This window comes from Methanofervidicoccus sp. A16 (assembly GCF_003351865.1).
Classification (GTDB): domain Archaea; phylum AGJL01; class Methanococci; order Methanococcales; family Methanococcaceae; genus Methanofervidicoccus.
The window spans coordinates 1,094,918-1,152,588 of the sequence record NZ_CP022242.1 but is presented as its reverse complement, the minus strand read 5'-3'; the positions used below and the strand labels follow the sequence as shown (position 1 = coordinate 1,152,588).

Here is a 57,671-nt window from a genome sequence, read left to right as displayed (position 1 = left end):
AGGTGAGGAGGTAGTAAATCATTAACTATACTTAAGATGATTTTATATTAAATTTAATATTATAATAATTTTTATTAAAATTAAAAAACTCTTATAAATACATATCTTTTCCAAAAGTATCTAAAGTATTTGTAATAAAAAGACGAAATTCTCTTTGACAAAGTTCCTATCATAAATTGAAATGAGATCAGTATTATCTCTAAGAGAGGTATATCAAAAGATATGTATACCTCTATCTATTCTGATTTTAATTATTATTAAAATTATTGTTATATTATAATTAACTTAGTTCCCATCAGTAGTGATTAAAAGAAGAATGAAAATAACCAATATAAAAATTATTAAATACCATTAGGATCTTTCCGAACCCTTAGATAAGATAAAAAATCATATTCTGATATCCACTAATATTGGAAGGTGTACAGAGAACCATTCCCTTCCAATCTTCTTTTTAAAATGTTATATCTGAGACTATAGAAGTTTTTATTTTAAAACCTTTTCTTTATTTTTATCTTCTTATTATTTTTATAATTATTTTTATTTTTATTACCTTAGTTCCCATCAAAGTAACGATTTAAATAATTAAAAATAAGAATAATAAAAAAAAAGACAAAGAAAATATTTAAAATACAATACTTTATAATAAAAATTAATAATAGCCAACCTGTTAGCAAGGATCTACTCCACTCCATAGAGTATCTTAGAGCACCCTAGGAGATTATCTTTTATTTATTCTGATTTTATATCATCCTTTTATACTTTTTATAATTATTGTTATCCTTATCAGAGTTTTTTGATGGGAATTGGGATTATTTTTATTATTCTCTAAATTATCCTTTTGATGGGAAGTGGGGTTATACATTATTAATTTTTGATAGTAGTTATATAAGATTTTATTTTTCTAAATAAGTAGAGTATAAGAACATATACAGGGATAAACTCCAGTCTCCCTACCCACATCATAAAGATACCCACCACCTTTCCTAGGGAACTCATGGAGTGATTTACAACATTTACAGATAGTCCCATATTGGCAACTAAGGAGACTCCTTCAAAGAGTGATTTAAAGGGAGAATAACCTAAGGATATCAAGATCCCGGTAGTTATCCCGTAGTGTATTAAGTACGCAAAACCTACAACAGAGGCATCAACAACGAGATCCTGGGATAACAGGTTTTTTCCTATCTTTTTACATATAAGTACATTGGGAGAAAGTAAAGCCCTCTGAAGGTGGTAGTAGAAACTTTTCAGCACAACTATAACCCTTATAAGTTTTATACCTCCTGTTGTGGTTCCAGTGGATCCTCCTACCATCATAAGGAGTACTATTACAAAAAGGGATAGATCGCTTAAATTGGGAATACTTACAGTGGAATAACCGGTACTGGTCATGGCAGAGACTACTGTAAAAAGGGCGTCTATAAAGTCAATACCTGAGGAGAGCATAACTACAAGGGAGGCAATTAGTACTATGGAGATACCTACCTTACTCTGGATATCGTCTATCCACCTACCAGTTAGTATCTTATGGTGTACAGCAAAGGAGATTATCCCTCCCACCATCATTATAGAGATCATCACAACCTTCGCCAAGGTATTGTATGGAAAACTGGAGTTCTTTATACTCATCCCCCCAGTTGAGATTCCACACATACATAGATTTATGGCGTCCCATACTGGTAGTCCTGTAAGGTATAGGAGACTTATTCCAATTAATGTATAGAGGATATAGATCTGCCATATCTTCCTGGCGGTGTTGATAGTACTTGGAAGGATCTTCTCCTCTCTTGCTTCAGCCCTGTAGTAGGCAGAGATACCAGTTTTTGAGAGTATGGAGATCACCATTACAAGGACTCCAATACCTCCGATCCACTGCTCCAAACTCCTCCAGAACTGTAATGTACGAGGGAGTGCCTCAACATCCTCTATAAGTGTGAAACCTGTAGTGGTCCAGGCAGACATACTTTCGAATACTCCGTCCAAGTAGGAGAAGTAAGGTATCCCCAAGTAAAAAGGTATAGCCCCAATTAACGATGCTAAAAGCCAGGCCAAGGCCGATATTACCATAGCATGTTTTAATTTAATATTTACAGGCTCTGTAAATTTGTATATAAGGATACCAGTTAAGGTGGTTAAAAGGGAGGGATATAGGAAGTACCATACAGGTTCTTTATAGCACCATCCTACAACAGTTGGAATAAACATTACAATGCCAATAAATGTAATGAGTACACCTAACTCGTGTACTATACCTATAACATCCCTCCCCTTGAAAATCTTCATATTTTCAACCAGATATGCTAGGTTTGTAGTAAAAAAATATGCTAACTATTGTATGTTATATGCAAAATTTAAGATTGTAAATAAACTTTTCTCCAAAATCTCCCTAAAATATGGATATTTAAAATAATATGAAAATTTTCTAAGGGTTACTTAAAACCTAAGAAAAAAGAGTGGAGGTTGAGTCATTATCTCCTCCTTATAAATATGTTATAATCTATTACTTTGAATTGTTAAAATAAATATAGATTCTGTAATAAAATCCTGATGATCGATACCTTTCTCTAGTGTTTCAAGTATAATAACTTTCTAACTGTTTTTCAATATTTTTTATTTTTAATACTACAATTAATAAAATATTAATAATTATTTTTTAATAATTATAAATTTAATTTTATTTAATTTATTTTTTACAGCAAATATTATGGAGAGTGGAGTCCATGGATCTCAAGAAGATAACTAACAAAATAATTGTAAAAGGTAAAAATTACGATATGCCATTTTCCAAGGGAGTTCTTGCCAGGTCCTTAACTGCAGCAGGAATGAAACCAAGTGAGGCATACAATATAGCAAAAGAAATTGAAAAGATGCTAAATGAGAGAGGTATAGATACTATCACTAAGGACGAAATAAGGAAAATAGTGTATGAATATCTAATATCTAAAAACTATGAAAGTATTGCGGAGAAGTATCTACTATGGAGGAGAATACTAAAGAAACATCCTATAATAATACTCATAGGAGGAGCCAGTGGTGTGGGTACGTCCACAATAGCCTTTGAGTTGGCATCGAGGTTGGGAATTCCCAGTGTTATAGGTACAGATTCCATCAGAGAGGTGATGAGAAGAAGTATATCTAAGGATCTAGTACCTATGTTGTATGAGTCTTCTTATACAGCATGGAAGGCCTTAAGGATCCCTTCAGAGGTTAACAACGAAGATATTCATATCTTAGGATTTGAGAGACATGTAGAGTTAGTTTTAGTTGGAGTAGAGAGTGTAATAGATAGAAGTCTAAAAGAGGGATTGAGTGTTATAATTGAAGGAACCCACATTATTCCAGGATTTATGGAGGAGAAGTATACAAAGATGCCAAATATAATAACCTTAATCTTAACCCTTAGTTCCGAGAAGATGCACAAGGAGAGATTTGCAGCAAGGGCAAAAATTACATCGAGGCCTATGGAGAGATATCTTAAACACTTCGAGATAATAAGGAAGATAAATGACTACATCGTAAAAAAGGCATATGAGTACAATGTTCCAGTTATAGAGAATATATCTATAAGTGAAAGTGTGGAGAAATGTCTAGAGGTTATAACTGAAAGATTTATATATTTAGATAAAAAAGAATGTGAAGTAAATAGGGAGGCAATAACAGGAAATAATAAAGTTCTTTAATACTTTAAATAAGGTTTTAGGGATTTTTAAGTATTTTTTCTACTCTATAATGATGTTATAGGGAGATTTTAATATTATTTTTGTAGATTCAGCACACAATATTAGGTTTCTGTCTTTTCTATTTTTTAGTGTACAATACATCAACAAACATAAAAAGTAATAAATCTGATGATCTCTCCTGAACTACCGAAGTACTGGAGAAATAGCGGATTTCCTTTAAAACTTTTTTCTTAAAAAATTTTTTATTTTTTTATTTTTTTTAAAGTATTTTAAATATTATTATAATAAAATAAAATTTAATAAAAATTTTTCAAAAGATAATTTAATATCTAAATAAATAAAACAAAAAGAGTAAAACCCGGTAATTATTCTCCTCAAAAAGTTTCTAAACATTAAGAGAAAAGGGGAGATCCTGATAATTTATTTTATTTTTACTGTCAAAAAGAAAAATAGTATTTAAAAATTTCACTGTCCCTTAAAGAAGTGATCTATCTGTATCTGTTTTTTTCTCTCATTTTTAAATAGGTTGTCTATACTTTCCCTAATCAACTCCAATCTCTGTTTTATATAGTTATTTGCGTTGTAATCTTGAGCCATCTTCTGAGAGACGTCCATATACTTTTCAACAGCACCCTTAGACACTGTAAGTATCAACTTACTACCACACTTAGGACACACTCCTTTTAGAGGTATCCTTCTATACTTTGCACCACATTTACACCTTACTCCCTGTCGTGAAAATGCCTTTAGGTTTCCAATGAGATCTGGGATAAAGTGGGATTGTATTACCTTCTCCGCTACATCCCTCTCATCGGCGGCTCTTATCTTCTTTGCAACTTTCAACTGGGCTTCAGTCTTTTCAAGCATGGTGTCTAAGGTCTTGTATGTACAAACCATAGGGCCGTTATCTATTCTACTTGTTTCATGAGTATAACCAAGTCCCTCGTACTGGGCTGGAGTGCCAAGTCTATCCTCCACAGTCTCTATGAGATCCTTAATCTCCTTTGGAGAGGGCATGTCAAGGGATCTCTCGTAGAACTCCAATGGGTACTCCCATACAACATCCATGTTATGGACTTCTCCATCTACCTCCTTTGGATCTAAGATTGTGGTTAATACTAAAGGTGCATCCATCTGTCCTCCTCTCTTCTCAGGAAGATAAACCTTGGAGAAGTTTAGGAAGGCATCTAAGAGTAGGAATATACTATCTTCGTCTCCATCGCACTGGTGGGTAAGTATGTTGGAGTTTACAATGATATTGTGATACTTCTTGGCTTTTAGGGAATAGACGTATCCATTATATTTTAGTATGTCTATACTCTCAACTTTTAGTATCCAGTTGAGGTTATTCTCTTCTTTACTGTTGTGTATCTTTTCGATATCCTCGTTTTTTAGAAGGAGTCCTTCACCATCCTCCAAGAAGGTACCTAGGATATTAAACTTTGAATTTAATAGGGTGTCTATATCCTCCAGGAGATCCCTATTACCCTTTAATATTACCCCTTCCTTACCTTTCCCCCCTGAAACTTTAAGGTAGGTTGTAATAAATGTCTTAATACTTTCTTTTGGTAATTCATATACAAAGGATGGTAATCTACCCTTTTCTACTTCCAATACTTTAAACAATTCTTTTATATTCTGATCAATGTAAGATATTGTATCCTCCTCTGATCCCAAGAAATACCCTAACAACTCCATCAAGTGATCTATATCTACATCCTTAAAAACCTCTGGTATCTCCTCTCCAAAGTTATCCAACTTTGGAACAAGTACAAGATCCCCCTCTTTTACCTCCATCCCCCTCTTCTCTACAAATCTATCATTCTCTTTATCGTATACAATTACAGGATGATCCGGCGTAGTTTTAAAGGATCTTCCACCTTCGAGGTTTATACTTACTAGGTGATTTGGAGAGTGTATCTTTAATACCTCCTCTATCTCTGTAAGTACTACTTTCCTATTTACTGTATCGAAGGAGTACACCTGGATCCTAATATTGTCCCTTGGAGATCTTCTAATATATGCCCCGTTCTCGTAGCACTCCCCACTTTCATCGTATAGGTTAAATAACTCCTCTATCTCTATCCTCTTCACCTTACCCTCTATATTAACCAACACCTTAGTATCCCCTGGGAAGCAGTTCCTCCTCTTGGAGGCGTGGAAGTAGGGATGTGCATAACCTACATTTGCATCACAGTATCCGATAATTCTTCCCACCATTCCTGCAGAGGTATGAGGTGCCATTCCAACTACCAAGTGCCCTATTAGATCCTCCTTACTCTTTACGTTGTAGAATCTCTCTACCTTGTATACCTTCTCAAGTAGATCGTCTATGAATTTGGCAGCACTTACAAAGTACTCTGCACAGGCTGTTGGGATAACTATATCCTGTACCTTCAACTCCACTATCTGATCCTCCCTCTCCAGTGGATTGCCGTAGATGTCCTTAGTATAACCTAACTCTCTCAACTTCTCCACAGAGACGTTTATCTCACAGGGTTTAAAGTGAGTTAATGGTACATCTGTACAGTCGAACCTTAAGGTACCGTCTTTAAACACATACACCTTATTTATGGCTCTCAGTATCCCCTTCTCAAGAGGTTCAACTATCTTCCTCTTAGAGGTCATCCCTTTAATACACTTAACATCTCCAGCCTTATTTAATCTAAGGTTCTCCAGTGCCTTTTTCCAGTACTCCTTCAGTGGAGCCTCTATCCTCTTAGGACCAGAGAGATCTACAGGAGTTCCACAGAAGGGACACTTTCTATATAGACTTATCCTTCCACAGTTTGGACACTCCCCATAGGACACCTCTACAATATCTGTCTTCCCCTCATCAACAGCCTTGTTGATCAGTCTAACGTTTCCCCCCGCATTACCTATTGGGAAGAGGCTATTTACTGGAGGTTTCATCTTCCTAGGTGCAGCCTTTTCAGGCCTTCCCATACGGGCTCCTATATAGACGTATGCCTTTCTTCTGATCTCGAAAGGTGCAAGGAGGTTTATAAGATGCATACTATTTTTAGATTTTTCCATTAACTCCTGGATATCCCCTATTAGATCCCTTCTATTCTCTACGTCGTACCCCAAGGAGTAGAGTAGTGGATAGTAATCCTCTATCTCGATGTATCTCTCCCCACCTTCTCTAACAACCCTATGACAACATCCAATTAACTCCAATACCCTCTTACCTCTATCTCTCTCTTTATAGGGCACAATCCAGAGATCTTTAGATCCCTTTATCTTTACATCCCCCTTAAGTAGGAAATCCCTAAGGAGTACTATATCCTCCTTGGATACCTCATGCCAGTAGTAGGTAAATCTTGGATGTAGAGGTGTCTTAGTCCTTATTGCAAACTTCACTGCATTCTTATGATCTGGGTTTTTTATGAAATCTTCACTGTACTCTATACCCTTGGATATAAGGATCTTCTCGTACCACTCCTCGCACCAACTACTTGGAAGTATAGGATGGTTGTTTTCAAGGAAGTCCCCATAATTTACAAGGATATCTCCTAAGAACAATATCTCCTCCACCTGATCCCTGTACTTTATAGCGTCCTCTACAGTGTTTATCTGTATCACATCTCCATTTTTAAGTTTTACAATAGGGCCCTCTATACTATCCACTGGAACTACACAGGTTGCCTTTCCAGGCCTTTCAGTCTTCAACTGGGTACCTATAGCCATAAACTCATCCACTAAGTACATAAGGGCAGGGTGGAAGCCATCAGTTGCAAACCCTGTATTTCTACTTCTCCCGTATCTTAATCTGAACCCTCCAGATCTAGATGGGTGGGCAAAGACTGGCCTACCAGCAATAACCTCCCCTATGTACTTTGTAATAGGCTCTATCTCCACATCTTCGTATAATCTCTCCTTAGGATCTTTAACTACCTTATTATCCTCCTTTTCTTCCTCTTTATTCTCCTCCTCCTTCTTCCCCTTCAACTCCTTTAACCACTCCCATCCCTCAATACCTAACTTATCTACATGTCTAAGGATCTTAGGAGCCTTTAAGAGAACCCCCTCTACAAGTACAAGGAGAGCCCCTCCTCTTAATTGATTCGTCTCCACCCTCTCTAAATCCCTATGCCCACTGACCTCCACATCATCTGTAGCCTCTCCAGTAATCTCAATAGGTATGTTCCTAACTGCAGTCCTTATCTCCTCGGCACTTGGAGAGTACTGGAACGATCCCACTTCAGACTGATAGAGATCCACCTCCTCTACATATCTCTCTATCTCATCCTCAGTTGGGATGTATCTACTTAATCCCAATGCCTTCCTAACGTAATCCCCAACAAGTACTGCCAACGCCTGTGCAGTCCCCCCTGCACTTCTAATAGGCCCTGCGAAGTATATAGCCAAGTACTCACTACCATCCTTATTCTTCTTTATCTTCACATGGGCGATACCCTCCAAGGGAGCGGCGACTATACCCTCTGTTAGTATAGCCAGGGCAGTTCTTATAGCCTGTTCTGCCAACTTCTCCTTAGATTCTTCCTTTCCAAATTTACCCTCTACTATCTCCTTTGCTATCTCCAGTGCAGCGGGCTCCTTACCGTACTCATTTACCAACTCCCTGATCCTACTGGCTACTCCCTTTGGACCTACCAGCCCCTCTACCCTATCAGCCATATCCTTTGCCAGTGGTATTTCTACATGATCTACAGGATCGTAACCTTTTCTTCTACACTCCTCTGCTATCTCGTATATCCTCTTTACCTCCCTTAAGATCCTCTCAAAATAGGATTCCATCTCCTTGGAGGCCTTTACATGAAACATAGTCTCACTTATTTTTTGTGTAAATTTTAGTTAAAAAGATAAAAGGATTGGGAGTTTTAATAGTTTTTTATATAAAAATTATTATCAATAAATAATAATAAACTCTACAACTTTTAATATTTATTCCTTTTTTATAAGAATATCAATAGGATTTTTAACCTTAAAATACAATCTGTATTTCTTTATTAAAATATAAACACATAATAAAAACCCAAAGATGTAATACAATATCACATCTAAATCCAAAATACCTGTTTCAATAGCCACTAATAGATAGGAAAGCATTACAGCGTAAACTCCCAAGTATATTCCTTTAAAACTTTCGGCAATTCTGTAGAGGAATCCCATAAATATGCCTAATATTCCGAAGTATGGGACGATACCTAATATTCCATAGTCTCCAATTACTCCTCCAAATATTGTTGGAGTTATGGTAACACCTTGGATACCTAAAGTATTGGCCACAACAGTTCTTGGACCTGGAGCCATTCCAAAGTAGGAGTATATGGCACAGTATATTAAATACCCGTTAAATACACCGTTGAAGTTATGGACTATTATATCCAATACGCTCATTGTTAGATCCATTCTCGACAGTAAGGGAATACCTCCACTACCTAATATCTTCAGTTTAATTATAGAAAGAAGTAGTAGTAGGATAAATATCCCAGAGGCAAATAGTAGCAACTCTCTATTTTTTATTCTGTTGGTATAGTATAGGACAAAAAGGGTAGACATTAAAAGTACTACTACACTGGTCCTATATCCTAGGAGCATTACAACACTTGAAAAGATTAGGGAGTATATTATTGCCCTTATTTTATCCAGGGACAAATTAGAGGCCACCACTATAGCCCATCCTAAGATTAAGAGACGGGACAACATAGTGTAGAAAGGACTTAAAAACTTTTTAGAGGTTAGATCAAATAGAGGCACACCTCCTGCCCAGAGGATATCTAAAACTAAAAAGAATAACCCTATAATCATTAGCGTTAAACCGAAGATATAGTGTTTTAAGTAGTTTATTTTATGTCTATTTTTACTTTTTGAGATTTGCAGATTAGTTTCATTCAATAGACTGTCTAATTCTAAGATGCTATAAAGTCTTTTACCAACTACAAAAGAGATATAAAACACTAGGGCACTGAAAAGTACTAAGATACCAGTATAGTAGGATACGCTGGTAAGTACTATAAATATAGAGGTTAGTATTAAAAATAGATGGTGTCCTTCTAATTTATTATTGATATATTCTCTTTTCCATATCATGATAATCCTTGTTGTAATTATCTAATTTAGATTTTTAATAGTGTAGTTATAATAATATTTATTACCTTAGTTCCCATCAGTAGTGATTAAAAGAACAATGAAAATGATAATTATTATAATCAAAAATCATCGATAATGAAATAATCAATAAATTCTGATAAGAATAATTATAATAAAAGTAATAAAAAGAAAATATTAAAATTAAATAAAAGATAATCTCTCCTGGGATACTCTAAGATACTAAATGGAAGTGGAGTAGATCCTCCCTAACAGTCTGCTATTATTAATGCCCTACTTCCCATCAAAGTGATAATTACTTGTTTATCCAGTATCCAATATTATTATTTTTTATTATTATTCTTCTTAATTATTTTTTATTATTCTTCTTACAATCTTGATGGGAACCAGGGTAATATTAAATATCCTTAGGATATTTCCGAACCCTTAGTTAAGATAGGAGATCTTATTCTGAATTCCTATATAGGAGATCTTCAGAGGATCATTCTTCTTCAATCTTCTTTTTAAATTTTTTGTATCTAGGATAATAGAAGTCTTCTGTTTTTTAAAACATTTTTTTATTTTTTTTATTTTTTATAATTATTTTTTACTATTTTTTAAACTATTCTTATGATGGGAACTAGGGTAATATTATTATAGGGAGTTTTTCCTCTTTCCAAACCAGAAGATATTGGGATTTTATGTATTATTCATTACATTACTTCAAAATTTTTTAACTTTAAAAATAATAATTAAAAATTAAAATTAAAATAAACATTATAATTATAATTAAAATATAGTTAAAAACTTTTTTATATTAGTCTTATTTTTCTCTGAAATACCTCTAAAACACTTTAAAAAGGAGTAAAACTTCTATCATAGATAAGGAGTCTGTCTATTATTTATAAATATTTTTTGCTGGGTCGATAAAACCTTAATAGAAATTACTCTTCTTTTCAAGTACCCAGATCTCCTATGAACACATTTTTTTAAATTATAATTAATTGATTTTTATTGATTATTAAAGTATTATAATAAACAGGAAAAATTGTTAAGATTTTATTTTAAAGTTATTACTTGATTATCTAAGGTTATATTTCTAGGTAATTCATTTAAGGTCTCATTTACTACTAAATACACTGTTATTTTAGACGTAAGTATTTTTTTAGGGTCTATTATACTGTCGTAGATCTCTAGGTTATCTATAATATATTTCCCCCCTATTGTTAATCCATTATCTAAAAAGTATAATTTTACATCATACATATTATTCATATCTTCTATCTTATTTCTAATATACTGTTGTTCAGTAGGAGTGTAGGTTTTTGAATCTACAGCAAAAATCCCCGAGACATAAGTCTCAAGTATAGTAATATTCAAATCCTTATAGGAGTCAATACTGTTTTCTATTTTGTCCTTTACATCCTTGAAGGAATACCCCTCAACAGGATCCATTTTATAGGATATAATTGTGTTCCCTAAAGGTTTTAAAACGATTTTCTCGGCAGCTATGTCCTCCTTATAAGCCATCCTTCCTCCAATACTTATAGATCGATTATTGTATATCCCATAAAGAGTTCCACCACAGGCTCTAACTATGAGTACTGTATCGTTAAATTCCTCTCCAGTACTAGTCCATTTACCGTAGATATCTGCATAAAGAGGAAAACCCTTAGATAGGATCTTTTCAGAGATCCATGCACATTTGTACATCTGATCTCCATCAAAGTGGTAGGTACTATCTGATGATGAAGACAGAAATTTATATACCAGAGCTCCAGAGGTTATTAGGATAGACAATATCACTAATATCTCGAGGATACCGATTTTCAACCTCATTAAAATCACTTTTATCTTCTAAGTTCTTCCACTATCCTTCTATATATACTCTCTCCATCTAACCCGTAGTACCTCAGTAGATCTGTAGCACTTCCAGATATACCGAATACATCCCTTATACCTATCCTTAAAAGTCTCTTATTTAAGCCATGATCTACAATTACTTCACCTATTGCACTTCCCAATCCCCCTATGATGTTGTGATCCTCTATAGATACTATGAAATCATTTGTAGAATTAACTATCATCTCCTCGTCTATAGGCTTAATCGTAGCCATAGATATCAGTTGGGCATCTATTCCATCCTCTTTTAGCAGTTCCAACGCCTTTATAGCCTCAGGTACCATCTCTCCCGTGGCTATAATCGTCAGATCTGAACCATCCTCTAATATTCTACCCTTTCCAAATTGGAATTTAGCATCTTCCTCACTGGAGAATACAGTTTCAGTATCTCTCCGCGGCATCCTTACATAGACTGGTCCCTCGTTCCTTGCACACCACTCTATTACACTCTTCGTTTCATAGTAATCTGTCGGAGATATAACTCTCATATTTGGGATACATCTCATTATAGCAATATCTTCAGTCATCTGATGGGTTGCTCCATCTTCCCCCACAGTTATACCACTGTGGGTTGCAACGATCTTTACATTTAGATTTGGATATGCTATAGAGTTCCTTATCTGCTCCCATGCCCTCCCAGTTGCAAACATGGCGAAGGTAGAGGCAAATACTACCTTCCCAGTTCTGGCAAGTCCAGCAGCCATGCCCATCATATTCTGCTCTGCAACACCTGCGTTGAAGAATCTATCTGGGAATGCCTTTGCAAACATGACAGTTTTTGTAGATCCAGAGAGATCTGCATCTAGAACTACAAGATTTGGAAGTTCTTTCCCTAACTTCACTAACGTCTCTCCATAGGCGGTTCTCATACCCTTTTTTTCACCTAGTTTGTACCTCATAACTTCACCCTTTACTGTTGTCTAAATTTCACTGCCTCCCTTAGTTTTCTAACAGCCTCTCCTACATCACCATAATTGAATATTGCTGAGGCGGAGATAAGTACATCTGCACCTGCCTCCACCACCTTTGGAGCGGTTTCTAAATTTATACCTCCATCTACAAAGATCTGAACGTTATGTCCTTCTTTATCTATAAGTTTTCTTAATTTCTCAATCTTCCTGAGCATCTGAGGTATAAACTTCTGTCCTGCGAACCCAGGTTCCACAGTCATTACAAGTACTCCATAAACCTCATCTAAGATGTACTCGATACTGTTTATAGGTGTTGAGGGATTGAGAGCCACTATAGGTTTGGAACCCTTCTCCTTTATTAGGTTTATAGTCCTGAAGGGAAATCTACAGGTCTCTATATGGAAAGAGATCATATCCACATCCTCTGCAAGAATAGGTATAAACATATTTGGATTTTCCACCATAAGATGGACCTCAGTAGGTAGGGAAGTTATATTTTTTACATACTTGGCTATCCCTATACCCATACTGATGTTAGGTACAAAATGTCCATCCATCATATCTATATGGATGAAATCTACACCAGCCTTCTCTACCTTTTTAACCTCTTCCTTTAGATATCCATAGTTTGCAGAGAGTATAGAGGCTCCTATCTTTACCATACTTTCTCCTTTTTATTTTACTAAAAAATTTTAATAATTTAATAATATTATTATTTAAAAATATTTAATAATATTATTATTTAAAAATAGATAACTTAAGAGAGTTCCTTAAGTGCCCTCTCCAACTGTTCCTCATTTGGAGCCTTACCGTGGAAGCCAACGTTATTCTCCATAAAGGAAACTCCTTTACCTTTGATAGTATTTGCTATAATCATCTTAGGTCTGCCGTTCTTTAAGGACTTCGCAGTATTGACAGTATCTATTATCTCTTTAAAGTTATGCCCATCTATCTCAAATACATCCCACCCAAAGGCTTTAAATTTCTCCTTTATATCTCCCAAGCACATAACATCCTCAGTACAGCCGTCTATCTGGAGTCTATTTCTATCTACAAACCCTATTAAGTTATCGAGTTTGTAGTGATAACCTGCCATCGCAGCCTCCCATACCTGCCCCTCCTGACACTCTCCATCTCCCAGGAGGACGTAGACGGTGTTATTTAGTTTATCTAATTTACATCCCAAAGCCATCCCTACAGCCACTGAGAAGCCCTGTCCTAAAGATCCTGTACTGGCCTCAACCCCTGGGATATTTATAGAGGGATGTCCCTGAAGTAGGGCGCCAACTTTCCTCAACTTCCACAGTTCCTCCTTATCGAAGTATCCCAACTCTGCAAGAACAGCATATAGTGCAGGACAGGCGTGCCCTTTACTTAATACAAATATGTCTCTGTCTTTTTTATCTGGGTTCTTTGGATCATGATTCATTATTCTGTAGTACAGCGCCACTATAATGTCAGTTGCAGATAAAGAACCACCAGGATGGCCAGATTTGGCCAGTCCTATCATCTTTACGATGTTATATCTTATCTTTTTGGCTATTCTTTCTAACTCCTCTAAATCCGTGTTTTTAATATAGGGGTTATCACTCATAGGGTTTTCACCTTTTGACAACTTTATTTCTAAAAAAGGTTTATTGTATTGTTTATATATTTTATTCTTTTAAGGATGTTGATACATGTGTTTAAACTTTATGTATTCATTTAAAAATGTTTCTCTTAATAATAATTTAAAATAGTTCTAATGATACCTTAGTTTCCATCAATAATCCTTTGAATGCAGAGAGTAGGACAGATTCTAATAGAATAGATGGTATAAACTCTAAATTATAAAGAATTATTTTTATAGTTTTTATCGTTTTATATTTTTGGTAAGATTGGATCTATAACCTTATATATTAGAAAAAGTAGTAATAAAAATTCTATAGAGATTACTAAAAAAAGAAAATATATAATAAAAAAGTAAAAATTATTGACAATATCTATCATTTTTAAAATGTTTCCTAAATATTATAAAATTAGAATGGAAAAATTTCCTCGTTATATTTTAAGGATATCCGCCAATTATAGTTTAGAATAGAAATCTCAATAGATCAATATAATTATCAAAATAGTTCATAAACCGATCCTGTTAAGGAGGGATCTACCTTCTTCCTCTAAAATATTCTCAGTAGTAAATGGAAGATTGCTGATCTTTTTAACAAGTTTTTACTTCCAAAATTATATTAAAAAAATTAAGAAGTCTCTATTTTTTGAACAATTTCTTCATATTATTTTTTCATTATTGTTGATAATGATTATTTCTTATTGGTTGATATTTATTAATTTTATGAGAATTTTGATAAGAATTTAGAATAATAATTATAATCAAAAAAATGATTAAAATCATAAACAAAATTTATTAAAATTATTAATACTCTAAAGATAAAGAAAGAACAAATACGAAAAATAAATATTTAGGGGAAAAGTTAAAATATTATCTATATTCTCTGAACTATATAGAGTACTGGAAAAATAGAACGGGATTTCTATTAATCTTTCTTCTTTAGAAGTTTTTTCCTCTTTTTTATTAATTCTTTTATATAAACCTTAATTATCATCAAAGTAACGATTTAAATAATTAAAATAAAAATAATAAAAAAGACTAGAAAAAAACCTTAGTTCCCACCAAGTAGTGATTAAAAGAACAGTGAAAATGATAATTGTTAAATAAAAACATGATTAAAATAATCAGTATAAAATCATATAAAAACTATTGAATATCCTAAGTTCTTTCTGAACACATAGGTATGATAGGAGATCTTATTCTGAATACCTGTATTAAAAGATATACAGAGGATCATTCTCCTTCAATATTATTTTTAAAATTTTTTGTATCTAGGATGATAGGAGTTTTCTGTTTTTTGAACTTTTTTATTTTTTATTTTTATTATTTTTATAATTATCTTTATTATTTTTAAACTATTCTTTGATGAGAACTAGGGTTTTTATATAAATATTATTCCTTTTTTAATTTTTATATTTTTAATTTATTTATTTTTTAATTATTATTTTATTTTTTTAAGAAATTAAGACAGTAAATCATCTGTTTTTCCAATATCCTCACTCTCTTTATCAATTCTTTTCTCTTCACCTTTTAATTGATCTCCTACAATTTCATCCACTTTCTGTAAGAAGGCATTAAGATATATCTTAGGTATTCTAGCTCCAGAGGCTATGTTATGGCCTCCACCACTACCTCCAAACTGGGAGGCGATACCCATAGCCTTTGAGAGATCCAACCCTCTCTCTACCAATAATCTATTACCCCTGGAGGATATCTTATAGTATCCTTCCTCCTCGTAGATACCTATAACTGGTTTATCTCTTACTAGTAAGGATGCCATATGTCCAATGGTGCCCTTCTTTCCAAAGAAGTACTCTATATTGTTTAATTTGTGGAGTTCTATACTCTTAAGTTGCTCTATTATCTCTCTCTTGTATCTAATATACATCTCCTTTCCTATCTTAATACATTCATCATCCTCTAAGGCAACACCTATACCCACTGAACCCATACCCTTCTTACCACAGGCGTTTAGGATCTCTGATAGATAGAAGGCGTCCTCTATCTTATGGTTTATAATATACCTGTCTACAACGATTTGAGACTCATCTACGTACCTCTTAAGTGCAGAAACTAATTTATCTCTCTCCTCTCCCTCTAAGTATGTTTTATTAGGATCTATACCTACTTCCTTAAGTAGGTTTATTGCACTTTCCTCATCACTTAACTCCTTAATATAAGGCCTTGTAGAGTACATTATAGACTGCCAGATAGGTAGGTCGTAGGCGTTGTAGATAATATCTTTTATTATACTCCTTAGATATCTGTACTCTCTAGCCTCATTTACTATAAATTTATTCATACCTATGAAAGGTTCATGCTGCATATCTCCAATAGCACCTATGATGGCGAATATACTTAGATCGTAAAATCCATATTCTCTAGCCACTAGATAACAGATACCACTTGCAGATATCTCTCTTGCCCCGTTGAGGTTGAATAGATGGGCATTAAGTTGATGTACTTCCTCCACCTTTGTATATCTCAACTTTGGAGGGTGATGATCTAAGATGATGGCATTCATATCTCTCTCTGCAATCGTGTCAATATGGGCACTACCCATATCACAGAAGATATAGAGAGGGTTGTTGTACTCATTGTGTATTCTATTGATGATCTTTTCATTTAGATGCTCTACTATGGAGAGGTGGAAGTTCTTGTTCAGCCTGTACAGCATCTTTATAAGTATGGCACCTGAGGCCAATCCATCTGCATCATAGTGAGTAATTACTCTTACTAATCCTTGATGATTTTTTATCTTCTCTGCGATTTCACTTACAGTTCTTTTATATTTCTCGTAGATTTTTTTATCTTTGAATACAGTCGTTACCATAATATCCCTCTATTATTTGCTAGTAATCATTATATATTATTTTTATAATAATTATTAAGGGAAAATTATGGATCATAATTTAGAGAAACTTAAGGAACATAAAATTATAGGTAGGTTGGTAGATTGGAAGAGGTTGGAGGATATATTAAATAACCATGATATAACACTCTTAGATATCCTTGGTAAGGGGCATAGGGGAGTAGTATTTAAAGGTGTATATAACAACAGAGAAGTTGCTATAAAGGTACCAAGGGTAGATGCTAAAAACACTATATATCAGGAGGGCTGTATCTTAAAAGAGGTAAATGCCTTGAACATTGGTCCTAAGTTATATACCTTCTCTAGAGATTTCCTTATAATGGAATATATCGAAGGAATCACCTTAAAGAATTATATATCCAGAGGAGATATAAATAAAGAAGAGTATCTTAACATTGTAAAGGAAGTTTTAAAACAGTGTGTCCGTCTTGATATACATGGAATAGATCATGGCGAGATACAGGGAGGAAAGCATATTGTAATAAGTGGGTCTCCTATTAAGGTGTATATTATAGATTTCGGTAGTGCTAAAATTGGAAGAACTCCCCGTAACTTCACCAGTGCAGTGTCTCTTTTCTTCGGTAAATCCTATATTGCAAATAGAACCTGTGAAATACTAGGTGTTACTGAAATTGAATTAGAGAGGATTAGAGAATTTGTGAGGAATTATAAAAGATACATAGTCAAAAAATAGAAAATTATTATATAGATATTAATATAAAAATATTATTTTTAATAGTTAGTGTAGTATTATCTTGAATATGCTACAAACTCACAGTAGTCGTGACCATTGGCATAACATTTTGATTCCACAACTTTAATTTTTTTATTTAATATCTCTTCTAAACATCCTTTTATGATTCCTCTTTCGAAGTAACATACACTTTTACCAACGTTTGGAAGGCCTGAACAGAAGGCGCACTCATATACACGAATTTTTATAGGATCTTCACTTACCAATTTTGGAATACCCATTCCTAAATATTCGAAACATTCCATCATTTCTTCTATAGATTTCACTCCCAAACTTTTTCCAAAATCTGCTCCTGCATTATATAGTTTAGACAGTGCGTTAAATCCTAAATACTTTACTATGGATAGATGTACAGCTCTATACGCTACAATATCTATACATCTGCCCAATGTTCGTCTATTAACCTCTCCGATATCTTCGAAATTTACTGGAAAATTTACAGGTAATTTGCTGGATAATTTATTTTTAGCATTTTGTAGTTTTCCTTTTTCTTTAGGAGCGTTAATTTTAAACAAATTTATTATTGAAAAATCAGGCATAAAAACCACGTGCGATAAAGATTTGTGTAGGTAGTTAGGTTAGTTATTAGGTATATTTATATATAGGGTATTATAAAGTATAAATATTTTTTTATTAATATTTGGATATTAAATAATAATTACAAATCATATGACAATATAATAAAGTAGGGAGAACTATGGAGATGCCTAAAGAGTATCCGTTAGAATTGGAGAAAACTGTACAGAAGAAATGGGAGGAGGAAGAGATCTTTAGGTTCAAAAATGACGAAAATAAGCCTCACTATATTATAGATACTCCACCACCATACCCTACAGGAAAAATGCACTTAGGACATGCCTTGAACTGGACGTACATGGACATAATAGCGAGATTTAAGAGGATGAATAACTACGATGTACTATTTCCCCAGGGATGGGACTGTCATGGCCTTCCAACAGAGGTAAAAGTTGAGGAGATCCACAATATAACGAAATCTGACATAGACAGGGAGGAATTTAGAAGACTCTGTATAGAACTTACAGAGGAGAACATTAAAAAGATGAGAGAACAGGTGAAATCCCTAGGTATATCCATAGACTGGAGTAGGGAATACATCACCATGAAACCTGATTATATCAAAAAGTCTCAAACTGCATTTGTAAGGATGTACAGGGATGGACTTATATACAGGGGAAAACACCCTGTCAACTGGTGTCCAAGGTGTCAAACTGCCATAGCCTTTGCAGAGGTAAATTACATAGAGAGGGAGACTTATCTAAATTATATCAAGTTCCCCTATGCAGAGGATGAAGATAGATATTTAATAATTGCAACTACGAGACCTGAACTACTCCCAGCCTGTGTAGGTATTGTGGTAAATCCAAAAGATGAGAGGTACAAGGATATAATTGGAAAAACTGTCAAGGTGCCCCTCTTCAACCAGGAGGTTAAGGTGTATGGAGACGAGGATGTAGAGATGGACTTCGGTACTGGAGTGGTAATGGTATGTACCTTTGGAGATAAGACAGACGTCCTATGGGTAAATAGACATGGACTTATGGTTAAAAAGGCCATAAACGAGAGGGGAGAACTTACAGAGATATGTGGTAAGTACGCAGGGATGAAGACGGAAGAGGCGAGAAAGAAGATAATAGAGGATCTTAAGAAGGAAGGTTATCTCCTGAAGCAGGAGGTTATAAAACAGAATGTAGGTGTATGTTGGAGGTGTAAAACACCTATAGAGATCATAGTTGGAGATCAGTGGTTTGTAAATATAAAGAAGTTGTTACCTGAGATCAGGAAGGTTATTGAGGAGATCAGGTGGACTCCTGAGTATATGAAGAAGAGACTACTACAGTGGATAGAGGACATGGACTGGGACTGGTGTATAAGTAGGCAGAGGATATTCGCCACACCTATCCCTGTATGGTACTGTCCAGAGTGTGGAGAGATAATAGTTGCCAAGGAGGAGGATCTCCCAATAGATCCTACTGTGGAGTGTCCCTACACCTGTAAATGTGGAAATAAAAACCTTATACCTGAGAGGGATGTATTAGATACCTGGATGGACTCCTCTATAACGCCGATGGTAATAACTGGATGGTTGGAAGATGAAGACTTCTTCAGGGAGCACTACCCAGTACAACTGAGGCCCCAGGGACATGATATTATAAGAACCTGGGCGTTCTACACCGTTGTAAAGTCTATAGCACTAACAGGTAAGAAGCCCTGGGAGGAGATCATAATAAACGGTATGGTATTTGGAGAGGATGGCCATAAGATGAGTAAGAGTAGAGGGAACATAGTAGAACCCTCCGAGATCACAGAGAGGTATGGAGCAGATGCCCTTAGGATATGGGCTGCCAACAGTTCCCTTGGAAACGACGTACCCTTTGCCTGGAAGGACGTTGATTACAACTATCGATTCCTCAGGAAGTTCTGGAATGCTGCAAGATTTGCAAGGATGCATTTAGAGGATAAAACCATAGAGGAGATAAAAGAGGTTATAGAGAAAGGGAATATTTCATTAGATAATCCAGTGGATCTCTGGATAATCAGTAAGTTGAATAGACTTATTAAGAGGGTTACTGAAGATCTGGAGAACTACAGGTTCAACACCATCGTCAATATCCAGAAGTTCCTATGGCATGAGTTCTGTGATAACTACATAGAGATGGTAAAGTACAGGTTGTATAAAGAGGATGAAGGATCTGAAAAAGATAGATTTAACTGTCTATATACACTCTACTACGTAATAACCAACGTATTAAAACTGTTAGCACCTTTTGCACCACACTTCGCCCAGATAGTTGGAGATATATACAAGGTAGATAATCTTCACACCACCTGGTGTAAAGTCCAGGAGGATATGATAGATGATGAGTGGGAGAGTGTTGGAGAGTTGGCTAAGAAGGTAGTAGTCTCTATAAGGAGATACAAGGCTAACAAAGGTATGCCCCTAAATGCCAAGTTGGAGAGGGTTGAGATATACCTGATGGATAAGAAAGATTATGAAAGGATATTAAAGGCTGTTAGAGATATAAAGGGTACTTTGAATATTGAGGAGTTAAAGGTTATAAATGGAAAACCTAAGTTGGAGCAGAAAATAGTAGAGGTAATACCTGATAAATCCAAGATAGGTCCACAGTTCAAGAGAGACTCTAAAAAGGTTATGGACTTTATAAGGAATGCAGATGAGGAAACTATTGAGAAGATCCTCCAGGAGGGCCTTGAGACTGAATTTGGTTTATTAACCAGGGAGCATATAAAGTCCATTAAGAGGGCACTCTTCAGTGAGGGTAAGATGGTAGACGCCGTAGATATAGAGGGAGTAGTAGATGGGATTGCTGTTATTGGAGTTGGAGAAGATAGATAAAACTTCAAGAAAGTTTTTTATCTCTAAATCTCTTATTTTTTAATAAATTATTTTAATCTCTTATAGTTTTTTTAAATTATAATAAAAATAACGATATTTATAAAAATTAATAAATAAAAAGGGAGACAGATAACTTCTTAAAAAGAGAGATCGGTGAAATCCAGCCCTACTTTCCCAGTGTTTAGTGTTGTCCAAGATATTAGGATCAATTTTTATTATTTCACCTATAGTTTGTCCTTTATTACGATTTTAAATGTTCTTTATTATTTTTTAATTTTAATTATTCTTCTTATAACTAATTTTATTTTATTTTAACCTTAATTCCCATTAAAGTAATGATTTAAATAATAAAAATAATAAAAAAGACTAGAAAAAACCTTAGTTTCCATCAGTAGTGATTAAAAGAACAGTGAAAATGATAATTGTTATAATAAAAATCATGATTAAAATAATCAGTATAAAATCTATATAAAAACTATTAAATACCCTAAGGATCCCTCTAGACACTTAGGTAAGATAAGGAATCATATTCTGGTATATCTACTGTATTAGAAGATATTCAGAGGGCTATTCCCCTCCAATCTTATTTTTAAAATGTTATATCTGGGATGATAGAAGTTTCTGTTTTTAAACATTTCCTTTATTTTTTATTTTTATTATTTTTATAATAATTTTTATTTTATTCTTTAAACTATCCTTTTGATGGGAATTAGGGTTGATAATAATATTGAAATATAATACTTTATAATAAAAATTAATAATAGCAACCTATTAGGAAGGATCTACTCCACTTCTATAGTATCCTAGAGCATCCAAGAGATTATCTTTTATTCTGATTTTAATACCTTTTTTATACTTTATTATAATTATTATTGTTCTTATCAGAATTTTTTGATGGGAATTAGGGCTTATTTAAGTTTAATTTTCTCATAGTACTCTCCATATCCACCGTGGTAATGGGGAAGTTCCCTAAATAACTCCTCCTCCAACTGAAGTATACTTTCATACTCACTCTGAGACACTGAACCTATGAGACACCTCTTCCAAGCCTCCTTACATTTTAAACTACAGGGTATAAAACCTGATGTTATCACTACAGCAACTTTTCCCTCCTCCTTTAAGTCCTCAACTTCCCTGAGATGCTCCTCATCTATGGCGAACCTTACAGATTTGAAGGATTCAATGCAACACCTTGGGTATCCCATCAACATCCCGTACTCCTCTGCAAAATCCAACCCAGAGTAAACTCCCAAGTAGGAGGATACTAAGGGATCTACGGCGGGCCTAACTGGAGGTTTGTACTTTTTAACGATTTCAATTTCTTTTTTAAGTCTAGATATTATAAGACTGTATATTTCATCATCCATATTCCTTATAAGATGGGATATATTTTTTAGATCCTCTTCTTCTTGGTTTTTTCTTATAGACACTATTTTTTTAAGTATATCTTCCATAACTCTAATGGTATCCATAGTTATCCCATTGAATGTTTTTTATTAACGGTTTTCTCTGATAATTTTCTGATAAAAGTTAAAATAAAAATAATGACAATAGATGTGATTTATAGTCATGAACAAAAATAATTATACTAAACAAACAACAACTATGGAGAATCTTATAAAAATAATAAGGATTATTATAATCAATAAAATAAAAATTCTTTAAATTATTTAAAAAAGAGTTAATACATTGAAATAGTAAAACCTCGCCATTATTTTCTCCACTTTACAGTGAACACTAAAGAGGGAGAATAGGATTTTGTCAACTCTATATTTCTTAGGGCTTTTACTCTTTTTATTTTAATTGTTATTTTTATTTTCCATTTAGTTTAAAAACATTAGTACATAATTATAAAAGAAGGATTAAAAATGAAGTTCGTATTTATAAAAGCCTTATTCATAAATATTTATAGTAGGGTCAAACGCCCTATCAGGTGTAATGATGGAAGTGTACTACAGTATTGTTAAGAACTACGATCTACTTGAAAATTACAACAACTTACTAGATCTTATTTTTGACAACTTAGAAGACTACAAAAGAATACTTATAAAACCTAATATACTGGGACCCTTCTCTCCAAGTAAGCATGTTACCACACACCCAGAATTTTTAGATTGGGTCCTTAGATATCTAATAGGGATAAGGAAAATAGATAAAGATAGGATTGTAGTAGGAGAGTCCTCTGGGTTCTCCACAGAGAGGGCCTACGAAGTATCTAAGATTAAGGAAGTCTGTGAAAAATATGATATATCTTTTATACCCTTTGAAAGGGATAGAAGTGTAAAGATAAAGTTGCTAAATACCACTATAACAATCCCAAAAACAGTTATAGACAGTGATCTAATTATAAATCTACCAAAGTTAAAAACTCATCTTCTTATGAGGTATACCGGGGCTGTTAAAAACCTATACGGCTGTATACCTGGTGGGCTGAAGCCAAAACTCCATGGGCGTTTTCCTCGAGAGTATGACTTTGCATATCTTTTGGTGGAACTATACAAATTTTTAGTAAAAGAGAGGGACATAATCTCAGTAATGGATGGTATCTGGGGTATGGAAGGTAACGGCCCAAGTAATGGAAGACCTGTAAACTCCAAGATAGTAATAGCCTCGAAGGATGCCCTCCCTTTAGACATCTTTGCAACCTACTACATAGGATATAACCCCATGGATGTTCTCACTAACAGGATTTTAATTGGTGAGAAATGCAACTGGGAGGAGAGGCTAGATATTTTAGAGGTTGGTAAGGCTGTTAAAAAGAAGAATTTAAAAGATATTCCAAGGATGAAATTTAGAAAACCAGACACCTTCTATCTAACATCTATACTACCACCTTTTATAGTGAGATTGATATTCTTCACTATGATACAGAAACCAAAAATAGATAAAAGAAGATGTAAGAGATGTGGTGTATGTGAAGAGGTATGTCCTGTAGGAGCCATATCTCTAGAGACCTTCAAAATAGATAGAAAGAAATGTATAAACTGCTACTGTTGTCATGAGATGTGTAGATTTAATGCTATTAAATTAGGAAGGTTTATATAATTATTATAATTAAAATAATAATTTAAAAATAAAAATCAATACTGATGGGATAGATTAAATATTACGGTGTGAAACATGTACGTTCCTATAAAGGAGATAGTACTTTTAATAGCCTCCATAGGGATACTACTGGCGTCTTACAGGTTATGGATTATGAAAGATGGAAAGAACATGGTTTATGCGCGTATCCATATTGCAGGTGTTATAGATCTCGCCTGTATACTTATAATGTTAGTTTTAAATCGGCCACTACTGGCACTTCTCTATCTAATTCTATCTCCCTTTGCTGCACATGCCATAGCCAATGCAGACTACTACGACAGGATGAGGGAGAGGGTAGTAAAAAGATTAAGGTGTTAAGACATGTCTCTAAGTGTAATAGACGGGGCAGTTTTAATACTTATTGTACTCTCCTACCTCGGTGCCTTAACTCAGAAGGATCTTATTAAGTGTGTAGTTTTAACTGGATTGGGAGGTTTAGGACTGGCATATGTATTTACATCCCTACTGGCTCCAGATGTTGCCCTAACTGAGGCTATACTTGGAGGTGCTGTACTTCCGGCATTCTTTGCATTTACAGTGATGAGGACCCAGAGGTTCGATGAAATAGAGGAGTAGACTGATAATCATGTATCTGATAGGGATAGACTACAATAGTAGTAATAGTAAGGAGGTACTGAAGGCGTATAAAAAACTTTTAAGTGAGGGGATAGATGTAAGACTTGTTGAAGATTCTAAGGAGTTGATAGATTCTGTGTTAAGGGGTGATGTGTTAGGAGGGATAAGGGGAAATTTATCCTCCTCAGAGGTGATCCCTTATCTGAGAAAACATATAGGGAGATTCTACAGGGCGTCGATTCTAAGGAATCCCTTCAGTGGTGAATACTTCCTTTTAACTCCTGTAGGAATAGATGAGATAGAGGAAGATAACAGTTTTAGGGATAAGATAACTATTATAGAGTATATATTGGAGTTTTTGAAAGATAGTAATCTATTTAAGGATGTAAAGATCGGAGTGCTCTCTGGAGGGAGACTCTCTGACTACGGTAGAAGTAAAAGGGTAGATAGGTTAATAGAGGAGGCGGTAGGTGTCGTTGATTATATAGGGAGAAAGTACAACGTCCATATAGAACATAAGGGTATAGTGTTAGAGGAGTACTTAAAGGAGGGCTTTAACGTCATACTGGCACCAGATGGTATATCAGGTAATTTAATTTTCAGATCTCTAGCCCTTGTATGTGGAGTTGAGGGGTGTGGAGCCTTAGTGCTAAGTAGAAGGAGAATAAGGTTTATAGATACAAGTAGAAGTGGTTCCTGGGACAGATACTACAACAGTGTAAAGTTTTTAAAAAACCTTGTTAATGATAAAAAATGATAATAATGGCTGATTTAAATTTCTTTATCATAATAACTTCTTAGAATAACATTCAAGTACAGTATTAAATGGGCGTGTATTCTTTTTAGTGTTTAGAGTCCTATAAAAAATTAATTTTAAATTTAAATTTTTTTATAATTATAATTTTTAAATGGATTTCAATATTAATTATAAAAAAATAAAATATTATATCCAAAAATTTATTAGTTCCTATAACATAACTATAAATCATACTATTTTTCAATTATTATCAAAATTTACAAAAAGAGATGAGTTTGGTGGTGGGGTTGTCCTTACTAATTAAAATTTACGACTTTTTTAACGAAGTAGGGTTATCGAAAATCTATGAGAAAATACTTGAAAAGAAAATAAATAGAAATAAAGTTCCTAAACATGTGGGAGTTATAATGGATGGGAACAGGAGGTTGGCGAAATTACTGGGGGAGAAACCTATAAAGGGGCATTATTTAGGTGCGAAGAAGGTTAGGGAGTTTATAAGGTGGTGTATCGATTTGGATATCGAGACAGTTACTCTCTACTCATTTTCCTTAGAGAACTTTCATAGGCCCAAGGAGGAGGTAGAGGCATTAATGGATCTATTTGAGAGAGAGTTTAGATCCATTGCTGAAGACCCAGATGTACATAAATATGAAATTAGTATAAAGGCTATAGGTAGACTACATCTGTTACCTAAGAGGGTGCAGGAGGCTATAAGGTATGCTGAAGAGAGAACTAAAAATTACAACAGGTATAGGGTCAATATCGCCATTGCATATGGAGGTAGGCAGGAGTTGGTAGATGCTGTCAAGAAGATCGCCGAAAAGGTGAAAAATAATGAATTAAATATTGAGGATATAACTGTAGAGACTATCTCTCAGCACCTGTACACTGCCTATCTTCCTCATCCAGATCCAGATCTGATAATAAGAACCTCAGGGGAGGAGAGAATAAGCAATTTTTTAATATGGCAGTCAAGTTATTCTGAACTTTACTTCTGCGATATCTACTGGCCTAAGTTTAGAAAGATTGATTTCCTCAGGGCGATAAGGGATTATCAGAGGAGGGTAAGGAGGTTTGGGAGGTAAGGATAGAACAAAATAAACATAAAACTAAGAATACTAGGGAGTATATTTTAGGTTTACCTATAATACCCAATTGGAAAAGTCCGTCTTTTAGTATTGTGTAGAAAACCAGGGAAAAAGGTTATTTATTTTTAATCACCCTAGTTCCCATCAAAAGAATAGTTTAAAAATAATAAAAATAATTATAAAAATAAAAATAAAAAATAAGAAAAGATTTTAAAATAAAAAATAAAGAATAATGTTTAAAAACAGAAACTTCTATTATCCCAGATATAGCATTTTTAAAAGAAGATTGGAGGGGAATGATCCTCTGTAAACCTTCTAGTGTAGTGGATATCAGAGTAAGATCCCCTATCTTACCTAAGTGATTAGAAAGATCCTAAGATATTTTTTATATTGATTATTTTCATTGTTCCTTTAATCACTACTTAGTGGGAACTAAGGTATTAAATATATATCAAAACCTTAAATCTTGATGGAGTTTCTACTTCCACTTTTCTTGTTAGGAAAATTTTTAATGTATTTTAATTATAAATATATTGATTTGTTAATTTATTATATAATTGATAATAATATTTGATTTTTATTAAGAAATTTTTAATGAAAACTCTTTTATAAAAATAATAACAATAATGATTAAAAAAATTAATTTTTAATAGGATATTCGATCGAGATTATACTACTCTACTCTATTTCATTATTTAGAATTCTATTAAAAAGAAACAGAGATAAGATTTAGTATAAATTTTTATATTTAATTATAATTATTATGTTGATAGTATGAATATATTAAAAATAGGAACAATTGTAAGTATATTTGTTGTAATTACCTCACTATATTGCTATGTACATAACAACAATAAAGGGACAGCCCCAGGTTTTAACGGTGAAAACTACACCATAGAGGAATTTGAAACATCTAATAACATAAGTGAAGTAAAGAATAAAACATACAGCATTACAAAAAGAGTTGAAACATCTAACAACATAAGTAATAGAAATATAATAAATAATTCAAAAAATAACTCCAAGAGTAAAATATATATAAGGTATCCTAAAATAATAAACTATACTATTTTAGAGTATGGAAAATACAGCGATAGAAAAAACCCAGATTATTACATCTACCTAGATGTATGGAAGAATAGAACTGTTATATTTATATATGGTGGGAAGAAACCTTTTGACTACGACCTATCTGTTGAGAAGGTTGTAAGATACAGTAGGGATAATTTAACTATATATGTTAAGAGAAAGTATCGAGAAGATCTTGTAATAACTAGTTCTTATATAGTCCTTGAAATCAATGACAGTGTTAAAAATATCAATGTAATATACCTAGACCAGGAGACATGAAAGATGTAAATTTTATTTATTAATCTTTTCCCTTTAAAGACCTCTAGGGTTGTAATATCCTCCATTTTATAAAACATGATCTATCTCATTCCTTAGAATTAAAACATATTACTCAAAAAATTCTAGAAAGAGATGTATTTTCAACCTTCAAATGTTGATCCTATTTCTTTTAAGTGTTTTTATTTTTATATCAATCAATAAAATAAAATAAGATTATTTATAAATATATCAAACTAAATCATTAATCCTGAGACAAAGTTTAAAACTAAAATAATTACAAAACTTACTAAAAACCTCTAAACCTTTTTCCCTAATACTAAAATTTATTATATTCACAGAATATCAATTTTCAATATTAAATGAGAGGGATGTGGTATCTTGGTAGATATAATATTCTTAGGTGCCGGAGGAGGTAGGTGGGAAACTATATATCAAAATAAGGGTACTGGAGGTTTTAGAATACATACTGAAAAAACACGACTACATGTAGATCCTGGTCCTGGGACGTTGGTGAGAATGAAAGATTTAAATATAAATCCTCTAGATACAAACATACTCTTCGTATCCCACGATCATCCAGATCACTACACAGATGCAGAGATAATAGTAGAGGCTATGACTAAGGGAATGACAAAGAAGAGAGGACATATTGTAAGTAATATCTCTGTTTTAGAGGGGTTTGGCAAGTATGAGAATGCAATATCTAAATATCATCAATCTATGTGTGAGGGAGTTCATGTACTAAATCCTGGAGAGTCTGTAAATCTTTATGATGTAAAATTAACTGCTACGAAGACAAAACATGGGGATCCCTTTGGAATCGGTTTAAGAGTTAGTACATACAACGGGGATATTGGATATACTGGAGATACTGAAAAGATAGATTCCCTCTCTCAGGACTTCGATGGAGTTAGGATACTTGTAGCCAACGTTATGAGGGAGAGGGGTAAGAGGATAAGGGGACATCTATGTTCCAATGATCTAGTGGACCTCCTGGAGAGTATGAATAAAAAACCTGAGTTAGTTATTTTTAATCATATGGGCCTAAAGATGACAAATGTAATAGGAGAATGTAGGTACATCTTGGAAAGTACAGATGTTAAAGCTATCGCAGCGAAGATTGGGTTGAAGGTTTCTTTATATAAAGATTTCTATAGTATAGTGTATCTCTAGGTGAGAGTATGAAAAAAATTATAAGTTTGAGAGCATCAAATAGGGAGATCTTAGATTTCTGTAATGAAATATCAAAGATGGATATTAACTGTTCCGTAGAATCTAAGACCATCTACAGTGAATGCGAAGATATAAATACCTTCAGAATTAAGATATACGGGTACGACAAAGATAAACTTACAGAGGACTATAGAACTGTAAAAGCCTTGGTAAACAAAATCCATAGAAGATACAATCCAGATCGAAAAGGATATTACGAGTTTTCACTATCTGAGTTGAAATTCCCTATAAACAAAAATCTAATTATGGAGACGTTAGAGTTGTTAAATATTGACTATATATATAACACAGATAGTGGTAGCATGAAGTGTAAACTATCCTACGACGAATTTAACAAGATCTTAGCGGAGTTGAACAGTATAAGCAGTGATCCAAGGTTGAGTACAATAAAGATAGGTTCAAAACCTGTGAAGAACATCCTTGTCCTTCTCTCCTACCTTACTAAAAAGGATATAGAGGATATCTTGGAGGAGTGTATTGAAAAGGAGTTTTTTAGAGTGGAAGAGGATGGTACAATACAGTTAAATAGGGATCCTAGACTTATAAAGGAGTACTACTTAAAGGGGAGAGATGATGAGTGAATACGTAAAGGTATTAAATAGAAGTGAGAACAGTATAGAGTTAGAGATAGTAAATGAGGATCATTCACTATGTAACTTAATTAAGGATATCTTATTAAAAATGGAGGATAAAGTTGTTATGGCCTCCTACTGTATAGAACACCCTGTCTTAGATCCTGAAACTGGTAGGTATATATCTAACCCTAAGATAACCCTTATAACCAAGGAGGGGGTGGATCCTCTAGAGGTGCTCAAGGAGGCTTTAAGGGAGATAGTGAATCTATGTGATAGATCCCTAGAAAATTTAAGGTAATTTTATATAATAATAAATATTAAAATAAAAAATATAACTACTATTTTTTAATACCTGTTAAAATTGTGAGGGGAGGATTAGATGATGATGTCCAACGACTTATATATGGAATATATGAAAGGGACTACCACTATCGGTCTTATATGCAAAGATGGTGTAGTGCTTGCCACCGACAGGAGAGCCACAATGGGCAACTTAGTTGCAGATAAAGAAGCGAAAAAGTTATATAAGATAGATGATTATATAGCCATGACTGTGGCAGGTAGTGTTGGAGATGCCCAGGCCCTCGTTAGATGGATCTCTGCAGAGGCCAGGCTGTATAGACTAAGGTCTGGAACCTATATACCACCACACTCCTGTGCAGTACTTCTAAGTAATATACTACATGGCAGTAGGTACTTTCCTTTTTTAACCCAGTTGTTAGTTGGGGGATACGACAACCTATACGGTCCAAAACTATTTTCTCTAGACCCTCTAGGTGGAATAAATGAGGAGTCATCTTTTACAGCCACAGGGTCTGGTTCTCCAACTGCCTTAGGTGTCTTGGAGAGTGAATACAGGAAAAACATGACTGTAAAGAAAGGTAGAGATCTAGCAGTTAGGGCTCTTATATCTGCAATGGAGAGGGATGCCTACTCAGGTAACGGTATCTCCCTTGGAGTGGTAGACAAGAATGGAGTTAAGATATACTCTGAAAATGAGGTGAATAGGTTAGTAAATAGGATTAAGAAGAAAAAATAAAGATTTATTAAAAAATAAATTGTTTTTTTCATTTAATTTTAGATATTAATTCTTTTTATTAGAGAGTACTATCTTTTACTTTTCTTTACTTAAAAAAGATTTATTTTTATTTTAATTATAAATTTAAAAAATTTTTGGAGGGTTCGTTTTGTCAGCTGAGGAGCTGTTAAAGGAGATAAAGGAATACGTAATAAAGAATTCACCGGGGAACGCTGTAATTACCGACGTCCAATTTGAGGGACCAGAGGTGGTGATATACTCCAAGAACCCTGAGATCTTTTCAAACACATTTATCAAGAATATTGCAAAGATATTTAAGAAGAGGATAACTGTAAGGCCAGATCCCTCTGTTTTAACAGATCCAGAAACTGCCAAGGATAAGATATTGGAGATAATACCAGAGGATGCAGAGATAACAAACTGTATATTCGATGCCAACACTGGAGAGGTAATTATAGAGTCCAAAAAACCTGGGCTGGTTATTGGAAAAGAGGGGCGCACCTTGGAGGAGATCAAGAAGGCTATAAAGTGGGCTCCTAAACCTGTTAGGACTCCTCCCATACCCTCTGAAACTATCAATGCAATAAGGGCTACACTTTACAGGGAGAGGGCAGAGGTTAAGGAAATACTTAGAAAGATAGGTAGGAGGATACATAGGGATGTAAAACTGAAGGGGGATGCCTGGGTTAGGGTATCCTTCTTAGGAGGTGCAAGGGAGGTGGGGAGGACCTGCAACTATCTACAAACACCGGAAAATAGAATCGTTATAGACTGTGGGATAAATGTTGCAGTAGATGGAGAGAGAGCCTTCCCTCACTTCGACACTCCAGAGTTCTCCATCGAGGAGATAGATGCTGTAGTTGTCACCCATGCTCACTTAGATCACTGTGGTTTCGTCCCAGGACTCTTCAGATACGGCTACGACGGGCCAGTATATTGCTCCAGACCTACAAGGGATCTGATGACACTACTTCAGAAGGACTATCTAGAGATTGCAGAGAAGGAGGGGAAGGTTGTACCCTACACCACCAAGGATATCAAGAAGTGCGTTAAACACACCATACCTCTCGACTACGGAGTAACTACAGATATTGCACCTGCAGTAAAACTAACTCTACACAATGCAGGACATATCTTGGGCTCTTCTATAGCACATCTACATATTGGAGAGGGGTTGTTCAACATAGCATATACAGGGGATATAAAGTTTGAAGCCTCTCGACTATTGGAACCTGCAGTATGTCAGTTCCCAAGGTTGGAGGCGTTAATAATAGAATCCACCTACGGGGGACAGGAGGATACTCTTCCAGACAGGGAGAAAACAGAGAAGGAGTTTCTAAGGATCGTCTCAGAGACTGTAAAGAGAAGAGGTAAAGTACTTATACCAGTATTCGGTGTAGGTAGAGCCCAGGAGTTGATGCTCGTTTTAGAGGAGGGATACAACCAGGGAGTATTCAACGCACCAGTGTACTTAGACGGTATGATCTGGGAGGCTACTGCAATTCATACAGCCTATCCAGAGTATCTATCGAAGAGTATAAGGGATAGGATACTCCACGAAGGGGACAACCCATTCCTATCTGAGGTATTTAAGAAGGTTAAAAATACAAACAACAGGAGGAACATAATAGACAGTGATGAGCCCTGTATAATACTTACAACCTCAGGTATGCTAACTGGAGGTCCAAGTGTAGAGTATTTCAAAGCCTTAGCAGGGGATGAGAGAAATTCCCTTATATTTGTAGGTTATCAGGCTGAGGGCACCCTTGGAAGGAAGGTGCAGAAGGGCTGGCGTGAGATACCTATAACTGGTAAAAATGGGAAATCTAAGGTAATAAAGGTAAATCTAGAGGTTCATACCTTAGAGGGGTTCTCTGGACATAGTGACAGAAAACAGTTGTTAAAGTATTTAAGAAAACTTAAACCTATGCCTGAAAAGATACTTATGGTCCATGGTGAAGCCTCAAAATGTGTCGATCTTGCAAGTACCGCTTACAAACTCTTTAAGAAAGAAACAAGGGCGCCTATGAACTTAGATGCTGTTAGAGTAAGATAGGTTTGTAAAATTATAGGTAAGAGTTAATAGATAATAATTATAAAAAGTAAAATTAAAATTATATCAATAATCTCTCCTATCAAAAAATTAGGAGGTAAAAGATGTTCCTAACTATGGATGATTTCGATTTTAAGGGGAAGAGGATAGCCTTACGGGTAGATATAAACAGCCCTATGGATGTTAACAATTATACTATCTTAGACGATACGAGGATAAGGGCCTGTAAGGACACCATAGAGGAACTGTCTAATGAAGGGGCGAAGATAGCAATATTGGCACATCAAAGTAGACCGGGAAAGAAGGATTTTACACCTCTCTATCCACATGCCCAGAAGTTATCTGAGGTCTTAGGTAGGAATGTTGAATACGTAGATGATCTATTTGGATCTCATGCTTTAAACACTATAGAGAGAATGGAAGATGGAGATATTGTATTACTGGAGAACGTAAGGTTTTACTCTGAGGAGGTATTAAAGGATTGGAATACCTGGGATGACTCTATCCCAAAGAAACAGGGTAGTACATTAATGATAAAAAAGTTGTATCCCTATTTCGACTATTTTATAAACGATGCATTTGCAGCGGCACATAGAGCCCAGCCGTCCCTAGTAGGTTTAGCCTACTATATGCCTGCAGTTGCTGGAAGGATCATGGAGAGAGAGATAAAAGTACTTAGTAAGACCTTGAAGGACCCTGATAAACCTTCAATCTATATACTTGGAGGGGCTAAGGCTGACGACAGTATAGAGGTTATAAAGAACGTCTTAAAGAACGATTCTGCAGACAAGGTTTTAACAACTGGGATCGTTGCAAATATCTTCCTTATAGGAAAAGGCTACGATCTAGGACCTAACAAAGATACTATTGTAAATATGGGATACTTAGATCTCATAGATGTTGCAAGGGACCTTCTAGATACTTATGGAGATAGAATAGAGGTACCACTGGATGTTGCATTAAACGTAGATGGAGAGAGAAGAGAGGTAAAATTAAAGAGAGGGGAGAGGGTTACCTATCCTATATACGATATAGGTAGTGAAACTATAGAGTACTACGACGGGATAATAAGAGAGGCTAAAACAATTGTTGCAAATGGTCCAGCAGGTGTTTTTGAGAATAAAAACTTTTTAAAGGGTACTGCAGAGATACTGAAAAGCATAGTTAAATCTAAGGCGTTTACAGTGATAGGAGGAGGCCATCTATCGGCAGCTGCTACTATGGTTGGCGTTGCAGACCAGATAGACCACATAAGTACGGGAGGAGGAGCATGTATTCAATTTTTAGCAGGTAAAAAACTACCTGTGATAGAGGTGTTGAAGAAATCGTATAGAGAATACGTTGCGAGGTAGGGCTTTTAAGAAGGTAGGAAAGAGGAGCACATAGTAGGAATATAAACACATTTAACTGAAATAACAGTGAATAAAAATAAAAATATTTAAAAAAAGAAATAAGTCTATAAAAGAGGCTAAAAGATTTAGGGTTTTTAACATTTATTTTTAATTTTTGTTGTTATTATCTAAGATTCTTAATTTTTTACTATATTTTTATCATTTTATTAATAATTAATTATTATTTTTATGGTCCTGTCCACATAAAACAAACATCATATATAACAATGTACATAAGATACTATTATGCTAAGAGTAAAAGATATTATAAAGGAATTAAAAATCTTTAAGAGGAACAAAATACCTATAGAAATTAAAACACTCGCCATTGCAACCTACATTCAGACATCTTCAGTAAGAAGAACTGCCAGAATTCTTTCAGAGATTTATCCAGTCTCAAAAACATCAGTTTGGAACTGGATAAATAAGTTTAAAGAAGAATTATCCATTACAACAGAGGAAAGAGAAAGAGATCTAATAGCGGTGGATGAAACTGTTGTTAAAGGTGGCGGGAAGCACTATTACGTTTATTCAGCTGTAGATGTTGAGAGGAATGAATTAATTTTAATGAGAGTCTATACAATAAGGAATCATCTAATTACGAGGTCCTTTGTAAAGAAAGTACTGAAGTACTGTAGGGGTGAGCCTAAATTCCTTATAGATAAAGCCCCATGGCTAATTAGTGCTCTAAAAAGTCTTAATTTAAACTTTGAACATCAGACCTTTGGGCGGGGGAGTTTGATAGAATCGGTGTTTTCTTCTCTGAAGCAGAGGGTAAAGATCTTTTTCTGCTCTATTAATGCTAAAAATCCTGTTAGAAACTGGAACTTCTTTTGTAGGTTATTTGTTCTGTATTATAATAAACTGAGGTGGTGTTTATGTTAAGTGGACAGGTCCGTTCCCACCAAAGTAGTAATTAAAAATAATAAAAAAATAATTATAATTATAAAAATCATAATGAAATAATCAATAAATTCTGATAAAAATAATTATAAAGTAATAAAAAGAAGGTATTAAAAATCAAAATAAGAGATAAATAATTCCTCCTGGGACGCTCTAAGATACTAAATGGAAGTGGAGTAGATCCTTCCTAACAGTCTGCTATTATTAATGCCCTACTTCCCATAAAAGTGATAACTACTTGTTTATCCAGTATCCAATATTATTATATTTTATTATTATCCCTCTTAAGATTTTTATTATTTTTTATATTATTATTTTTTATTATTCTTCTTACAATCTTGATGGGAACCAGGTTAATGTTAAATATCCTTAGGATCTTTCTGAACACTTAGATAAGATAGGAGATCTTATTCTGGTATCCACTATATTAGAAGGTATTCAGAGGATCATCAATCTTCTTTTAAAATTTTCTGTATCTAGGATGATAGAAGTTTTTATTTTAAAATATTATTATTTTTATAATTATTTTTTTATTATTCTTTATATTATAACTTTGATGGGAACTAGGGTTTATTTTTTATCTTTTAATTTTTTTATAAAATTATTTTTATTATTATTCTCAAAAATTATTGCTCCTTATCCTCTTTCTCTTCCATCTCACTTAAAGCCTCAAATAACTCCTCCCACGCCTCTAAACTTAACTTTGCATCCTCTTCACTTAACACCTCTAAGGCATACCCAGTATGTATTAGTATGTAATCTCCAACCTTTACATCCTCGAGAAGTGTTAATTTAGCCTTCTGTCTCACTCCCTTATACTCTGCAATGGCGTATCTCTCTCCATTCTCCTCAAATATCTCTACAACCTTACATGGTATTGCTAAACACATACTACAACCTCCTTTTAACTTATAACATTTCTCAACAACTCCCAGATATCCGAGCCCCAGAGTGCAAAGGGAAGCACAAATACCCCGTACTTCATCACCCTACTCACCAAGATGGCAAGGATATACCTATCAAAGGGCATCTCAAAGGCTCCACATACCCAACACATTACCTCAAAAGGTATAGGTGTGAAACTTATAACGATGAAACCTAACACCCCATACTTTCTAAAGAACTCCTCCCCCTTCCTATAATCCTCCTCCTTAAATAACTTCAGTGCCAACCTCTCCCCGTACCTTGAGGAGAGGTAGTATGTAATAGTAGATCCAAGTAAAGATCCTGAGAGGGCAGAGAGAAGGACATACCTCCAATCTAAACCCATGGAGATAGCAAATATCATAAATATTTCCGTTGGAAAAGGTTGAAATATAGGTTCAGAGAAACCGATGATAAAGATACCTAACAACCCGTACTTCTCAACCAACCCTAAAAAGACATCTTTAAGGGATCCGATGTCCATCTTAACCCTTACTCATCCATCTTTCTCTTATCCCTTGGCATACAGATGATCTCCCTTAACTCTATATCGAAGAAGTTCCTTAGATTTGCAGGCTTTATCACAACTGCAGTATCTGCCCCTCTACTCCTACCACCAATTGCAATTACATCATTTTTAGTTTTAATAAGCCCCCCATCTACCGCCATCAGGGTAATCTCATAACATACCTTCAACCCATGTCCAAAGGTTCTCAATGTATGGGCAATTATCTCTACAGGATAGGCTCCACCAAACTTGTTAGATATTGCCCTCTCAACTCCACTTAGGGCATGAGGTCCCATGAATATCTTTGCACCCCTTCTCTTCAACTCCTCCATAGTCTCCTCACTCATGGTAATTACATCCTCCCCATGAAACCCCTGATGGTATGTAACCACTACTACATTTAGATTTAAACCTTTCTCCTCCAGTATATCCAAGAGTTTCCTTGCAGTGTCTCCATAGGAGGATGCCACCACTATATCCTTGATATTTAATTCTTGTGCCCTCTCAACTGCCAACTTTAAAGTCTCTTCTGTATTCTGCACCCCTGCCCTCTCGAAGTATACTATAGATTTCTTGATACTCATTTTTCCACCTGTATTCTATTAGAATATTAACATTTTAAGGAGAAAGGATTACATTTGAGTTTAATCTACCTTTTTATTTAATTTTTATGTTTTTATTATAATTAATATTATTTTTATTTTTTTAGATATTATAATAAAATTTTCCCACCTATACATCCAACTTATCCTGTTTTATCAGAGCCTCCCTTACACTCCTCTTAACAACCTTGGCCATCATCTCCCCTATCTTAGTATGTCCCCCTGTATATTGCACCCCTCTTCCATACCCCTTAACTACTATTACGTTATCAGTACCAGTACCTGTTGCCTGTAATTCAGGATGTTTTGTACTCCTTATATCCAACTCCTGGAATGCATTTGTCTTAGCCTCTGTAACTGTTATTATACTTCTAGCCATAGCCCCATCTGTCAAGTTGGCATTTGTTATAAGTATAATATTTACTGTACCTACTTTCTTACCCCCAGAGATCTTCCCATCTACTATCCTATATGTTTTAAAGTCCTTCTCTATATAATCACTCTCCTCATCCCCCAACCTTACAGCGTTGTACTTCGCCCCAGCAGTTGTAAAGGCCACTACATAAAATTCATCAAACTCCTCCTTCGCTATGGCAAGGTTGTCCATATCTGCACCTGTGGATAGTAGTGCTATATCCTCCTCCCTAACCCCTATCTTCCTTAGAACCATCTCTCTGTATCCTCTATAGTTATGTACCTTATCCCAGAATGGAACTGGTATAGAGGTATTTGCAACGTACTTCACAACTTTAAATCCCTCCCAGGTGGATAGTACCTTCCTACGTTTTTTAAACTCTATCAGTAGTGTTTTAGTCTCTTCAGATTCATCTCCTATCTCTACAGTATGTTTTACCTTTAAGGCTCTCCAGTCATCTAATTTGTATATCTTTTCCATAATTCCACTCACTACAATTTAGATAGGACTAATAAAAATAACTAATTTTAGAAGATATAAAAAATAAAAAATTAAAAATATATAAATTATGGTAATAAACAAAATTTTTTAAATTAAAAAATAATTATTAAATAAAGAAAATAACAGGAAGAATAAAAATAGCCTTTATTTTTTTCGACTACACCCTGTACTGGAACTGGGAAAAACGAGCAAGATTTCTATTAATTTCCAATTTTTATTTATTAAATTTTTATACTATACTTTTTACAGCTATTTTTAATTCATTATTATTTTATTTTTAATTTAAAGACAATAAAAGTTTTTTAAAGATTTTATTTTAATTTTTAGTATTTATTTTTTATAATCATTATTAAATATTTAGATGAGAAAAAATAATTAAAACCTTAGCTCCCACCAAATAGCGGTTAAAAGAACGATGAAAATGATAATTGTTATAATAATAAAAATCATGATTAAAAGAACAATGAAAATAATCAATATAAAAACTATTAAATGCCCTTAGGATCTTTCTAATCACTTAGGTAAGATAAAAAATTCTATTCTGAATTCCTGTATTAGAGAGCATTCAGAGGACCATTCTCCTTCAATATTATTTTTAAAATTTTTTGTATCTGGGGTGATAGAGGTTTTCTGTTTTTTAAATATTTTCTTTTTTTATTTTTTTATTATTTTTATAATTATTTTTATTATTCTTTAAACTATCCTCTTGGTGGGAACTAGGGTTTAAGATAATAATATTTTAAATACCTCCTCTATAGCCCTTAGAGTCTCCTCTATTACCTCCCCCTCATGCTTCACAGAGGTAAAACAACATTCAAACTGAGAAGGTGGAATAAACACCCCTCTCTCCAAGAGTCCGTAAAAGTATCTGTTGAACATCTCGATGTTACTTTTTTTGGCACTCTCGTAGTCTAAAACCTCCTCATCTGTAAAGTATATCTGGAACATGGATCCCATACCATTGACACAGTGAGGTATATTCCTCTCCTCTGCACACTCCCCTATAAACCTATATATCTTCTCTGCAGATCTAAATGTTTTCCTGTAAAAATCCTCGTCAAGTTGTTCCAACGTTGCAATACCTGCAGTTATAGAGATAGGATTACCGTTGAAGGTACCTGCCTGATATACAGGCCCAGAGGGTGAGAGGTGCTCCATCAGATCCCTCCTACCTACTAATGCACCTATTGGAAATCCACCTCCAAGGATCTTACCTAAGGTAGTTAGATCTGGAACAATCCCATAGTACTCCTGTGCCCCTCCAGGTGCCAACCTGAAACCTGTAATAACCTCGTCGAATATGAGAAGTATATCCCAATCCTCTGTAATCTCCCTTACAAACTCCAAGTACCCATCCTTTGGAGGTATGCATCCTACGTTACCCATAACTGGCTCCATAATAACACAACTGATCTCATCCCTATTCTCCCTTATTACTTTCCTAAGGGCGTCCTCGTCGTTGAAGGGAACAAGGATAGTATTCTTTGTAGTCTCCTCTGGGATACCTGGAGAGTTAGGCACTCCATGGGTTAGTGCTCCACTACCACTTTTAACAAGTACGTAGTCATGGGCTCCATGGTAGGCTCCGTCGAACTTAATAATCTTCTTCCTCCCAGTAATACCCCTTGCCAACCTGATGGCACTCATGGTAGCCTCAGTACCAGAATTTACAAACCTTACCATCTCTGCAGAGGGCACCCTCTTTACAACCTCCTTTGCAAGTACAACCTCTTTTTCAGTGGGACATCCGTAGAGTGTCCCCCTCTCCAACTGCTCCATCACCTTCTTTATTACGTAGGGATTCCAATGTCCAAGTACCATAGGGCCGTAGGCGAGACAGTAATCTATATACCTGTTTCCATCTACATCGAAGAGGTAGCAGTCTTTTGCATGATCTACGAAGAAGGGATAAGGTTTAAAGTATCTAACTGGACTATTTACACCCTTCACAAGATATTTTTTAGCCTCTTCAAATAGTTCCTTGGACTTAGATAGGTTTAATTTAACATCCATCCTTTCACCTCTTTATACTATCTCGGCACCACTGTTGTTCAACTCAGTGATAATCACCCTACCGTATCTCTCAAGTGTAGTTTTAACCTTCTCTATATCCTCCCAATGACAGAGGACTGTATAGGAAGGACCTGTCCCAGAGAGGCCTGCAGTTAAGGCACCCTTTTCAATAGCCTCGATAGGTATGTTAGTTGGAAAGCCTAAGGCAGAGGCATAAAGGAGCCCATTTAAAAATAGTGCCCTGTAGTAATTACCCTGAAGACACTCCCTAAATGCCACCTCTACATAATCTTTTATTAACTTCATCCTATTTACATCTACATTTTTATTCAACTTAGGTATAAATACTAACACTCCTACATCCTCTTTGAACCTATCCCTCTTTATTATCCTCCTCTCTAAGTTATTTGTGATAGTGATACCACCGTAGTAAGATGCAGTGGCGTCGTCGTAGGCACCTGTAACTGTTACCCCTGCCTCAAAGGATGATTTTATCGCTATTTCCAATACAAGTTTATCATCTATCTTCTCCCCCAGGGCATCGAAGGCAGCCATCACTACAGCGTTAGATGTGGCACTACTACTACTTAACCCAGATCTTATGGGGATTTCTGTCTCTGTAATTACTTTTCCTGAGTAGTCTAAATCTAAGTACTCCAAGACGTTCTTTAAACATAACTCTATAAGTGTTGTATCTATATTTGGATTATCCTTTACTATTCCCTTTATCTCTTTTTTACCGTCATCTATAAATTCAACTGTGGCCTTTACCTTTAAGTTGATGGCAAATGCAGATCCCTTACCAGTGGCAATTCCGTTAATAATAGTCCCAGATGCAGGGGATACTGCAGAGGATGTCATTTTTTTCATAGGTTTCACCTTGAGTAATATCAATAAAATGTAATAAATTTTATTATTATTAAAATTTTAAAAATAAAATTATTATAAAATAAAACTCAGTCTATTAAATAGAATACTTCACTTATTTTAAGATTAGGATTTCGGAAGGTCCGGGAAAAGAGTCCCGAGGCTGATTTTCCAGGAGGTACGTATTCCGTTAAAAATTTTGAAGTTATTTATATACTTCATGTAAAAAAGGTGTGGATTCCGTACCAGGGTATTAAGAATTATTATAGGGGATATTAAGTTGAGGGTGTGGATTTCGGAAAATTTTCAGGATTATTTATATATGGCTTTGTAAAAGAGGTACGGATTTCGAAAAAGTTTGTGGAAAAAACCAGTATAGAGAAAATTTTGAAAAGGTGCGGATTTCGTCTTGGAGGTATAGTTTTACATTATAAGAAAACAGATAGATGTTATTTTACATTATAAGGTAATAAAATTAGATGGTGCGAATTTCGGAAAGTTTTAACTATTTTCATATGAAGTAAAGCATAATAATATAAAATAATAAAGGAGATAATAATTCTCCAACAAGATGATAATCAAATATAAAACCTTCAAGCATTTCAAGATTTCGAATAAAAATAATAATTATTAAAAAAATAATTAAAATAAAATTAAAAATCTTGAAAACACTTAAATAAAGATAAAAAAGCAGATTATAATTTATTCTTGGACTACACCAGTACTGAAATAGTAGAATAGAGCTTAGTTAATCATTTTTCTCTTAAACCATACTACATACTGAAAAACATGTAGAGTTTTTTAATTTAAGATCTTCTGTTTTATCCTTTTTAGTTTTTTAATTTTTTATAATTATTTTTAACTATACCTTGATGGGAACAAGGTTTTTTATTTATATCTATAATCATTTATTTCTTTACATAATTATTTTTATTATCATTTTTATCATAAATTATAAAATCTAACCACCCTTAAAGGTGATCCTGTGATAGAGAAACTCGTCAGAGAAAGGGTTAAATCTCTTAAACCCTATGTACCAGGTAAATCTAAGGAAGAAATAATAAGAAAATACAATTTAAATCCAAAAAATATTATAAAGTTGGGATCCAATGAAAACCCCTGGGGATGCTCAAAAAGGATAAAAGAGGAGTTGCTAAAGGAGATTGAAAACCTCCATCACTATCCTGAACCTGTAAATCCTGTACTTATGGAGGAGTTAAGTAAATTCTTAGATATTCCAAAGGAGAATATCATAGTTGGAGGGGATGGAGCAGATGAAATAATAGATACCCTTATGAGAACCTTCGTAGATGTTGGAGACGAGGTGATCATCCCAATACCTACATTTACCCAGTACAGGGTTTTAGCCTATATACATGGAGCTAATATAAAGTATGGAAGATACGACAAAAAAAGGGACTTTAAATTGGATGTAGATAGTATATTAAATAATATAACAGAGAAAACCAAGATAATATTCCTCTGCACCCCAAACAACCCCACTGGAAACCCTATAGATAGAAAGGATATTAAAAAGATCTTAGAATCCACAGAGGCACTGGTTGTGGTGGATCACGCCTATATAGAGTACTCCAAGGATATTTACGATGTAACCAACTGGGCTTTAGAGTATGAAAACCTTCTAATTCTTAGGACATTCTCGAAGATCTTTGGACTGGCCGGTGCACGGGTAGGTTACGGTGTTGCCAATGAGAGGATAATAAACTATATGATGAGGGTGAAACCTGTCTTCAGTTTAACGAGGTTGAGTCAGATCTGTGCAATCACTGCACTGAGGGATAGGGATTTCTTTATCTATTCAAGGGAGAAGGGTATAAAGAGTAGGGAGATACTTTATAAAGGGTTGAAGAGGTTTAGGGAGTTGAAGGTGTATCCCTCCGAGGCTAACTATCTACTTGTTGAGATTAAAAACGGTATGACATCTGGAGAGTTCTGTGAGGAACTTTTAAAGAGGGGTGTTATAGTTAGAGATTGCAAATCCTTTGAGGGTTTAGATGGAGAGTATATAAGGGTATCCATTGGAACCTTTGAGGAGGATAGGAGGTTCTTGGAGATACTGAAGGATATAGTTAGTTAAAAGTGATGAATAATGATAATTATAAAAGAATAATTAATAAAAAATCTTAAAATTAAAGTAAAATACACCTTCCCTTGTTTTTAATTATTGTTATTTTTATTACCCTAGCTCCCATCAAAAGAATAGTTTAAAGGATAATAAAAATAATTATAAAAATAATAAAATTAAAGATTTAAAGTAAAATATTTAAAAAACAGAAAACTCCTATCATCCTAGATACAAAAAATTTTAAAATAAATATTGAAGGAAAGTGATCCCCTCTATACCTTCTAATATAGTGAATACCAGCCTAAATGTTCAGAAAGATCCCAAGGATATTCAACAGTTTTTATTTAGATACACCTTATAAGTTCCCTTATAGCACCCTCTACATCCTTGGACTTAACTACACCTGATGCCAACAGTACCCCCTCTGCCCCCAACTCCAACGCTGCTGCAACATCCTCCCCCTTGGATATACCTGCACCACATAGGATCTTTACATCCTTGTTTATCTTTCTAACCTCCCTTACAGTTCCCTCTACAACCTCTGGATTTGCCTTAGACACTGGGATACCTGTCCCTATCAACTCAGGAGGCTCTATAGCCAACATATCTGGTTCCATAACAGCCACAGCCTTTGATACATTTATGTTGTTAGTACAGACTATAGTCTCCAAGTTATGCTCCTTGGCAAGTTGAATTGCCCTCTCTAAATCTGCTAAGATCATCCTCTTTTCAGAGTGATTTAGGAGACTACCATTTAAACCACAATCTACAAGGGTATCCACTAAGATACTTCCAGTGTTACTTCCAGGAGATACAGGATCGAAATGTTGGGCATACACAGGTATATTTACACTCTCCCTTATTATTCTTAGATCTAAAAACTGTGGACAGACACCTATAGGTACTCCACTCTCCTCTGAGACTTTTTCAGCTATCTTTGCTATCTCTAGTCCTCTTTTACCTACACTCTCTTTGTAGGTTTTGTAGTTGATAACTATAAAGAACTTGATGTTATCACCTTTTTAGGTTGTTAATTTTAGAGTATGGAGGTTCATTATATTAATTTTTATCCTACTTTCTATTGAGTTAATAGTTAAAAAATAATTAACCATGGACAAAACTATTTGTGATCCCAGTTCCTATTAATAATGATTGGGATTAAAAAATAATAATAATTATTATAATAAAAATAATAAAAGTTTTAAGAGGAATAAAATTAATAAAATTCTGATAGAGGTAGAAAAATAAAATAACCTTTTCTTCCTATATTGGACACTGGAGAAACAAGTAGGATTACTACCTTAGTTCCCATCAGTAGTGATTAAAAGAACAGTGAAAATAAGAATCATTAAATATTCCAAGATCTTTCCGAACCATTAGATAAGATAGGAGATCTTACAGAGGATCATTCTCCTTCAATCTTCTTTTTAAAATTTTGTATCTGGGATGATAGAGGTTTTTATTTTAAAATATTATTATTTTTATAATTATTTTTATTATTCTTTATATTATCACTTTGATGGGAACTGGGAGTTATTTGTACTAAACACTGACGATGAAGAACTTTCAATAAAAAATATAATGATTATAAATAAGAATAATTAAAACCAGAATTAAAAATAAATAAAAAAAAATAAAAAACAGATAAAAAGTAAATATATGGTTTTATCATAGATTACATTGAGTACTCGGAAAGTGAAGCAAGATCTCCGATAACCTTTTTTAATAGTTTTTTACCTCTTTTTTATTTATTAATCTTTTTACTCTAATTATTCTAATTATTATTTTTTTATTTTTTATTAAAATTAACCCCTAATAACCTTCAGAGCCTCCTCAACATCTGCACCCTCATGGACAACCATGGATATTGCCCTTGTGATGCCTGAAATATCCCTGTGTTGGAATACGTTCCTTCCAGTGGCAACTCCAACTGCTCCAGCCTCTATGGCGTCCTTAACCATCTGTAGGAACTCCCTATCACTCTTTGTCTTTGGACCTCCCGCAATTACAATCGGTGCAGGGCATCCCTTTACAACCTCCCTGAAGGAGTCTATATCTCCAGTGTAGTTGGTTTTTATTATATCTGCTCCTAATTCAGCACCTAATCTTGCAGCATGGGCTACCAAGGCAGGATCCTTCTCGTTCTCTATCTTCCTACCCCTTGGGTACATCATGGCTATTAGAGGCATACCCCAGTACTCACATACCTCCGCTATCCTACCTAAGTCCCTGTACATCTCGTAGTCTGAATCTGCCCCAACATTTACATGTATGGAGACAGCATCTGCCCCCATCCTTATAGCCTCTTCAACTGAGGTTACTATAACCTTTTTATTTGGATCTGGAGATAGACTTGTCCCCGCAGAGAGGTGGATTATTAAACCTATATCCTTGCCGTAACCCCTATGACCATGTCTCACTATACCCTTATGTACCAACACTGCATTTGCCCCTCCTTCTGCCACTGCATTTATAGTCTCCTTCATGTTCTCCAATCCCTTAACAGGTCCTATGGTAACACCGTGATCCATCGGGATTATTACAGTCTTCTCTGAGTCCTTGTTAAATATCCTCTCCAACCTTATAACCTTACCTACATTTTTTATGTTCTCAAATATCTTCATTCATATCACCTTAAAAATGATTTTTATAAATATTTATTATTTTTTTATAATTATTTTTTATCTTTTACTGTATTATACCGTAACCTATCAGTCTCCATCTTGCATTTATCCTCCTACTTAGGGCTACCCTTGCACCCCTCTCTGCACATACTGGAAGTTTCAACTTTATATCTGCAACGTTATCTCTTGCAGAGAGGATAACTCCAACGGTTGTAGCAGTACCAACGTTTATCATAAGTACCTCGTTTGTCCTCAAGGGTTCTATCTTTATCTCCTCTTTAGTACCTACCACTCTATCTAAGAGATGGACATCTATTGTAATCATATCGAGGGTTTCAGGGAGGGTTCCAGGCTCTCCTGCAACACTACCACTGAGGGCATCTGCCTTTGTAAGGGCAGGGTCCAACTCTGTACCAACACCTACAAGTCCCCCTGGATATGCCTTTTTTACATTGAGATTTCCTGCTTTAAGGGATGTGATCTTAGTTATTATAGGTTCCCAGTAGGTTTTATTCCCCTCGGTAACTTTTAGCCCTGGCCTTATCTCTATCTCCTTTCCAACCTCTAACATACCTTGAATAATACTACCTCCAATAACTCCTCCCTTCAGTTCATCTATCTTGCAACCTGGTTTATTTACGTCAAAACTCCTTGCAACGTACATCCTTGCTGGAAGGCTTGGATCTCTCTCAGGAGTTGGGATAAGGTCCTGAATAGCGTTTAGAAGTACATCTACATTTGCACCATGGTGGGCAGATAGGGGTATAATAGGGGCATCCTCTGCAATAGTGCCCTCTATGAATCTCTTTATCTGTTCATAGTTCTCCCTAGCCTTCTCCTCACTAACGAGATCTATCTTGTTCTGTACTATTACTATGTTCTTTATTCCCAGTACATCCAACGCCATCAGGTGTTCCTTTGTCTGAGGTTGAGGACACTCCTCATTTGCTGCGATAACAAGTATTGCACCGTCCATAAGAGATGCACCAGATAACATCGTCGCCATCAGTGTCTCATGTCCTGGAGCATCTACGAAGGATACTTTCCTTAGAAGTTTAGTCTTTGTACCACATATAGGACAAACCTTTTCCACGGTGTATGCCTCAGGTTCAGGACACTTTGGACACTTCCTTATCTCACAGTCTGCATATCCCAACCTTATGGTAATACCTCTCTTTAACTCCTCACTGTGGGTGTCTGTCCATACTCCTGTTAGTAATTTAGTTAAACTGGTTTTACCGTGATCAACATGTCCAACCATCCCAATGTTTATCTCGGACTGTCTGGCTCTTGCCATAAAGATCCCTCCACAATAATTTTTAGAACGGAAATTATACCAAATATAAACTATATATAATATATAAACTTAATTGGATTTATTTAAATAACTAGATATCATCATAACGAGGGGTTAAAAATAATTAGAGTAATTTCAAAAATTAAAAATAATAGACAAAAATAGGAAAAAGTTTTTTAAAATAAAAGGCTTCTAGATCTCCTGAATATAGAAGTAAAAACAGTATACTTAATATAATTTTATTATTACCATATTATTGTTATTACATTCTCATTATTATTTTTAACTATTCACTTTGACGGAAACTAAGTTATAATAATCAAAAACTCCTAATACCTAATAAAAAATATATACAGATAAAAAAGTAAAATACAATCTTATCCTCTGGACTACGCTTAAATACTGGAGAAGTAGAACGGGATTTCTGTTAATTCTTCTTAGAAGAGTTTTTTACCTCTTTTTCTGTTATTTCTTTGTCTTATTCTTTATTTTCTGTATTTTTTATTTTTATTTATATTATCTATTATTATCTATAATATACTACTATTTTTATTATAGTTTAAAAAGTTATTATTGGCTATAAATTAAAAATTGATTGGGATAAGAAATTAACAAAAAAATAAAAAATAATTACTTTTCCCTGGAATTTTATTTATAAACCTTGTTTAATATCTTAAATAATTCCAATAAACCTAAGGGAGGATTATGATGCTCAACAGAAAGGAGATTTTAGAGAAGGCAAGGAAGGATTTTGAAGGGACCTGGAAACTTACAAAGGAGTTGCTACCTAAGAGGCATATAGATAGAAGGTATCCAAGGATAAAAATGGAGTACGGGAAGTCCCATCCAGTGATGGATACCATAGAGAGGTTAAGGGAGTGTTATTTAAGGATGGGGTTCGAGGAGTACATAAATCCCTTAATCGTAGATGAGAGGGAGATTTATAAACAGTTTGGTCCAGAGGCCCTCGCTGTATTGGACAGGTGTTTCTACTTAGCAGGACTTCCAAGGCCCGATGTAGGTTTAGGGAGGGATAGAATAGAGGAGATAGAGAAGTTAGGGGTAGAGATAACTCCAGAGAAGGTGGAGAACCTGAGAAAAACCCTCCACAAGTATAAGAAGGGCGTTATAGATGGAGACGATCTGGTGCTGGAGATAGGTAGAGCCCTTGAGGTGTCCAGTGAGATGGGGCTGAAGGTGTTGGAGATGGTATTTCCAGAGTTCAAGGAGTTGGTACCTGAACCTCTATCTCTAACACTACGTAGTCATATGACATCTGGCTGGTTTATCACTATATCCCATCTTATAGGTAAAAAGCCCCTTCCCTTTAAACTGTTTTCCATCGATAGATGTTTTAGAAGGGAACAGAGGGAGGATAGGAGTCATCTTATGACATATCACTCTGCCTCCTGTGTAGTAGTTGGGGAAGATGTCTCCATAGACGACGGTATGGCTGTTGCAGAGGGGCTACTATCTCAATTTGGATTCAGTAAGTTTAGATTTAAACCTGATGAGAAGAAGAGTAAGTACTACGTCCCAGATACCCAGACTGAAGTTTATGCATACCATCCAAAGTTGGGGGAGTGGTTGGAAGTTGCTACATTTGGTATATATTCACCTATTGCACTAAGTGAGTACGGTATAGATGTGCCAGTTATGAACTTGGGCCTTGGTGTTGAGAGGTTAGCGATGATCCTCTATAACTATGAAGATGTTAGGAAGATGGTATATCCACAACTTTATGATGTTGTTTTAAGTGATAGGGATATTGCATATATGCTACATATAGATAAGATGCCTGTAACTGATGAACTTTACAACTTAGGGTTGGATCTTATAGATATCTGTATAAAAAATAGAGATAAACCTGCTCCCTGTGAGGTGGTACTTGAAAGGGAGATAGAGTTCTACAATATAAAGAAAAATATAAGGATCACCATCTACGAGAGGGAAGAGGGTAAGAGGTTGTTAGGTCCTTCTGTATTAAACGAGATCTACGTATACGATGGAAATATTATAGGGGTACCAGAGTCAGAGGAGGATATTAAGGAGGAATACAGAAAACTTGTAGAGGATACTAGGAGATACGGTATTTCCACTGGAATAAGATATATAGATGCTCTCTCCTTTAAAGTTGCCTATAAGATAGAAGAAGCCCTCGTATCTAACGTAGATCACTTAAAAATAAGGGTGCCTATAGTTAGAAACCTTGGAGATGTGAATTTAAAGTTGGAGGATGTAGCATTGAAGTATATTATAGGGAAGGGTAAAGTTATAGATGTTAGGGGGCCGGTCTTTTTGAATATTGAGGGGGATATAGGTTAAATTATAATAAAAATTATTTTTTTATAAATTAATTTTTATAAAAATATCTTCTGATTTTTGATTTTATTATATTTGATTTTTAAAATTGAAAGTATTGAAAGTAGGGAATTCATTGAAAGTGGAACAAAGGATTTTATAAAGAGAGGAGGTATCCTAAATAAATCACTCATTCGTTATATATCCCTTAACAGCACTTTTCGCTGCAATCACTGGAGATGAGAGATATATCTCTGCATTAGTACTACCCATCCTACCTTTAAAGTTCCTGTTAGAGGTAGAGAGACATACTTCACCATCTCCTAAAACACCCTGATGGGCACCGAGACATGGGCCACAACCTGGAGGACATATAATAGCACCAGCCTCGAGGAATATCTTTATCAGACCCTCCCTTAAAGCATCCTCAAATACCCTCTTCGAGGCAGGGATAACAATTAACCTTACATCCCTGTGTACCCTCTTACCCTTTAGATACCTTGCAGCCATCCTAAGATCTCCCAACCTCCCGTTTGTACAGGAACCTATAAACACCTGATCTATAGGAGTGCCTACTACGTCAGATACAGGTTTAACGTTATCTGGATAGTGAGGACATGCAACCTGCTCCTCCATATCTGTAATGTCTATACTTACTGTTTTATAATAACTCTCTTCCCTTTCATCTACAGATATTCTATTTCTCATAAGATAGGCCAACTCCTCATTACTTATCCTCCCCCTTAGATACTCGTAGGTTCTCTCATCTGCTTCAACAATACCAACCTTCGCCCCCATCTCCACAGCCATATTACAGAGTACCGCCCTATCCTCTACACCCATCCTCTTAACAACCTCTCCCCCGTACTCTATAGCCATATATATAGCTCCCCTCCTTCCAATCTCCTTACAAACCCTAAGTACTATATCCTTAGAGGTTATCCTATCGTTACTCCCCTCAATATTAACCCTTATAGTCTTAGGTACCTTTATCCAGGTTTTACCAGTTGCAAATATATAGCCCATATCTGTAGCCCCAAATCCTGTTGCAAATGCACCGAGGGCGCCGTGGGTACAGGTATGGCTGTCCCCTCCAGCGATAACCATGTTAGGTTTTACATGTCCCCTCTCAATCAACACCTGATGGCATATACCCTCCCCCTCCCTATATACGTACTTTATCCCCTGCTCCCTTACAAACTCCCTTGTAATCTTATGCATATTTGCAGCCTTTACAGTATTTGCAGGGATGTTGTGATCAAAGACTATTACTATTTTCTCCCTATCCCAAACTCTATCAGTTATCTTCTTAAAAGCCTTTGTAGCCAGTGGTGTAGAACCGTCGTGGGTCATCGCCAGATCTATATCTACCTCTATTGTATCTCCCTCATAGGTATCTCTTCCCAATTTTTTAGATAATATCTCTTCTACCAAGGTCATAATATCCCTTTAAACTCTAGTATAGTATTCTATCAAAATACAAGAATAATAAATAATACAAGTTAAGTAGTAGGATTTAGTGTTCGGAGGGTATGGTTAAAATCAAATGTCCTTCTTTCTTTTCTTTGTTTACGCTTTATTTTCTTTTCTATTTTATTAAGGATAATTCTGGCATAGATACCTATACGGTACTCTATCCATTCATAATACACAAATTTAAATATAGAGTGTTCCAAATCTATGTTTTACGTTGCTGATTTTAAACTTCTTAATCAGTAAGTTTTTATGTAATTTTTTATAATGTCATAAATAGGGAGGTCGTGCATATTATACACCCCATACACCTCCGTGTACCTTTGTGGTATCCTTTCCGTTGTGGTTATGGGATCCCTGTAAGGGATCCCACTATTTTTTTATAACTACTTCGGTTCTTAAGAGAGGCTATTTTTTGCTGTCAATTTTACAATAATCTTCTATAAATAGTTTATAGTTTCAAAAATGAAACAGTTGTTTCAAAAATGAGACACATTAGCCAAAAATGAAACTATTTTGTCAAAAATGTCCAAAAATTTGGATATTCAAAAAACTGGACTATTTTAAAAAGTTAATTACTCAAAAAAGTGAATTAATTCAAGATTGCATTATTTTAAAATTGAATTAATTCAAAATTGAAGTACTCACAGATTTACATTAACCACAAAATCACAGTATTCAATAAAAAGAATTACTCAAAAAATCAAGATAGCAAGATATCTATTCCAGAATATAAAAAATAGAGAAACACGTTAGTAGTCAAAAAATCCCAACTACTGTAATATTCCCTATTTTTTTAAAATCCCTATATCGCTTAAGCAATTACCAATGATTTAATTTATAGTAGTAGATGGTAGTTGGTAGAAATATATGTTTTATAGGTATCCAGTATTCTCTATCCCAGTATTCTGGGAGTAGATATTCAGTATTCCATATCCCAGTACTGGGAGTAGGTGCTTATTCCAGATATCCAGTACTCCCTATCCCAGTACTCTGGAGTAGGTATTCAGTATTCCATATTCCAGTACTCTGGAGTAGGTATTCAGTATTCCATATTCCAGTACTCTGGAGTAGGTATTCAGTATTCCATATTCCAGTACTCTGGAGTAGGTATTCAGTATTCCATATTCCAGTACTCTGGAGTAGGTATTCAGTATTCCATATTCCAGTACTCTGGAGTAGGTATTCAGTATTCCATATTCCAGTACTCTGGAGTAGGTATTCAGTATTCCATATTCCAGTACTCTGGAGTAGGTATTCAGTATTCCATATTCCAGTACTCTGGAGTAGGTATTCAGTATTCCATATTCCAGTACTCTGGAGTAGGTATTCAGTATTCCATATTCCAGTACTCTGGAGTAGGTATTCAGTATTCTCTATCTAGTATTCTGGAGTAAGTATCCAGTACTCCATATTCCAGTACTCTGGAGTAGGTGCTTATTCCAGATATCCAGTACTCCATATTCCAGTATTCTGGGAGTAGATATCCAGTATTCTCTATCCCAGTACTGGGAGTAAGTATCCAGTACTCCATATCCCAGTACTCTGGAGTAGGTATTCAGTATTCTCTATCCCAGTATTCTGGGAGTAGATATACTAAAATAATAGTTTATTATAAACCTCCTTTAAAAACTCAATAAGTTTTTCGAAGTCCTCTTTTTTTATAAATATTCTTATCCCGTAGATCGTTTCGGTTGTCTCTCCAGTTTTAAATTTATGGTTGATAAACAATACTGCAGAAGTACCTAATATTATTACTCCTACAGAGTCATGAAATACACCATGGGGTCGATTGGGTACAGTTATATCCAAAAGTTTTGAATCTAATATTTCATCCATTTTACTATATGCCTCCTCAAACAGTTCAATAAGTTTTTTAAACTCCTCCTTAGTTAAAAATACACTCTCTTCGCATATCAATACCTCCTCTTTATCAACTTCACAGGTTATCATTATACCAAAAGCTATTGAGAAACCAGCACGTTTAAACACATCAAATTGGGCTATAAATACAGAGTTATATAATGCTCTACAGACAGTGTGTGGTATTTTTATTTTCCACTGTATATCATCCTCACCTATGGAACAATAGGTTTTACACTCCATAATTTCCCTCCCTATAGTATAGTAATATCAGTCAAAATCTCCCTATGTTCTAAGTGTTCTTATGTAGAATAAGACCACTATAAGCACTATAAAGGTGAAGAAATCAGCACTCCCTATATAATATATTCAAATAATACGGTGGTGGTGTCGATAGTGTCGTCGACGTCATGTTTTTGAACTAAAATGACAGTCCATAGTCCCACACATGTACCACAGTATTACTCCCTACTGGACAGAATGGAGTAAACTTAATCCTCCGACGGTATCGACGGATTTTATATACAAATAGTTCTATAAACTCCTCATCGGTGTATCTATCAAAAATATCAGTATCGAAAACTCCAATAAACTCCCATCTACTCAATTTTATTTTTGGTATTTCCTTTTCCTCTTTTTTAAGTAAAGATCTGCTATAAGTAAAAAATCTTTTATTAGTTAACCAGAATAAAGACAGTTCAGATTTATCATAAAACGCCTTTTTTAGGTATTTTGTTAGATAATCAGTTATACTGTTGGTTTTGGTGTTTTTTGGTTTATTTTTGTAGAATATAAAATCTCCTTCGTTATCACTAAACTTTAAACGGTAAATATGAACTATCTTTCCCATTCCGTATTTTTCCCAGATTTTAGATAACTCTTTCTGTGGAATTAACCAGTCAATACCAAATATAACGATATGGAAATGAACCATTCCATTACGTTGAAACTCTACAACGTTGATATAATCCAGTTTTTTTACCAGTTTCTTTAGTTTTTTAAGCCTACTTATGTATTTCTTTCTAACTTCCTTTTTCAGTTTTTCTTTTTTGCATTTAATCTTTAATTTTTCGTATTCGCTCTTTAATCTCTTTTTTATGAATGAAAAAAACCTATTTAGGGCTTTAGGAGATTCTTTAGACGCATCTACAATATTTCTAAAGTTTTTAGGGTCCAAAGTTAAGGTTAAAAAAACGGCATCTCCTTTTCCTCTCTTATCTACGTGCTTCTCTATAGCATTCTCAAATAAAGTATATAGTTGGTCTATTTTGCTGTAAAGATTACTCTCACTATTAAATCTAGTTAAATAGGGGAGCTTCAATAAGGTTTCCTGGGATCTATTATAGAGTACTATAGTTTTAGAGTCAATAACACCGAGATAGTAGCTAAAAAGAGCTTCTAATTTTAGCCTATCTTCGATACTCATTTGTTTAGTGTTTATAAACTCTAAAAGAGCCCTCTGTCTTATCATTCGTGGAGATGGGTCGAATTCGGCCATAAAACGCTGTAATCTCCTATGAAATTGGGAGTTTGAATTTTGCACTATACTTATTAAAAAAATTTACCGAATGTTAGAATATACTTAATCTCAAATATAAAAAATAATAATTAAAAAATTACTTTATATTATAAGCATTTATGTTATATTACTCTTTGTATCCATATTAAAACAAGTATACCAAAATAAAACTTTGTTATAAAAGTTTCTCTCAAAAAAATAGAAAATTGTGGTTATTTTTTACCACTTTTATAATAATTTATTGAATTATTGGAGTAAATTTAGATTTTTTTAAATACTATTTTACTATAATAATTATTTTTAATAAGAAAAAGTATATCGGTGAGGTCAATGATAAATTCAGAAATGGAGAGAATAAAAAAAGTTAGAGAAATAATACTAAATATTATAGAAACAAAAGGTAGAGAGTACTTATACGATCTTACAGGTATGAGTGGAGGATTTAAGTTGAAAAAAACTGACATGGATATACTAGATACTTACATAGGACCCGCTGTATTCTCAGAGAAGTTGAATAAGGTAGGACTTCAACACTTAGGAGGTGATCCTAACATTCATAAAGCAGTGGGATTTAATAGAACCTCTTCAGCAATACTCTCTACTATAATGGCACTATCTAAGGAGATAGATGAAGTAATACACTATCTGCCGAAGAGACCATCCCATCCTTCTATTCCAAGGAGTTGCAAGATATTTGATATTCCATATTTTGAAAGTGATAATGTAGGGGAGATTTTAAATAGAATAGATAAAAATACCCTAACTATTATAACTGGGGCCACTATGGACCATAAAGTAGTAGATATAAAACACCTTAAGGATATACTTTCTCAATGTAGTAAAAAAGACAGTATATCCTTTATAGATGATGCCTCGGGAGCTAGGTTGAGGTTACTCTATAATCAGCCTCCAGCCTTAAAACTAAATGCTCATTTAGTGGTTACAAGTACAGATAAGTTAATGGATGGTCCAAGGGCTGGTCTCTTGGCTGGAGATATAGATCTAGTGGATACTATATACGAGGAAGGTTTAAAGTATGGATTGGAAGCCCAGGCACCAGTTTTAGCAGGTATGGTAAATGCATTGGAGAGTTTTAGTTTCCAGAAATTGAGAGAGGCATTTAATAGGGCGAGGGAAATAGATCTAACACCATTAACTTCAGTAGGGATAGAAAGTGAGAGAACACCTACTGGATTTGCCATAACATCACTGTCAGAGGAAGAGTCCGTCCAGTTGGCAATGAAACTCTTAGAAAACTACGGTATAATAACTATTACAGCGGCAGGAATGCCTGGTGCTAGTAAAACCTTAAGAATAGATTTCTGTTCCAAGGATGCCTCTAGGATATCGGATACTTATATACTGAATGCTATACTAGACTCTTATCAAAAGATTAAAGGATAGAATAATTTTATTTATTCTTAACTAATTTTTAAATAAGGGATCTATCCAGCACCACAGGCGTCTATATTTGATTCTATATCTTTTATTTCCTCTTTTTCAATAATATCCTCTATTTTCTCCTTAACTACTCTATCTTCTTTTTTCTTATATTCAATGATCTCTAATTTTTCAGGTTTATACATCAGATCGTTATCTAAAAGTACCCAGATCTCTCCTTCCTTCTCTAAAATATTCTTTACAATACCTGTAGTACCTGTATTTATGTATCTTACATAGGAACCTATAGATATATCTCTACCGTTCACATCTAGCGCTACAACCATTTTTTCACCTTCAGTATTCAGTCATTTTATAATTTATAATAATTATAATAATTTTAATATTTATACCTCAATCGTTCTAATCCTAAAAACAATACAACATTCTGTACGGTGTTATTTTATGCAAAGGAGTGATAACCTAAGTCGAGGACTTAGGTTGGATGTAAGCCTGCAACCAAGTGATACCTGGTAACGACCGGAAATGACCGTACTCCATTTTAATTCCGGTTGATCCCGCCGGAGGCCACTGCTATTGGGGTCCGACTAAGCCATGCGAGTCGTGGGGCCTGCACCCTTCGGGGTGCAGGCACCGGCGGACGGCTCAGTAACACGTGGTCAACCTACCCTCAGGTGGGGGATAACCTCGGGAAACTGAGGCTAATACCCCATAGGGGAAGAGGTCTGGAAGGATCCTTCCCCGAAAGGGCGCATGCCCGCCTGAGGATGGGACTGCGGCCGATTAGGTAGTTGGTGGGGTAACGGCCCACCAAGCCTACGATCGGTACGGGCCTTGAGAGAGGGAGCCCGGAGATGGGGACTGAGACAAGGCCCCAGGCCCTACGGGGCGCAGCAGGCGCGAAACCTCCACAATGCACGAAAGTGCGATGGGGGGACCCCAAGTGCCGTGGCCTAGCCACGGCTTTTCCGGAGTGTAAAAAGCTCCGGGAATAAGGGCTGGGCAAGTCCGGTGCCAGCAGCCGCGGTAATACCGGCGGCCCGAGTGGTGGCCACTATTATTGGGCCTAAAGCGTCCGTAGCCGGTCCAGTAAGTCCCTGCTTAAATCCTACGGCTTAACCGTAGGACTGGCAGGGATACTGCTGGACTTGGGACCGGGAGAGGGCAGGGGTACTCCAGGGGTAGCGGTGAAATGCGTTGATCCCTGGAGGACCACCTATGGCGAAGGCACCTGCCTGGAACGGGTCCGACGGTGAGGGACGAAAGCCGGGGGCGCGAACCGGATTAGATACCCGGGTAGTCCCGGCCGTAAACGCTGCGGACTAGGTGTCGCCTGGGCTTCGGGCCCAGGCGGTGCCGAAGGGAAGCCGTTAAGTCCGCCGCCTGGGGAGTACGGTCGCAAGACTGAAACTTAAAGGAATTGGCGGGGGAGCACTACAACGGGTGGAGCCTGCGGTTTAATTGGATTCAACGCCGGGCACCTCACCAGGGGCGACGGCATGATGAAGGTCAGGTTGACGACCTTACCTGAAGAGCCGAGAGGTGGTGCATGGCCATCGTCAGCTCGTACCGTGAGGCGTCCTGTTAAGTCAGGTAACGAGCGAGACCCGCGCCCTATGTTGCCATCTCCCCCTCCGGGGGGAGGGCACTCATAGGGGACCGCTGGTGCCAAACCAGAGGAAGGTGCGGGCAACGATAGGTCCGTATGCCCCGAATCCCCTGGGCTACACGCGGGCTACAATGGTTGGGACAGTGGGATGCGACCCCGAAAGGGGGAGCTAATCCCCTAAACCCAACCGTAGTTCGGATCGTGGGCTGCAACTCGCCCACGTGAAGGCGGAATCCGTAGTAATCGCAGCTCACCATGCTGCGGTGAATGTGTCCCTGCTCCTTGCACACACCGCCCGTCACACCACCCGAGTTGGGTCCAGGTGAGGCCCTGGCCGCTGGCCAGGGTCGAACCTGGGCTCAGCGAGGGGGGTGAAGTCGTAACAAGGTAGCCGTAGGGGAACCTGCGGCTGGATCACCTCCTTGGAAAAAAGCCGGTCGTTACCAGGCACTAAATGGTTG

The 57,671-nt window shown here is 35.4% G+C and carries 45 protein-coding genes and 1 rRNA gene (1 of these 46 cut by a window edge); 22 read left to right on the top strand and 24 right to left on the bottom strand.

Annotation, left to right across the window (positions count from 1 at the left end):
- Positions 1-14, top strand: the 3' end of a protein-coding gene (locus tag CFE53_RS05300) for a multiprotein bridging factor aMBF1 (RefSeq protein WP_148120818.1). It extends 466 nt beyond the left edge of the window; 14 of the gene's 480 nt are visible here — the last part of the coding sequence; the start codon falls outside the window, past its left edge; it ends in the stop codon at positions 12-14.
- 850 nt (positions 15-864) lie between these two features.
- Here the strand turns inward: CFE53_RS05300 and CFE53_RS05295 are convergent.
- Entirely contained in the window at positions 865-2,283 is a 1,419-nt protein-coding gene (locus CFE53_RS05295) for a TrkH family potassium uptake protein (RefSeq protein ID WP_148120817.1), read from the bottom strand.
- A 437-nt stretch (positions 2,284-2,720) separates the two neighbouring features.
- On the opposite strand from CFE53_RS05295, the gene CFE53_RS05290 reads away from it, so the two are divergent.
- Complete coding sequence (locus CFE53_RS05290) at positions 2,721-3,680, top strand: 2-phosphoglycerate kinase (RefSeq protein WP_148120816.1); 960 nt, start codon at positions 2,721-2,723, stop codon at positions 3,678-3,680.
- Positions 3,681-4,145: 465 nt separating this feature from the next.
- Here the strand turns inward: CFE53_RS05290 and CFE53_RS05285 are convergent, their stop codons facing one another.
- The 7 genes from CFE53_RS05285 to CFE53_RS05255 all read right to left on the bottom strand — a co-directional run bounded on the left by CFE53_RS05285 (position 4,146) and on the right by CFE53_RS05255 (position 16,986).
- Positions 4,146-8,468, bottom strand: a complete 4,323-nt coding sequence (locus CFE53_RS05285) for a DNA-directed DNA polymerase II large subunit (protein WP_148120815.1) — start codon at positions 8,466-8,468, stop codon at positions 4,146-4,148.
- Positions 8,469-8,588: 120 nt separating this feature from the next.
- Positions 8,589-9,737 (bottom strand): oligosaccharide repeat unit polymerase family protein, encoded by a 1,149-nt coding sequence (locus CFE53_RS05280; RefSeq protein WP_148120814.1) that lies wholly within the window; start codon positions 9,735-9,737, stop codon positions 8,589-8,591.
- A gap of 1,056 nt (positions 9,738-10,793) precedes the next feature.
- Entirely contained in the window at positions 10,794-11,573 is a 780-nt protein-coding gene (locus CFE53_RS05275) for a TrmB family transcriptional regulator sugar-binding domain-containing protein (RefSeq protein ID WP_148120813.1), read from the bottom strand.
- Between the two features lie 11 nt (positions 11,574-11,584).
- Positions 11,585-12,535, bottom strand: coding sequence for a transketolase family protein (locus CFE53_RS05270; RefSeq protein WP_148120812.1), 951 nt, complete (start codon positions 12,533-12,535; stop codon positions 11,585-11,587).
- Positions 12,536-12,546: 11 nt separating this feature from the next.
- On the bottom strand, positions 12,547-13,209 hold the full coding sequence (rpe, locus tag CFE53_RS05265; RefSeq protein ID WP_148120811.1) for a ribulose-phosphate 3-epimerase: 663 nt from the start codon (positions 13,207-13,209) through the stop codon (positions 12,547-12,549).
- A 95-nt stretch (positions 13,210-13,304) separates the two neighbouring features.
- A complete protein-coding gene (locus tag CFE53_RS05260) occupies positions 13,305-14,141 on the bottom strand; it encodes a transketolase (RefSeq protein WP_148120810.1) in 837 nt (278 codons plus the stop codon).
- Positions 14,142-15,615: 1,474 nt separating this feature from the next.
- Positions 15,616-16,986: a DHH family phosphoesterase gene (locus CFE53_RS05255; protein ID WP_148120809.1), complete on the bottom strand. Its 1,371-nt coding sequence runs from the start codon at positions 16,984-16,986 to the stop codon at positions 15,616-15,618.
- 67 nt (positions 16,987-17,053) lie between these two features.
- Between CFE53_RS05255 and CFE53_RS05250 the strand changes: the two genes are divergently transcribed.
- Positions 17,054-17,719, top strand: a complete 666-nt coding sequence (locus tag CFE53_RS05250; RefSeq protein ID WP_148120808.1) for a protein kinase — start codon at positions 17,054-17,056, stop codon at positions 17,717-17,719.
- A gap of 56 nt (positions 17,720-17,775) precedes the next feature.
- Here the strand turns inward: CFE53_RS05250 and CFE53_RS05245 are convergent, their stop codons facing one another.
- Positions 17,776-18,318 carry a V4R domain-containing protein gene (locus CFE53_RS05245; protein ID WP_148120807.1) on the bottom strand — a complete coding sequence of 181 codons (543 nt, stop codon included), beginning with the start codon at positions 18,316-18,318 and terminating at the stop codon, positions 17,776-17,778.
- 158 nt (positions 18,319-18,476) lie between these two features.
- On the opposite strand from CFE53_RS05245, the gene CFE53_RS05240 reads away from it, so the two are divergent.
- Positions 18,477-21,155 (top strand): valine--tRNA ligase, encoded by a 2,679-nt coding sequence (locus CFE53_RS05240; RefSeq protein ID WP_148120806.1) that lies wholly within the window; start codon positions 18,477-18,479, stop codon positions 21,153-21,155.
- 908 nt (positions 21,156-22,063) lie between these two features.
- Here CFE53_RS05240 and CFE53_RS05235 read toward each other — a convergent pair.
- A complete protein-coding gene (locus CFE53_RS05235; RefSeq protein WP_148120805.1) occupies positions 22,064-22,627 on the bottom strand; it encodes a DUF483 domain-containing protein in 564 nt (187 codons plus the stop codon).
- Between the two features lie 469 nt (positions 22,628-23,096).
- On the opposite strand from CFE53_RS05235, the gene CFE53_RS05230 reads away from it, so the two are divergent.
- From CFE53_RS05230 to CFE53_RS05170, 13 genes are all read left to right on the top strand, one after another.
- Positions 23,097-24,200, top strand: coding sequence for a DUF362 domain-containing protein (locus CFE53_RS05230; RefSeq protein WP_371677920.1), 1,104 nt, complete (start codon positions 23,097-23,099; stop codon positions 24,198-24,200).
- Positions 24,201-24,275: 75 nt separating this feature from the next.
- Positions 24,276-24,560, top strand: coding sequence for a cation:proton antiporter (locus CFE53_RS05225; RefSeq protein WP_148120803.1), 285 nt, complete (start codon positions 24,276-24,278; stop codon positions 24,558-24,560).
- 3 nt (positions 24,561-24,563) lie between these two features.
- Positions 24,564-24,818, top strand: a complete 255-nt coding sequence (locus tag CFE53_RS05220) for a DUF4040 domain-containing protein (RefSeq protein WP_148120802.1) — start codon at positions 24,564-24,566, stop codon at positions 24,816-24,818.
- 10 nt (positions 24,819-24,828) lie between these two features.
- Positions 24,829-25,575 (top strand): methanogenesis marker protein Mmp4/MtxX, encoded by a 747-nt coding sequence (gene mtxX / locus CFE53_RS05215; RefSeq protein WP_148120801.1) that lies wholly within the window; start codon positions 24,829-24,831, stop codon positions 25,573-25,575.
- Between the two features lie 269 nt (positions 25,576-25,844).
- Positions 25,845-26,660, top strand: coding sequence for a polyprenyl diphosphate synthase (gene uppS / locus CFE53_RS05210; RefSeq protein WP_148120800.1), 816 nt, complete (start codon positions 25,845-25,847; stop codon positions 26,658-26,660).
- A gap of 777 nt (positions 26,661-27,437) precedes the next feature.
- The gene (locus CFE53_RS05205; protein ID WP_148120799.1) at positions 27,438-28,013 is read left to right on the top strand and encodes a hypothetical protein; all 576 of its coding nucleotides are present in this window, start codon (positions 27,438-27,440) and stop codon (positions 28,011-28,013) included.
- 375 nt (positions 28,014-28,388) lie between these two features.
- Complete coding sequence (locus tag CFE53_RS05200) at positions 28,389-29,186, top strand: MBL fold metallo-hydrolase (protein WP_148120798.1); 798 nt, start codon at positions 28,389-28,391, stop codon at positions 29,184-29,186.
- 8 nt (positions 29,187-29,194) lie between these two features.
- Positions 29,195-29,827, top strand: coding sequence for a DUF2067 family protein (locus CFE53_RS05195; protein ID WP_148120797.1), 633 nt, complete (start codon positions 29,195-29,197; stop codon positions 29,825-29,827).
- On the top strand, positions 29,817-30,119 hold the full coding sequence (locus tag CFE53_RS05190) for a DNA-directed RNA polymerase subunit L (RefSeq protein WP_253254743.1): 303 nt from the start codon (positions 29,817-29,819) through the stop codon (positions 30,117-30,119). Before CFE53_RS05195 ends, CFE53_RS05190 begins: the two co-directional genes overlap by 11 nt.
- A gap of 105 nt (positions 30,120-30,224) precedes the next feature.
- Positions 30,225-30,860 carry an archaeal proteasome endopeptidase complex subunit beta gene (gene psmB, locus CFE53_RS05185; protein WP_148121170.1) on the top strand — a complete coding sequence of 212 codons (636 nt, stop codon included), beginning with the start codon at positions 30,225-30,227 and terminating at the stop codon, positions 30,858-30,860.
- Positions 30,861-31,008: 148 nt separating this feature from the next.
- The gene (locus CFE53_RS05180; protein WP_148120795.1) at positions 31,009-32,916 is read left to right on the top strand and encodes a beta-CASP ribonuclease aCPSF1; all 1,908 of its coding nucleotides are present in this window, start codon (positions 31,009-31,011) and stop codon (positions 32,914-32,916) included.
- 101 nt (positions 32,917-33,017) lie between these two features.
- Positions 33,018-34,265 (top strand): phosphoglycerate kinase, encoded by a 1,248-nt coding sequence (locus CFE53_RS05175; protein WP_148120794.1) that lies wholly within the window; start codon positions 33,018-33,020, stop codon positions 34,263-34,265.
- A 285-nt stretch (positions 34,266-34,550) separates the two neighbouring features.
- A complete protein-coding gene (locus CFE53_RS05170) occupies positions 34,551-35,189 on the top strand; it encodes a DDE-type integrase/transposase/recombinase (protein ID WP_148119920.1) in 639 nt (212 codons plus the stop codon).
- 644 nt (positions 35,190-35,833) lie between these two features.
- Here the strand turns inward: CFE53_RS05170 and CFE53_RS05165 are convergent.
- The 6 genes from CFE53_RS05165 to CFE53_RS05140 form a co-directional block, all read right to left on the bottom strand.
- A complete protein-coding gene (locus CFE53_RS05165) occupies positions 35,834-36,097 on the bottom strand; it encodes a HypC/HybG/HupF family hydrogenase formation chaperone (protein ID WP_148120793.1) in 264 nt (87 codons plus the stop codon).
- A 14-nt stretch (positions 36,098-36,111) separates the two neighbouring features.
- Positions 36,112-36,615, bottom strand: coding sequence for a YqaA family protein (locus CFE53_RS05160; RefSeq protein ID WP_148120792.1), 504 nt, complete (start codon positions 36,613-36,615; stop codon positions 36,112-36,114).
- Positions 36,616-36,623: 8 nt separating this feature from the next.
- The gene (locus CFE53_RS05155; RefSeq protein ID WP_172456365.1) at positions 36,624-37,223 is read right to left on the bottom strand and encodes a pyruvate kinase alpha/beta domain-containing protein; all 600 of its coding nucleotides are present in this window, start codon (positions 37,221-37,223) and stop codon (positions 36,624-36,626) included.
- Positions 37,224-37,371: 148 nt separating this feature from the next.
- Positions 37,372-38,136: an adenosylcobinamide amidohydrolase gene (locus CFE53_RS05150; protein ID WP_148120791.1), complete on the bottom strand. Its 765-nt coding sequence runs from the start codon at positions 38,134-38,136 to the stop codon at positions 37,372-37,374.
- Positions 38,137-38,880: 744 nt separating this feature from the next.
- Positions 38,881-40,170, bottom strand: a complete 1,290-nt coding sequence (gene hemL, locus CFE53_RS05145) for a glutamate-1-semialdehyde 2,1-aminomutase (protein WP_148120790.1) — start codon at positions 40,168-40,170, stop codon at positions 38,881-38,883.
- A 12-nt stretch (positions 40,171-40,182) separates the two neighbouring features.
- Complete coding sequence (locus CFE53_RS05140) at positions 40,183-41,031, bottom strand: shikimate kinase (protein ID WP_148121168.1); 849 nt, start codon at positions 41,029-41,031, stop codon at positions 40,183-40,185.
- Positions 41,032-42,022: 991 nt separating this feature from the next.
- On the opposite strand from CFE53_RS05140, the gene hisC reads away from it, so the two are divergent.
- Complete coding sequence (hisC, locus tag CFE53_RS05135; protein ID WP_148120789.1) at positions 42,023-43,135, top strand: histidinol-phosphate transaminase; 1,113 nt, start codon at positions 42,023-42,025, stop codon at positions 43,133-43,135.
- Between the two features lie 332 nt (positions 43,136-43,467).
- On the opposite strand, the gene tpiA is transcribed toward hisC, so the two are convergent.
- From tpiA to CFE53_RS05120, 3 genes are all read right to left on the bottom strand, one after another.
- On the bottom strand, positions 43,468-44,133 hold the full coding sequence (tpiA, locus tag CFE53_RS05130; RefSeq protein ID WP_148120788.1) for a triose-phosphate isomerase: 666 nt from the start codon (positions 44,131-44,133) through the stop codon (positions 43,468-43,470).
- A gap of 795 nt (positions 44,134-44,928) precedes the next feature.
- Entirely contained in the window at positions 44,929-45,747 is an 819-nt protein-coding gene (locus CFE53_RS05125; RefSeq protein WP_148120787.1) for a 2-amino-3,7-dideoxy-D-threo-hept-6-ulosonate synthase, read from the bottom strand.
- Between the two features lie 64 nt (positions 45,748-45,811).
- Entirely contained in the window at positions 45,812-47,044 is a 1,233-nt protein-coding gene (locus tag CFE53_RS05120; protein WP_148120786.1) for a translation initiation factor IF-2 subunit gamma, read from the bottom strand.
- Positions 47,045-47,752: 708 nt separating this feature from the next.
- Here CFE53_RS05120 and sepS point away from each other — a divergent pair.
- Complete coding sequence (gene sepS, locus CFE53_RS05115) at positions 47,753-49,369, top strand: O-phosphoserine--tRNA ligase (RefSeq protein WP_148120785.1); 1,617 nt, start codon at positions 47,753-47,755, stop codon at positions 49,367-49,369.
- A gap of 162 nt (positions 49,370-49,531) precedes the next feature.
- Here sepS and hacA read toward each other — a convergent pair whose 3' ends face one another.
- The gene (gene hacA, locus CFE53_RS05110) at positions 49,532-50,785 is read right to left on the bottom strand and encodes a homoaconitase large subunit (RefSeq protein WP_148120784.1); all 1,254 of its coding nucleotides are present in this window, start codon (positions 50,783-50,785) and stop codon (positions 49,532-49,534) included.
- An 883-nt stretch (positions 50,786-51,668) separates the two neighbouring features.
- Between hacA and CFE53_RS05105 the strand changes: the two genes are divergently transcribed.
- Entirely contained in the window at positions 51,669-52,202 is a 534-nt protein-coding gene (locus CFE53_RS05105; protein WP_150131695.1) for a hypothetical protein, read from the top strand.
- Here CFE53_RS05105 and CFE53_RS06860 read toward each other — a convergent pair.
- From CFE53_RS06860 to CFE53_RS05095, 3 genes are all read right to left on the bottom strand, one after another.
- Positions 52,185-52,352: a hypothetical protein gene (locus tag CFE53_RS06860; protein WP_172456364.1), complete on the bottom strand. Its 168-nt coding sequence runs from the start codon at positions 52,350-52,352 to the stop codon at positions 52,185-52,187. The two genes, CFE53_RS05105 and CFE53_RS06860, sit on opposite strands and share 18 nt — an antisense overlap.
- Before the next feature lie 62 nt (positions 52,353-52,414).
- Positions 52,415-52,924, bottom strand: a complete 510-nt coding sequence (locus tag CFE53_RS05100; protein WP_148120782.1) for a hypothetical protein — start codon at positions 52,922-52,924, stop codon at positions 52,415-52,417.
- A 178-nt stretch (positions 52,925-53,102) separates the two neighbouring features.
- Positions 53,103-54,179, bottom strand: coding sequence for a hypothetical protein (locus tag CFE53_RS05095; protein WP_148120781.1), 1,077 nt, complete (start codon positions 54,177-54,179; stop codon positions 53,103-53,105).
- Positions 54,180-54,530: 351 nt separating this feature from the next.
- Here CFE53_RS05095 and CFE53_RS05090 point away from each other — a divergent pair, with 351 nt between their 5' ends.
- The gene (locus CFE53_RS05090; protein WP_172456363.1) at positions 54,531-55,604 is read left to right on the top strand and encodes a TIGR03576 family pyridoxal phosphate-dependent enzyme; all 1,074 of its coding nucleotides are present in this window, start codon (positions 54,531-54,533) and stop codon (positions 55,602-55,604) included.
- 41 nt (positions 55,605-55,645) lie between these two features.
- On the opposite strand, the gene CFE53_RS05085 is transcribed toward CFE53_RS05090, so the two are convergent.
- Entirely contained in the window at positions 55,646-55,927 is a 282-nt protein-coding gene (locus CFE53_RS05085; protein ID WP_148120779.1) for a DUF2098 family protein, read from the bottom strand.
- A gap of 218 nt (positions 55,928-56,145) precedes the next feature.
- Between CFE53_RS05085 and CFE53_RS05080 the strand changes: the two genes are divergently transcribed.
- Positions 56,146-57,633, top strand: a 16S ribosomal RNA gene (locus tag CFE53_RS05080).
- Positions 57,634-57,671: the final 38 nt, after the last annotated feature.

Coding starts and splice junctions, on each gene's coding strand:
- CFE53_RS05250 (WP_148120808.1), top strand. CDS start 17,054: ATGGATCATAATTTAGAGAAACTTAAGGAACATAAAATTATAGGTAGG.
- psmB (WP_148121170.1), top strand. CDS start 30,225: ATGGAATATATGAAAGGGACTACCACTATCGGTCTTATATGCAAAGAT.
- uppS (WP_148120800.1), top strand. CDS start 25,845: ATGAGTTTGGTGGTGGGGTTGTCCTTACTAATTAAAATTTACGACTTT.
- CFE53_RS05125 (WP_148120787.1), bottom strand. CDS start 45,747: ATGAAGATATTTGAGAACATAAAAAATGTAGGTAAGGTTATAAGGTTG.
- CFE53_RS06860 (WP_172456364.1), bottom strand. CDS start 52,352: ATGGAGTACTGGATACTTACTCCCAGTACTGGGATAGAGAATACTGGA.
- CFE53_RS05295 (WP_148120817.1), bottom strand. CDS start 2,283: ATGAAGATTTTCAAGGGGAGGGATGTTATAGGTATAGTACACGAGTTA.
- CFE53_RS05240 (WP_148120806.1), top strand. CDS start 18,477: ATGGAGATGCCTAAAGAGTATCCGTTAGAATTGGAGAAAACTGTACAG.
- CFE53_RS05220 (WP_148120802.1), top strand. CDS start 24,564: ATGTCTCTAAGTGTAATAGACGGGGCAGTTTTAATACTTATTGTACTC.
- CFE53_RS05275 (WP_148120813.1), bottom strand. CDS start 11,573: ATGAGGTTGAAAATCGGTATCCTCGAGATATTAGTGATATTGTCTATC.
- CFE53_RS05105 (WP_150131695.1), top strand. CDS start 51,669: ATGGTAGTTGGTAGAAATATATGTTTTATAGGTATCCAGTATTCTCTA.
- CFE53_RS05160 (WP_148120792.1), bottom strand. CDS start 36,615: ATGGACATCGGATCCCTTAAAGATGTCTTTTTAGGGTTGGTTGAGAAG.
- CFE53_RS05205 (WP_148120799.1), top strand. CDS start 27,438: ATGAATATATTAAAAATAGGAACAATTGTAAGTATATTTGTTGTAATT.
- CFE53_RS05085 (WP_148120779.1), bottom strand. CDS start 55,927: ATGGTTGTAGCGCTAGATGTGAACGGTAGAGATATATCTATAGGTTCC.
- CFE53_RS05155 (WP_172456365.1), bottom strand. CDS start 37,223: ATGAGTATCAAGAAATCTATAGTATACTTCGAGAGGGCAGGGGTGCAG.
- CFE53_RS05165 (WP_148120793.1), bottom strand. CDS start 36,097: ATGTGTTTAGCAATACCATGTAAGGTTGTAGAGATATTTGAGGAGAAT.
- hacA (WP_148120784.1), bottom strand. CDS start 50,785: ATGACCTTGGTAGAAGAGATATTATCTAAAAAATTGGGAAGAGATACC.
- rpe (WP_148120811.1), bottom strand. CDS start 13,209: ATGGTAAAGATAGGAGCCTCTATACTCTCTGCAAACTATGGATATCTA.
- CFE53_RS05290 (WP_148120816.1), top strand. CDS start 2,721: ATGGATCTCAAGAAGATAACTAACAAAATAATTGTAAAAGGTAAAAAT.
- CFE53_RS05270 (WP_148120812.1), bottom strand. CDS start 12,535: ATGAGGTACAAACTAGGTGAAAAAAAGGGTATGAGAACCGCCTATGGA.
- CFE53_RS05190 (WP_253254743.1), top strand. CDS start 29,817: ATGATGAGTGAATACGTAAAGGTATTAAATAGAAGTGAGAACAGTATA.
- CFE53_RS05175 (WP_148120794.1), top strand. CDS start 33,018: ATGTTCCTAACTATGGATGATTTCGATTTTAAGGGGAAGAGGATAGCC.
- CFE53_RS05170 (WP_148119920.1), top strand. CDS start 34,551: ATGCTAAGAGTAAAAGATATTATAAAGGAATTAAAAATCTTTAAGAGG.
- CFE53_RS05100 (WP_148120782.1), bottom strand. CDS start 52,924: ATGGAGTGTAAAACCTATTGTTCCATAGGTGAGGATGATATACAGTGG.
- CFE53_RS05195 (WP_148120797.1), top strand. CDS start 29,195: ATGAAAAAAATTATAAGTTTGAGAGCATCAAATAGGGAGATCTTAGAT.
- CFE53_RS05150 (WP_148120791.1), bottom strand. CDS start 38,136: ATGGAAAAGATATACAAATTAGATGACTGGAGAGCCTTAAAGGTAAAA.
- CFE53_RS05225 (WP_148120803.1), top strand. CDS start 24,276: ATGTACGTTCCTATAAAGGAGATAGTACTTTTAATAGCCTCCATAGGG.
- CFE53_RS05140 (WP_148121168.1), bottom strand. CDS start 41,031: ATGACATCCTCTGCAGTATCCCCTGCATCTGGGACTATTATTAACGGA.
- CFE53_RS05230 (WP_371677920.1), top strand. CDS start 23,097: ATGGAAGTGTACTACAGTATTGTTAAGAACTACGATCTACTTGAAAAT.
- mtxX (WP_148120801.1), top strand. CDS start 24,829: ATGTATCTGATAGGGATAGACTACAATAGTAGTAATAGTAAGGAGGTA.
- sepS (WP_148120785.1), top strand. CDS start 47,753: ATGCTCAACAGAAAGGAGATTTTAGAGAAGGCAAGGAAGGATTTTGAA.
- CFE53_RS05090 (WP_172456363.1), top strand. CDS start 54,531: ATGATAAATTCAGAAATGGAGAGAATAAAAAAAGTTAGAGAAATAATA.
- CFE53_RS05235 (WP_148120805.1), bottom strand. CDS start 22,627: ATGGATACCATTAGAGTTATGGAAGATATACTTAAAAAAATAGTGTCT.
- CFE53_RS05285 (WP_148120815.1), bottom strand. CDS start 8,468: ATGTTTCATGTAAAGGCCTCCAAGGAGATGGAATCCTATTTTGAGAGG.
- CFE53_RS05280 (WP_148120814.1), bottom strand. CDS start 9,737: ATGATATGGAAAAGAGAATATATCAATAATAAATTAGAAGGACACCAT.
- CFE53_RS05245 (WP_148120807.1), bottom strand. CDS start 18,318: ATGCCTGATTTTTCAATAATAAATTTGTTTAAAATTAACGCTCCTAAA.
- CFE53_RS05255 (WP_148120809.1), bottom strand. CDS start 16,986: ATGGTAACGACTGTATTCAAAGATAAAAAAATCTACGAGAAATATAAA.
- CFE53_RS05120 (WP_148120786.1), bottom strand. CDS start 47,044: ATGGCAAGAGCCAGACAGTCCGAGATAAACATTGGGATGGTTGGACAT.
- CFE53_RS05260 (WP_148120810.1), bottom strand. CDS start 14,141: ATGAGTGATAACCCCTATATTAAAAACACGGATTTAGAGGAGTTAGAA.
- hemL (WP_148120790.1), bottom strand. CDS start 40,170: ATGGATGTTAAATTAAACCTATCTAAGTCCAAGGAACTATTTGAAGAG.
- CFE53_RS05095 (WP_148120781.1), bottom strand. CDS start 54,179: ATGGCCGAATTCGACCCATCTCCACGAATGATAAGACAGAGGGCTCTT.